The organism is Streptomyces griseus (assembly GCF_900460065.1).
Classification (GTDB): domain Bacteria; phylum Actinomycetota; class Actinomycetes; order Streptomycetales; family Streptomycetaceae; genus Streptomyces; species Streptomyces griseus.
The window spans coordinates 55,829-113,499 of record NZ_UAVD01000006.1 but is presented as its reverse complement, the minus strand read 5'-3'; the positions used below and the strand labels follow the sequence as shown (position 1 = coordinate 113,499).

Here is a 57,671-nt window from a genome sequence, read left to right as displayed (position 1 = left end):
GGGACGTGATCCGGCTGCGGCCGGGCGATCTCGTCCCCGCCGATGTGCGGCTGCTGCGCGGCGACGGTCTCACCGTGCACCAGTCGGCCCTGACCGGGGAGTCGGCGCCGGTCGCCAAGAGGGCCCTCGATGTCCCCGACCCCGCGCTGTCCGGTTCCGAACCGCTCGCACAGCCCGAGTGGTGCTTCCAGGGCAGCAGCGTCACCTCCGGGAGCGGCACGGCGGTGATCGTGGCCACCGGTGGGGAGACCCGGTTCGCCGCCGCCCATGACGGCCGGTCCGGACATCGGGGTGCGAGCGCCTTCGACCGGTCGGTCCAGGGGATCTCCTGGACGCTCATCCGTTTCATGCTCCTGACCCCGCCGCTCGTCCTGATGGCCAATGCGGCGCTGCGCGGCCGGGGCCTGGAGACGCTGCCGTTCGCCGTGGCCGTCGCCGTGGGACTCACCCCGGAGATGCTGCCGGTCATCGTCACGACGACACTCGCCCGGGGCGCCGCTCGACTGGCGCGTACGAGCGGCGTGATCGTCAAGCGGCTCCCCGCGCTGCACGATCTGGGGGCGGTCGATGTGCTGTGTCTGGACAAGACCGGCACGCTGACCGAGGACCGGCCCGTCGTCGCGGGGGCCACGGACGGTACGGACCGGTCCGACCCCGACGTACTGCGGTGGGCGGCCGTCAGCGCGCTGTGGACGCTCCAGCTGGCGGAGCTGCCCGCGGCCGACGCGCTGGACGAAGCGGTGCTGGACGCCGCGGAGGAGTGCGTTCCGCGGACGCCCGGGGAGGTGGATCCGGAGGCGTACGAGGGTGTCGCCGTACTGCCCTTCGATCCGGTGCGCCGCGTCGCGACCGCCGTGGTCAGGCGGCCGGACCGGCTCGGCGTCCACACCCTGGTCACCAAGGGCGCCGTCGAGGCCGTGCTCGACCGGTGCGCGGTGGACCGGGACGAGCGCGACCGGCTGCTGGCCCTGGCCGACCGGAAAGCGGAGACGGGGCTGCGCCTGGTGGCGGTGGCCCGTGCCGACCGGCCGGCCCGTGCGGGCGCTTACACCCCTGCGGACGAGCGGGGGCTGACCTTTCTGGGCCTGGTGGAGCTGCGGGACGTCCCTGCCCCGAGCGCCGCCGGGGCACTGGAGGTGCTCGCGCGGCGCGGGGTGGGCGTCAAGGTGCTCACCGGGGACCATCCGGGAACGGCGGCGCGGGTCTGCGCGGAGCTCGGCCTGCGCCCGGAGGGACGCCTCGGCCCCGACGACGTGGTGACGGCCGAGCTGGTGGACACCCTGTCGGACACCGAGCTGGTCCGGGTGGCGGAGCGGGCCACGGTGTTCGCGCGTTGCACTCCCGAGCACAAGGCCCGGATCGTCTCGGCCCTGCGCTCCGGCGGTCACACGACCGGCTTCCTCGGCGACGGCGTCAACGACCTGCCCGCCCTGCACGCGGCGGATGTGGGCATCTGCCCCCGCAACGCCGTGGACGTGGCACGGGAGGCGGCGGACGTCGTCCTGGCCGAGAAGGACCTCACCGCGATCGACCACGCGGTGCTGGCGGGCCGGCGCAGCAGTGGGAACATCGCCACCTATCTGCGGATCACTCTCTCGTCGAACCTCGGCAATGTCATCGCCATGTTGACGGCCGGGCTGATGCTGCCCTTCCTTCCCATGCTCCCGGCGCAGGTGCTGGTGCAGAATCTCTGCTTCGACGCGGCGCAGCTGGCGTTCGCGTTCGACCGCCCGGCGGCCTCAGTTCTCCGCCGCCCCACCGTGCTGCGTCCCCGCGACTTCCTGCGCTTCATCACGGGTTTCGGTCTGCTCAACGCGGCCGCCGACCTCGCCACCTTCGGAGTGCTCGCGCTGGCTCTCCACCATGCCTCCGGGGACAGCGGGGAGGCGGCTTTCCACGCCGGTTGGTTCACGGAGAACCTGCTCACCCAGGCCCTCGTCATGATCCTGCTGCGGACCGGCCGAACCGCCGCCGAACGCAGGGCGGGCGGGCCTCTGCGCACCGCCGCCGCAGGTCTCGCCGCGGTCGGCGTCGCCCTGCCGCTCACCCCGCTCGGGCAGCTGCTGGGCATGAGCGCCCTGCCGCCCCTCTACTACGTGCTGCTGGGCTCGGTCCTGGGGCTGTACGCGGCCGGGCTCACCGCGGCCCGCCGCCGCTACGAGCGCCGCCACCTGCCGGACGCCGGCCGTGCCGAGGAAGGAGAAGGGGAGGCCGAGCGCGCACGGGAAGGCAAGGAGGATCCCGTCGGACCTTGAGGGGCGCCCGTTCCGGCCCGGGAAGACAGTTGTACAGTTGCGCAATGCGGCAACTGTTGTCGCCTGATGGAGAGAGGGACGGGACCGGAATGTTGCGCAACGGACTGGCACCCTGGCATCTGCTGATTCTGGCGGTCATCGTGATCGCCGTCTTCGGCTCGAAGAAGTTGCCGGACACCGCCCGCGCGCTGGGGAAATCCATGCGCATCCTCAAGAGCGAGGCCCGGGCGATGAAGGACGAGAACGCGCCCTGACCGCGTCACAGAGGCAGGGCGGGAGCCCGCCCCTCTCCGCCGCCGCTCGCTTCAGAACCTCACTTCAGGAGTTGCGCAATCCCGGAACCCGGTGTGGCGCGCTGAGCGTCTGTCCGGGCAGCGGCCACCGGAGTGACAACAGAGCAGCACCGATCACCGGACCCCACGCGCTGACGCCGCGGGGCCCCGACCGCACACGCGGACCGACGGAACACAGGAGGAAAATTCATGGGTGTGACCCTGGCCAAGGGCGGCAACGTCTCCCTGTCGAAGGAGGCCCCCGGCCTGACCGCCGTGACGGTCGGGCTCGGCTGGGACGTACGGACCACGACCGGAGCCGATCACGACCTGGACGCCAGCGCGCTGCTGTGCTCCGAGGCGGGCAAGGTCCTCTCCGACGCCCACTTCGTCTTCTACAACAACCTCAACAGCCCCGACGGTTCCGTCCGCCACACCGGTGACAACCTGACGGGTGAGGGCGAGGGAGACGACGAGTCGGTCGAGGTCGACCTGGCGTCGGTCCCCGCCGAGATCGCGAAGATCGTGTTCCCCGTGTCCATCCACGACGCCCAGAGCCGGGGCCAGAGCTTCGGTCAGGTGCGCAACGCGTTCATCCGCGTGGTGAACCGGGCCAACGGCGTCGAGCTCGCCCGGTACGACCTGAGCGAGGACGCCTCCACCGAGACCGCGATGGTCTTCGGCGAGCTGTACCGGCACGGCGCCGAGTGGAAGTTCCGGGCCGTCGGCCAGGGTTACGCCTCCGGGCTGGCGGGCATCGCCTCGGACTACGGCGTCAACGTCTGAGCCGACGGATCGGGGCCGTTGGTGGCGGGCCCCACTCCGGTCGCGCGATCATGTCCCCATGGCCGACGACCACACCCATCACGTCCTGGACTTCTTCACTCCGCGTGCGGCCGGCTGGGACAGCCGGTTCCCCGACGACGGCCCCGCCTACGCCACCGCGGCCGGACTGCTCGGGCTGCGTCCCGGCGATGCCGTGCTCGACGCGGGCTGCGGAACGGGACGCGCGCTGCCGGCGCTGCGGGCCGCAGTCGGTCCGGAGGGAACCGTGCTGGGCGTCGACCTGACCCCGGCCATGCTGGAGGCGGCGGTGCGGGCCGGGCGAGGGGGCAGCGGGACACTCGTCCGGGCCGACGTCGCACGGCTGCCGCTGCGTGACGGAGCCCTGGACGCGGTGTTCGGAGCGGGGCTGATCTCTCATCTGGCCAGCCCCGAGGCCGATGCCGCGGAACTCGCCCGTGTGGTCCGGCCGGGCGGGGTCCTGGCGTTGTTCCACCCGATCGGCCGGGCCGCGCTCGCCGCACGCCAGGGGCGGACCGTCACCGAGGACGACCTGCGGGCCGAGCCGAGGCTGCGCGTGCTGCTGGCGGGTGCGGGGTGGCGGCTGGAGTCCTACACGGACGAGGACGACCGCTTCCTCGCCCTGGCGGTCAGGCAGGCCTGAGCCGGGGGCACGGCCGGACCCATCACCGTACGGACACGTCGAGGCCGGGGGCTGCCGTGGCGGCCCCGCTCCTGATCCGGAGCGGGGCACGTCGCGTCACTCGGCGGCTGACCGCTACGGCCGACGGTGGCCGGGAACCGGGCAGCCACGGACGCCCGGCGTGGGGAACGTACCGAGCTCGGCGATCTCGTACCCGTTCGGATAGCCCTTGATCTCGGGGTTCTGGCGCGCGTAGTGGGGGGTCCTCCGGGGCGGCAGGAGCCGGACGGCTCGGGCCCGGAGCCGGAGCGCGCCCCTGGTCACCCCGCGGGCCACCGGACCCGGGCGGGGGTAGCGGAACGCCCCGAGCAACGAGTCGTCCAGGAGCGCGAGGCTGGCCCCCCGCACCAGCGGGGCGAGGGGCGCCGGATACCAGGACGCCATCAGGGCCAGGGTCGCGTCGGCCACCCGGCGGGCTCCTTCGTCCCACCCGAAATGCTCGTGCTCGTAGGCGTCGAGGGCGCGCTCGAAGTCCTCGTAGGTCTCCGGAACCTCCCTGATCCCCATATGCGCGCCGAGCGTGCGGTAGTAGGCGGCGAAGGCGGCCCTCTCGTGGCAGCACAGCCGCCGCCAGCCGAAGCGGTCCAGCCAGCGCTTCGGGGTGACGACGAACGTGCACAGGACATAGCGCATGTCGTCGTTGCTGATGTCGTAGCTGCGGTGCATCCGGTTGATGCGGCGGACGGCGGTGCGGCCGTCGTCGGTGTCGAAACCGTGCTCCACGACGGTGTCGAGCAGCAGAGCGGTGTCGTCGTAGCGCTTCTGGGAGCGCTCCGTCAACTCCGCTGTCTCGTCGAGGAGTCGGCCGATGCTGGGCACGGCATAGGTGCGGTAGAGGGCCAGTTCGAGGGCGCGGGTGACGTCCCAGGGGAATTCGTGGGTGACGGTGAGGCGGTAGATCTCCAGGAAGTCCCGCTCGGGGTCGAGTCGCTGAATCTCCTTCAGCCGGTCGTACCGCTTCACCACGCTGCCCCCTCGTTCGGCCGGTGGTCCAACCTTACGCGGCAGCCTCCCCCGGGCCCTGCCCTTCGGCCTTCCCGTAGGTGAGCGGGATGGGCGCGGCTCCGGTTCGTTCCTGTTCGCCGGGGCCTCGACGCGGAGGTTACCGAGTAGTTAGGGTGCGCCGACGGATGCGGGGACGCCGGACCGGGCGATGAGGAGGCGGGCGATGAGCGACGAGGAGAACACCGTGGCAGGCGTGGACAGTGATGTCGCCGACGACGCGCTGCTGGTGCTGACCGCGATGATGCTGACCCCGGCGCGGTTCCCCAGCGTGCTGGGGGACGACTACGTGGCGGCGTGCGGCGCGCTCGCGCTCGAACCGTACGAGGAGGGTTACGGGCTCGTCCTCGGGCAGGACGGCGACGGAGCCCGGTGGACCGTGGTCGTCGAGGACGCCTCCCAGGTGGCCGTCGCCATCGCCGCCTGGGACTGCGGCATGGAGCACGACCTCTCCCCCGACGAACGCTCCATGGTGTGCGCGCTGCCGGGCTGGCCGATGGACCTCGCCGTCTCCGCGCCCGGTGTGCCGGATCCGCACGATCCGGCTGTGGACGGGGACGGCCCGGCACCCCTGGCCCCGCCCGACGCGGAGGCCTGGGGCCCGGCGCAGCGAAGGCTCGGGGCGGACGAGATCGCAGCGCAGTGGTCGATGTGGCGCGAGCAGCTCGACGGGGTGGAGGGCTCACGGCCGGGCGCCGAGGGAGAGCCGGGGAGCGGAGCCGGGGGCGAGCAGTCGGGCGATGCCGGAAGCGAGCGGGACGGCGAGCCCTTCTCAGCTCCCCGGCACCCCGGTGTCCGCAGGGCCCTGTCGGAGGCGACCGCCTATACCAAGGAGCCGCCGCCGGCCGGGCGGATCCGTTCCTCGTACGCCTCGGCCGACGCACGGACGCTGCGCGTCGACGGCCCGGGGTGGTCGATGGTGGCCCGGACCGACGACATCGCCCTCTTCCTGCTGGACGAGGAGCCGGGCACGGTCATTCCCGTCAGGCGCGGCGCCGCGCTGCCCGGGCTGCTCGCGGCCCTCGACGGCTTGGCCGCCCGCCCCGCGTGACATCCCCGTCGAGCCCAAGGCGATCCGGGCTCAGCGGCCGATCTGCTTGCGGTTGATCCTGCGGAGTCTGCGCCGCTGGGACGGGTCCAGCAGCAGATAGCCCGCCACGGGAACGCCGATCACGACCAGCAGCGCCCACCAGAATCCGATCAGGGGCCACAGGACGGCTGCCGCGAGCACTCCCCCGACAGCTACCTTCGCACCATTCGACATGGTCATCGCCTCCTTCGCGGCCGGCGCCGCTCCTGTCGTGTGAACGCTTCCGCGCGTCCTCGCGTTCCCCGTCGGCCGCGCCGGCGCAGCGGTTCGCCGACCTCGTGCATGTGCGACAACGCCTGCCGGTAGGACTCGATCAGGCCGGTCTCCGCGTACGGCATGCCGATACCTGCGCAGTACGCCTTGACGAGGGGCTGGGCGAGGCGCAGGTTGGGACGGGGCATGCTCGGGAAGAGGTGGTGCTCGATCTGGTAGTTCAGCCCCCCGAGGAACCAGTCGGTCACGACGCCGCCGCGTACGTTCCGCGAGGTCAGGACCTGTCGCTGGAGGTGGCCCCAGCGCTCGCCGTCGGGGTCGGGCATCTCCATCCCCTTGTGGTTCGGTGCGAAGGCCAATCCCAGGTGGAGGCCGAACAGCGCGTGCAGCACCAGGGCGAAGACGATCGCCTTGCCCGGGGACACCGTGCTGAGCAGCAGCGTCGCGCCGAGGGCGAAGTGGGCGGTCAGCAGCAGCCCCGAGACGGCCCGCTCCCGGAGGGGCTGGCGGCGCAGGAACTGGAATCCGTAGATCTTCAGGGCGATGCCTTCGAGAAGGAGCATCGGGAAGAACAGCCGGGCCTGGTTCCTGGTGAGCCGGCGGGCGAACCCCTCGCGCTGCGCCGCCTGCTTCTGGGTCCAGACCAGGGCGCCGACACCGACATCGGGGTCCTTGTCGATGTGGTTCGGGTTGGCGTGGTGGCGTACGTGCTTGTCGTTCCACCACGACTCGTTCATACCGAGGAGCAGATTGGCGTGGACGAGACCGATCAGCCTGCTCGTCCTGCGGTCGCCGGATATCTGGGCGTGCCCCGCGTCATGGGCGACGAAGGCCGTACGGGTCCAGAACACCGCCAGCGGGAAGGTGAGGAGCAGGCTCCACCAAGTGTCGCCCAGCAGGACGAATCCGGTGATCACCGCGGCCAGGGCGGCCAGATTGGTGGCGATGCCGAGCACATACCGGTCCGTGCGGCGCTCCAGCAGTCCCTGTTCCCGCACGGTGCGCAGCAGCGGCGCGAAGTCGCTTCCGGCGACCGCCCCGGGAACGTCGGCCGGACGCTCCGGGCCGTCTTCGCCGGCGGGGTCCGCAACAGTGGCTGTCGCCTGGGGCATGGCGTCTCCGGTTTCTGGAACATGTGCGCTGACCTCATGGAACGTACGGTCCGGGGGCCGGCGGGAGCCATGGCGCCACCACCCCGGTCCCCCTGGGGCAGACCCCCGTGCCCGGTGGTGGGGCTGGCTGCACCACCGGAGGCAGGAAAGGAGAAGAAGTGACGCACGCCACCTATCCCCCAGGCGTGCCGTCGCTTGAAATGGAGTACCCTCGGCGACTCCGCCCACTAGTCAAATTTGAGGAACCTGACATCGCTGTGCACAGGCACCCTGCGGCAACGCCCTCCGAGATCGCCGAACTGGCCCGCTGCTGCGCGGTCTTCGTCCCCGCGGACCCGGCCCGTACCGGCAGCATCGCGTTCTGGAATCCGGACGGCGGCACCACCACTCCTTCCGACCTCTCCGGGACCCTGTCGGAGCTGACCGTCGTGGAGGGCGACCTGCGTCCCCGTACGGTGACGGCGCGGCACCTGCCCGTGCGGGACGCGCTGCCGGTCCTGACCCGGGCACGCGCCGTCGCGGGCGCCTCGCCCGCCACCGCCTTCTGGGGCGCCGCCGCGCTCCTCGCTCTCCAGTTCGTCGCTCGTGGCCTCCTGCTGCCGGGGCTGAGCAGTGGCGACCACGACGCCTGGCGGATCGGGCCGTTGAGCGCCGAGGACCTCGAACGGGTCCGGGAACTGGCCGCGTCGATGCCGCCGACCGCCCACGCGACACCCGTTCCGGACGAGGATGCCGGGCCGGGGGGAGCCGGGGAGGCGCGGACCACGAGCGGCACCGACGGCGAGACGCTGCTGCCCGAACCGGAGCACCTGCTGCGCGCGTTCCTCGACGCCGTGGCCGACGCGATGCCGCGTACGCCCGCCGCCGGATTCGCCGCGGCCGGCCCCGCGTTCACCTCCCAGCAGCCGCAGCATCTGCCCGGGGGGCGCGCCTGGGCGGCCGATGTGGCGGCCGGTCACGACGCGGGCGTACGGCTCTCGTTGCGTATCGAGGTCGCGGGCGTGACCTCGGGCCCGAACGGCACAGCGACGGACTCGGAGGCCACTCCGGGAGCGGTGGAGCCGTGGTCCGGTCCGGACGTGGCCAGGCCGTCGTTCCGGGCCGTGCTGCAGATGCACAGTGTCAGCGACCCCTCCCTCGTCGCCGACGCGGCCGAGGTGTGGGCGGGCGACTCGCGGGCCGCCGCCGCGTTCGGGCCACGGGCCCGGATGGACGCCCTCCTGACCCTGCGCCGGGCCGCCCGCGCCTGGCCGCCGCTGGCACCGTTGCTCTCCGCCGCGGTACCGGACTCGGTGGAACCGGCCGACGAGGAGATCGCCGAGTTGCTGGGGTCCGCCTCGCGTGCGCTCGCCGCCGCCGGAGTACCGGTGCACTGGCCCAAGGAACTGGTCAGGAAGCTCACCGCGCGCGCCGTGATCGGCCCGGACGACCAGGACGTCACGGGCCGCGACTCCATGGGCCCGGAGGGCCTCGTGCCGGGGGCGGGGGCGCGGAAGCGCACCGCCGCGGACGTCCCCTCGTTCCTCTCCGCCGACGCGCTGCTGTCGTTCGACTGGCGGTTCGCCCTCGGCGACCGGAAGCTGACCCGTGAGGAGCTGGACCGGCTCGCCGAGTCCACGCGGCCCATCGTGCGACTGCGCGACCAGTGGGTGCTCATCGATCCCGAGGAGGCGCGCCGCGCCCGGGACACCCAGGACCGCAAGGTCACCCCGATCGATGCTCTGGGCGCGGTGCTGACCGGTTCGACGGAGGTGGACGGCCGTCGCGTCGAGGTGGCGGCGACCGGCTGGCTCCAGCGCTTGCGGAAGAGGCTGGCCGACCCGGAATCCGCCTCCCAGCAGTCGATCGGACAGCCCGAGGCGCTCACCGCGACCTTGCGCGACTACCAGTTGCGCGGCCTGAACTGGCTGAACACGATGACGTCGCTCGGCCTCGGCGGCTGCCTCGCCGACGACATGGGCCTCGGCAAGACGATCACGCTCATCGCCCTCCATCTGCACCGGCAGAGCGACCGCGACGCGGCCGGTCCGACGCTGGTGGTGTGCCCGACGTCGTTGATGGGCAACTGGCAGCGGGAGATCGAGAGGTTCGCGCCGGGCACCCCCGTACGTCGTTTCCACGGCGCGTCGCGCTCCCTGGAAGGCGTGGTGGACGGAGAGTTCGTCCTGACGACGTACGGCACGATGCGCCTCGACGCGCCCCGGCTCGCGGCCGCGTCCTGGGGCATGGTCGTCATCGACGAGGCGCAGCACGTCAAGAACCCGCACTCGGCGACGGCCAAGCAACTGCGGACGATCGGGGCCCGGGCCCGCGTCGCGCTCACGGGCACACCCGTCGAGAACAACCTGTCGGAGCTGTGGGCGATCCTGGACTGGACGACACCCGGTCTGCTCGGCCGGCTCGGCGCCTTCCGCACGCGGTACGCGGCAGCGGTCGAGGGCGGCAACGACCCGGGCGCGGCCGAGCGGCTCGCGGCGCTGGTGCGGCCGTTCCTGCTGCGCCGCCGGAAGTCCGATCCGGGGATCGCACCGGAGCTGCCGCCGAAGACCGAGACCGACCGGGCCGTGTCGCTGACGCGGGAACAGACCGGACTGTACGAGGCGGTGGTCCGCGAGACCCTGGCGGAGATCTCCGCCGCCGACGGTTTCGAGCGGCGGGGGCTCGTGATGAAGCTGCTGACGGCGCTGAAGCAGATCTGCAACCACCCGGCGCAGTACCTCAAGGAGGAAGATCCGCGGATCGCGGACCGGTCGGGGAAGGTCGAGCTGCTGGACGAACTCCTGGACACGATCCTGGCCGAGCAGGGATCGGTGCTGGTCTTCACCCAGTACGTACAGATGGCCCGGCTGCTGGAGGAACACCTGGCCGCGCGCGGGGTGGCCACGCAGTTCCTGCACGGCGGTACGCCCGTGGCCCGGCGCGAGGAGATGGTGAACCGCTTCCAGTCGGGGGAGGCCCCGGTGTTCCTGCTGTCCCTCAAGGCGGCGGGCACCGGGCTCAACCTCACCCGGGCCGGCCATGTCGTGCACTTCGACCGCTGGTGGAATCCGGCGGTCGAGGCGCAGGCGACGGACCGGGCGTACCGCATCGGCCAGACACAGCCGGTGCAGGTGCACCGGCTGATCGCCGAAGGCACGATCGAGGACCGGATCGCCGAGATGCTCACCCGGAAGCAGGGGCTCGCGGACGCGGTGCTCGGCTCGGGCGAGGCGGCACTGACCGAACTGACCGACGCGGAACTGGCCGACCTGGTCGAGCTGCGAGGGGGCGCACGATGAGCGATGGCTACGAGGACGACGACCACGCGTACGGGACGGGGTACGGGGCGGACGGCCCGGACTCCTTCGACGGGGGCGACGACGAGGCGTCGCGGGGCGGCGGGCGCGGGACGGAGCGCGTGTTCGCGGCGTTCCCGCCCGCGCAGGGCCGGGGTTTCGCGACCTCCTGGTGGGGGCGGGCGTGGCTCAAGGCCCTGGAGGACACGGCGTTGGACGGCCAACAGCTCAAGCAGGGCCGGCGGCTGGCCCGGGAGGGCAGGGTCGGGGCGGTCTCCGTGCGGCCGGGACGGATCACAGCAGTCGTCCGGGACCGGGACGGCTCGGCGTACCGCAGCGATGTCCTGCTGCAACAGCTCGGCACGGGCGCCTGGGACCGGTTCCTGGACATGGCCGTGGACCGGGCCGGGCACATCGCCGCGTTGCTGGACCGGGAGATGCCGCCGCACCTCGTGGAGGACGCGGCGGGCGCCGGTGTCGAACTGCTGCCCGGTATCGGAGACCTGGAGCCGGAGTGCACCTGTGGGGCCTGGGACCACTGCCCGCACTCGGGCGCCCTCTGCTACCAGGTGGCGCGGCTGCTGGACGAGGACCCGTTCGTCCTGCTGCTGATGCGGGGGCGCGAGGAGCGGCGGCTGCTGGACGAGCTCCAGGTGCGCAGCGCCGCCCGTGCGGTCAGGGCGGGCGGCGACGGGGCGCGGGAGGCGGCCGACGACGCGGAACGAAACGTTCACGGAGTCCCGGCCGCCGAAGCGTTCGCGGCGGCCGGGATCCTGCCGCCGCTCCCCGCTCCCCCGCCGGTCCCCGTCGAACCGGGACTCGGGCCCGCGCTGGACACGGAGACCGCCCCCGCGCCCGGGGTCGACCCGGCGGCGCTGGAGGTGCTGGCGGCGGACAGCGCGGTGCGGGCGCACCGGATGCTGCTGGACGCACTGGCCCCGGGGCACGAAGGACAGCCGGTCCCGGTCGAGCTGACTCCGCGGCAGGACGCGGTACGGCTGGCCGCGGACACCCGGCCCGAGCCGCGTATCGGGGCCCGGCTGGCCGCGAGGTCGGGCCGGCCGGCCGCGGACCTGGACGCCGCCGTCCGCGCCTGGCGGTACGGCGGGGTCGCGGCACTCGCCGTGCTGGATGAGGAGTGGACGCCGGACCCGGAGGACCTGGCTCGGGGCCGCGCCCGGCTCGGCGAGGCGTGGGAGGCGGGCGAGCGACCGGCCCTGCGGGCGAACGGCCGGGCCCGCTGGACCGTCGCGGGCGCCGACCTCCAGCTCCGGTTGGACCGGAACGGGCGGTGGTGGCCCTACCGCAAGGAGCGCGGTCGATGGGTCCCTGCCGGACCGGCGGACGACGACCCGGCGGGCGCGCTGGCGGGGGCCGACGGCGCAGCGGCGGACGCGGCAGTCTGAACGGCCCGGCCGGGGGCGGCGGGTGGGTCGGGAAGCCTGTGCAGCGGAGGACCGCCGGGGGAACTCGATGGCGCAGGATCCCGACGCGCGGGCTCCGCACGCGTCGGGAGGCGAAGCGTCGGCGTCCGCACGCTTCGGCAGGCGAAGCGTCTGTGTCCGCACGCGGGGGCTCACGCACGGGAGGCGCGGCGCCTTCGGGCAACGGCCATGGGGAACCGGAGGCCCGGCGGGTTCGTCATCCGCATCGGCGGGGCCGATGCACGAGCCGGGAGACCGCCCCGGCTCGGCTCCGTACGTCCGCACATGCCCACGTCCCCGTCCAGCCTCTCCCCTCCCTGTCCCCCATCCCGTCCACGACCGGGCCTCGGCCCTCGGCCCGGCCCTCAGGAGTGCCGTTGCACCGCAGAAGGATCATCCAGTGCGCCGCCGCGACGATGGCCGCTGCCGTCCTGCCCGGCTCCGCGAAGGCCGTGGCGGCGGCGCCGAAGGGCCCCGTCGACCACGCGACGGCGTTCTGGGCCCCGGCCTCCGCCGCCAACTACACCGTCCCCTCCCACCCTTCGGAACGCCGGATCGACCGCGTCGTCATCCATGTCGCCCAACAGCTGTTCACCCCGACCGCGGGCATCTTCCGCAACCCTTCCCAGCAGGTGTCGGCCCACTACGTGGTGCGCTCCGGCGACGGCCACGTAGCCCAGTGCGTACGCGAGAGGGACATCGCCTGGCACGCGGGGAACTGGAGCTGGAACACCCGGAGCATCGGTATCGAGCACGAAGGGTGGGTGGACCGTCCGGAGTTCTTCACGGACGTCATGTACCTGCGGTCCGCCGGACTCACCGCGGACATCTGCGACCGTCACGGCATCCCCAAGGACCGGGAGCACATCGTCGGCCATCACGAGGTGCCGGGCAGCGACCACACCGATCCGGGCGTCCACTGGGACTGGGACCGCTATCTCCGGCTCGTCGCCGACGCCGCCTGAACGTTCCCCCCGGCCCTCGAAGTGATGACTCTCCGCACCGAGGTTGTCGCTGAGGCCGACGGCGGCGACGATGGGAGGGCACGAAAGCCCCCTGGACGGGAGGGTGAGTTGACGGATCCCTGGGTGGCCCTGGCGGCGGACGCCGATCCCGGCGAACGGAGCGGCGCGCTGCGCCGCGCCCACGACGTGTTCACCTCGGCGGGACGCCTGGAGCGGCCGGTCCGTGCGGTGGTCGGCGCGTCCTGGCGGCGCTCGGTACGGGCGCGGGTCAGCCCGGACGCCGCCCCTGCGGTGGAGCTCGGCCCGGACGAGCTGGGCCCCTACCGGGCGGCGCATCCGCTGGTCCGGGCGATGCCCGTGATCCGTGAGCTGATGGGTGCGTACGCGACGGACGGGGAACACCTGCTGGCGGTCTGCGACGCCCATGGACGGCTCCTGTGGGTCGAGGGGCACACGGCGGCGCGGCGCCGGGCCGGCAGGATGAACTTCGTGGAGGGCGCCCGCTGGGCCGAGTCCGTGGCGGGGACGAACGCACCGGGAACGGCCATCGCGGTCGACCGTCCGGTCCAGGTGTTCGCCGCCGAGCACTTCCTGCGACCGGTCCAGCAGTGGACCTGTGCGGCGGCGCCGTTGCACGATCCCCGTACGGGGCGGGTGCTGGGTGCGGTCGACATCACGGGGGGCGACCGGCTCGCCCATCCGCACAGTCTGGCGTTCGTCCAGGCGGTGGCCCGGGCCGCGGAGTCACAGCTCGCGCTGCTGACACCGCCTCCGGCGTCCGAGTTCGATTCGGTACGGCTGACCGCGCTGGGCAGGGACGAGGCGTTGCTGGTGACGCGCGGGCGCCGGCTGCGTCTGAGCCGACGGCACAGCGAGATCCTGGTGGCCCTGACCCGCCGCCCGGAGGGTCTGAGCGGGGACGAGCTGCTGGTGGAGCTGTACGAGGACGAGTCGGTGACGCCGGTGACCTTGCGGGCCGAGCTCTCGCGGCTCCGACGGCTGTTGGGTCCTGATCTGCTGGACTCCCGCCCGTACCGGCTGGCCGTCCCGGTGGACGCCGATTTCGACACGGTGTCCCGCCGGCTGGGTTCGGGCGCGGTGTCGGCGGCGCTGGAAGCGTACGCGGGCCCGCTGTTGCCGGGGTCCCGGGCCCCCGCGGTCGTACGGCTGCGGCGGCGGATCTCGGAACAGCTGAGAGCTGCGCTCATCGCCAGGGCCGATCCGGGGCTGCTGGCCGACTGGGCGTACAGCCCGTGGGGCGAGGAGGACCTGCCGGTGTGGCGCGCGCTGGCCGGGGCGGCTCCGGTGGAGCAGCGGGCGGCGTTGCTGGCCCGGGTACGGGAGCTGGACGCCGAGCAGCGCGGCTGAGTTCTGCCATGCCGACGCCCGGACTCCAGGACGGCGACAACACGCGCCCGTCGACCGGCGACGGAGGCACGCAGGCGACGTCGCTGCAACGCCCTTGCAACGTCCTCGTCCCTAGCCTCGCGCCGAGGGCCGTCCAACGACGGGCGGCGCCGGATCCGGGAGGCCACTGAGATGACCCGCTACGCAGCGCCGGGCACCGAGGGCGCGATCGTCACCTACGCGTCCCGCTACGACCACTGGATCGGCGGCGCGTACGTCCCGCCGGCCCGGGGCCAGTACTTCGAGAACCCCACCCCCGTGAACGGCCGCCCGTTCACCGAGATCGCGCGCGGCACCTCCGAGGACGTCGAACTGGCCCTGGACGCCGCCCACGCGGCGGCTCCGGGCTGGGGGGCCACATCCGCCGGGGACCGGGCCTCGGTGCTGAACAGGATCGCCGACCGGATGGAGGCCCATCTGGAGGAGCTGGCGGTCGCCGAGAGCTGGGAGAACGGGAAGCCCGTACGGGAGACGCTGGCGGCCGACATTCCGCTGGCCATCGATCACTTCCGCTACTTCGCGGGGGCTCTGCGCGCGCAGGAGGGTTCGCTCAGCGAGCTCGACGCCGACACCGTCGCGTACCACTTCCACGAGCCGCTCGGTGTCGTCGCGCAGATCATCCCGTGGAACTTCCCCATCCTGATGGCCACCTGGAAGCTCGCGCCGGCGCTCGCCGCGGGCAACGCGGTGGTCCTCAAACCGGCCGAGCAGACTCCCGCGTCGATCCACTACTGGCTGAGCCTGGTGGCGGATCTGCTGCCGCCCGGCGTCGTCAACATCGTCAACGGCTTCGGAGCGGAGGCCGGCAAACCGCTCGCCTCCAGCCCGCGCGTCGCGAAGATCGCCTTCACCGGTGAGACCACGACGGGGCGGCTGATCATGCAGTACGCCTCCGAGAACATCAAGCCGGTGACCTTGGAGCTGGGCGGCAAGTCCCCGAACATCTTCTTCGACGACGTCTCGCGCGCCGACGACGACTTTCTGGACAAGGCCCTGGAAGGTTTCACCATGTTCGCCCTCAACCAGGGCGAGGTGTGCACGTGCCCGTCGCGTGCTCTCATCCAGCGCGGCCACTACGACGCGTTCCTGGAGGCGGGCATCGCCCGGACGGAGCAGATCCTGACGGGCCACCCGCTGGACACCGACACGATGATCGGCGCCCAGGCCTCGAACGACCAGTTGCAGAAGATCCTTTCGTACCTGGACATCGGCCGGCAGGAGGGGGCGAAGATCCTCACGGGTGGGCAGCGCATCGAGCACGACGGTGAGCTGGCGGGCGGCTACTACGTCCAGCCGACCGTGCTGGAGGGCGACAACCGCATGCGGGTCTTCCAGGAGGAGATCTTCGGCCCGGTCGTGGCCGTGACGTCCTTCACGGACTTCGACGACGCCATCAGCACGGCGAACGACACCCTGTACGGGCTGGGAGCCGGAGTCTGGACCCGCGACGTCAGCACGGCCTACCGGGCAGGACGCGGGATCAAGGCGGGCAGGGTCTGGACGAACTGCTACCACGCCTACCCCGCGCACGCGGCGTTCGGAGGCTACAAGCAGTCGGGTATCGGCAGGGAGAACCACAAGATGATGCTGGAGCACTACCAGCAGACCAAGAACCTTCTTGTTTCCTACAGCCCTCAGAAGCTTGGCTTCTTCTAGAGCGTGAAGTCGGTTGCCCGGATGGCTCATTGGCTTCCACGCAGCTCGACAAGGGAACCGCCGTCCGACGGCTGGTCAAGGCCGTGGGCAACGACCTCAGACAGCGTCCGGAGCGGCATCGGGCCCGTCCGACCCACCGGGGGCGGACGGGCCCCGCCGTCACGAAGAGGTCGGACCTCTTCAGCCACCCTGGCCGATGCTGCCCATCGGTCCGATCTCCACCGTGGTCTCGGGGCTGTCGGTGATGGGGAGCGAGGGCTCGCCGGGCCACTTCAGGGTGACGGACTTCCTCTCGTCCGGCGGCGTGACGACGAGTCCCTTGATTTTCACGCCGGAACCGCCGGAGTCGTTCCCCTTGTAGAAGATGCCGAAGAAGGTGGGCTCACCGGCCTTCAGGGTCGTCCCGTCGTCCTTCTGGTCCCGGCGCGTCGCGGGGATCGCGCCCTCACTCGACAACAGGTTCACACCGGCGAACCCCTTGATGGAACAACTCCGATTGGATGTGTTGCGCAGTTCCACGGCTACGGCCTTGGTCGGGTCGTCGCCGATGGTGGCATCACTCGCCTTGATCGTCAGGTCGTCCGTGTGGCACCTCTCGATCTTCCCGGTGCCGCCGGACTCCTGGCCCGTCGAGCCCTGATCCGCCGCCCCCTCTTCAGGGGCGGTGCCGGCGGAGTCGCCCTCCTCCGGCGAGGACGACTGGGTCGGCGTCCCGGCGGAGGTGGCGCTCGGCGAGGACGGGGCGGCGGTGTCCGTCGCGTCGTCGTCACCCCCGCACGCCGAAAGGGACAGTCCCGCCACAACAGCGACGGCGGTGACGGCAAGCCTGTTCATGCGCATGGATCTGCTCCTCGAAGGTGATGGGAATGCGTTGTGCGGCCTTTCGCATGGCGGTATCGGCTGGTCGGCCCCCCTCGCAGCTCAACCGCGACTGCCCCCGATCACCGGACCGAAACCGCTTGCCGTGCGGGCGACGCACGCCCGTCGAGAGCCGGCACGCGGCCCGCCGGGCCGGTGCGCGGGTCCGAGGAGAGGGGACCTGTGAAGGCGCCCGTCCGTCGTAGTCCAGCCGGTGGCCCCGGAACCAGACCTGGTAGGTGATGGAGCCTCCGCCGCCCAGAACCTTTCGACGCGTTGCGCGAGCGTGAGGTGGCGGCTATGCGCCGCGTGATCGTCACGCAGGTCGAGGGCGTCCGCGACCACGTCATGGCCGCCCGGCATGGGCAGAGACCTTCGGAGGGGTCCGCCCGGCGGGAGGCCGTGGCCGGTGGGCCGGCGGGTGGCGTGGTGGATGACGGAGGGTGGTCACTGTGTGATAATCGCGAGCGATCATTCATGCAACGCGCGGACAGTGTCCGGGGCCGCCCTGCGGGAGCACCCCGTGCCGGTCCGCTTCCCCGGGGAGAGGACCGGCCCGATGGTGAACGAACAGGGGCCGGAGTCCGCGCAGGCGCCCTCGCCGTCCGGTACGCCGGCGGCGGGCACGTCCGGAAAGCGGACGCCGCCCGCGGGCACGGTGCAGATCGTGGACCACGCTCTGCTCGTGCTCAAGACGATCGCCGAGGCCGACCGGCCGCGCGGGCTCCGCGAGCTCAGCCGGGACCTGGACATCAGCAAGAGCTCCACCCAGCGGATCCTCACCTCCCTGGAGCGCGTCGGGCTCGCCGTCGTCGATGAGAACTCCCGCAAGTACGTGATCGGTCCGGCCGCCCTCACTCTGGCCTGGCGGCACGCCGCCAACAGCGACCTGGTGAGCGCCGCCTCCGAGGCGACGGCCCGCATCGCCGCCTCGACGGGAGAGACCGCGTGCGTTTCGGCCGTGGTGGACGGGCGGCGGGTGACGGTGTACGAGGTGGAGAGCTCCCAACCGCTGCGGCTGATCACAGGGGTCGGCCGGCCCTACTCCCTCTTCTCCGGGGCGACGGGCCGCGTACTGCTGTCGATGCTGCCCGAGGAGCATCTGAAGCACTTGGTGAGCGAGCACGTCTCCACGACCGGTGCGACGGACGCGACGGACGCGACGGAGATCAGCCACCGGGTCGCAGCCGCCCGCGACCAGGGCTACGCCTTCAGCCGCGGCGAGTGGATCATGGGAGGTTGCGGGGTGGCTGTGCCCATCGCGACCCAGGGCACCGTGACCGCAGCACTGAGCATCTACGGTCCCGAGGCGCGGCTCGCAGAGCAGCGGATGGCCGATCTGGTCCCGCTCCTCCAGGACGCCGCGGCCCAGATCGCCATCCGCTGGCGCCAGCCCGCCTGACCCCGGACAAGCCCGGTTCGTTTCCACGGCGAGCCCGCCCGGCCCCGGCCTCTCCCGGCAGGACAGCGTGGTGGCCGGGGCCGACGCCGCATCGGTGCGCCGGGCGCCGGACGCGCCTGACCGAAGAACGGTCCTGAGCGAGGCATCACCGCGCTCGGCCCCTGCCCCCGTACGCCGCCCGGCGGGCTGACGTCTGCCGGGAACCGGCTCCGCGTACGTTCCCTGCGCGTCGGAGCAGGTCCCCTCCGCCCCGCCCGGGCGTTCCCCGCGCCCGTCACCCGCGGTGCGAACCGCCTGCGCGCCCCGCCCGCTTCTGGCGCGGACGCCTCTCCGCACGCCGTCGGCGGCACTTTTTCGAGCCAGAAAACTACCCATTGACCTGACCAAAACGCGTAGGTACATTGTCCCAAACGCAATCTGGTCCACTGTCCCAGATTACGCGACGGTAGCGCTGACCTCGGCTGATCGCCGGGAGAGCGGGACCTTTGCCGCTGTACGGGCGAGGCGTACACAGCGAGAATCCATGCACCTTTCAGGCCACTGCGAGCTCGCCCGGTATCCCACCTCTTTTCGCATCTACAGCTCACCTCAGGAGGAATGCCCCATGATGCTCGGCTGGCGTGCACGAATCGGACAGATCCGCCCCGCGACCGCGATCGAGGGAGCGGAGGAGTGGCGCTCGGTCGCGCCCACCGGAGTGGCCTTCGCCGACGCCCGGACCATCGTTCCCCGCGTCGACGCCGAGGGCCTGCGCGAGATGATGAGCCAGGTGCTCGACGCCTCCCGGCAACTCGCCACCGCGAAGGTGGACTTGATCGTGCAGTGCGGCGCGCCCGGCACCTTCATCCCCGGGCCCGGCACCGACGAGAAGGTCACGGACGAGATCAAGGCCGAGACCGGGATCCCGGCGATCACCATGATGCAGGCGACCGTCGACGCCCTGCGCGCTGTCGGGGCCACCTCCGTCGCCGTCGGCAGCATCTACACCGATGAAGTCAACGAAGCGCTGCGTGCCTACCTCACCGCCGTCGGCTTCGAGGTGCCCGTGATGGAGGGGCTCCAGATGACCGACCCCTACGAGGCCAGCGTCCACGACGCGGACAGCGCCTACCGGCTCGGTCGCAGGCTGCACAAGGCCGCCCCCGACGCTGACGCGCTGCTGATCTCCTGCGGCACCTACCGGACGTTCGAGATTCTTCCCTACCTCGAAATGGACACCGGCCGGCCGGTGGTGACCAGCAATCAGGCTTCTCTCTGGAGTGCCCTGCGCACCCTGGGCCTCCGTGACGAGATCCCCCGGCTCGGCCGCCTCGGTGACGTCGGCTGCGAGCTCTGACACCGGACCGGACGCACCACCGCACGGCGGTGGCACAACCCACCGCACCCCATCGTCCACACCGAGTCGCACGGCCGGGCCGTCAACCCGCCCGGACCACGCGGCTCACCTGCGAAGAGGAAAGCACGTGCTGGTAGACGCATTGCAGTTCGTCAAGCCCGCCCGCGAGCGGTTCGAGGAGTGGCACGCCGCCGGCATATCCGGCGTCCACGCCACCGTCGCCATCTGGGAGGACTCCACCGAGACCCTGCGCGAGGTCGGCCGCTGGCAGCGGCTGCTCGCGGAGAACTCCGACCTGCTCGCCGAGGGCCGCTCCGCCGACGACGTCCGCGCGGCCGGGGACGACGGCCGCACCGCCGTCATCCTCGGCTTCCAGAACAGCAGCCCCTTCGAGGACGACCTCGACCTCGTCGGAGCCTTCCACCAGGCCGGGGTGCGTATCGCCCAGCTCACCTACAACACCCAGAACTCCGCTGGAGCCGGCTGCTGGGAGGGCGACGACGCCGGCCTCTCCCGCACCTACGGGATCAACCTGATCCGGGAGATGAACCGGGTGGGCATGCTCATCGACGTCTCCCACTGCAATGAGCGCACCTCGCTGGAAGCGCTGGAGGCGTCCGAGCGGCCGGTGGCGATCACCCACGCCAACCCGCGGGGATTCGTGGGCGAGAACGTCGAACTCGCCTTCCGCAACAAGTCCGACACGGTCCTCAAGAAGGCGGCCGAGTCCGGCGGCGTCGTGGGCCTGAGCATGTACCCGCGGATCGCTCCCAGCGGCGTCGACTGCACCATCGACCAGTTCTGCGACATGGTCACCTACACCGTCGACCTGATCGGCGTCGACCACGTCGGGCTCGGCTCCGACTACTACGCCGGCCAGGGCGACGAGGAACTCCACTGGTGGCGGCAGGGACGTTGGAGCCGTAAGCCCATGGTCCCCATCTCCGGACCGGTCGAGTTCCCCGCATGGTTCGCCGCGGGCAGCGGTTACGCCACCGTCCTGGAGCACCTGCGCAAGCGCGGGTTCAGCGAGAGCGAGATCGAGCGGATCGCCGGCGGCAACTGGCTGCGCATGTTCGACGCCGGCTTCGTGGCCGATCCCCGGAACTGACGGCGGCGGAGACGACGCTGTGAGAGCGGAGAGGAAGGGCAGGCATGAACCGGTTTGACGTGGTGGTTGTCGGGGGCGGTCACAACGGGCTGGTCACCGCGGCCTATCTGGGCCGGGCGGGACTGCGCGTCGCCGTGATCGAATCCCGGCAGCGCCTCGGCGGGCCCTGCGGAGGATACGCATTCCTGCCCGGCCGCAGTCTGGCCTTCACCAACTCGCCCGGGTCACTGAACCCGGCGGTCGTCCACGAACTCCGGCTCGCCGACCACGGCCTCCGGTTCGTACGGGCCGACCCGACCGTGGTCCAGCAGTTCGACGGCCGGTGCTTCCTCGGCTGGCGCGACCCCGCCCGCGTCGACCGGCAGCTCGACGCCTTCGCACCCGGCGAGGCCGACCGCTACCGAGAGCTGATCAGCGCCCTCGAACGGCTCGGCGCGAGCCTGCGGGTCTCCCTGGACGAGCCCCCGCCCGGCCTCGCCGAACTGCGGGAGCGGCTGACCGACCCGGAGGAGCACAAGCTCTTTTCCGCCGTCTTCGAGGGCAGCCTCACCGGGCTGCTCGAGACGCGTCTCGTGTCGGACCAGGCCAAGGCGCTGCTCGCACTGCTGGCGCTGAACGCCCAACTCGTACCGCCGTCGACGCCCGGCAGCGCCGTCGGACTGATGATGCGCCCGTTCGCCCTGGCCGCGGCGGGCGCACCCCGCTCGGGCGACGCGGCCGAGCGGGTCGCGCTCCGCGGTTCCACCGGCCTCCCGGTCGGGTCGATGAGCGCGATCGTGGACGCGCTGGAGGACTGCTGCCGCACCCACGACGTCACCCTGCGCACCGGGTCCCCGGTGGTACGTATCCTGCACGGTCCCGCCGGGGTCCGGGGCGTGGTCACCGCGACCGGCGAGGAGTTCACCGCCGACCGGGTGGTGTCGGCGGTCAACCCCGTCCACCTCTTCCGCGATCTGCTGGACGACGCGGCGATGGGTCCCGGGATCCGGGCCGAGGTCGCCGGCACGGCGATGCGCGGATCGGCTTTCAAGGTCGTCCTGGAGGTGGACTCGCTGCCCGCCTACGCGGGGCTCCCCGCGGACGCGGATCCCGAGCGGGTCCGGGCCTGCCAGTTCCGGGTCGGCTCCTCGCTCGGCGGGATCGAGGAGTCGATCTCCCGGGCCCTGCTGGGCCACGCCAGCGATCAGCCCCTGATGTGGGGGTTGATACCGACCCTCACCTCACCGGGCCTCACCCCGGGGAAGACTCATCTCATCAGTGTCAACGCCTGGCACGCCCCCTACCGCCCGCACGACGGCCCCTGGGACGCCGAGCGCACGGACCGCTTCGGCCGCCGCTGCGTCGAGGAACTCTCCCGACTGATGCCGGGACTCGCCGACCGCGTCGTCGACCACCGGTTCATGAACCCGGTGGAGATCGAGAGCGAGCTGGGCCTGATGGAAAGCAACATCACCCACGGGGACATGCTGCCCGGGAATCTCTTCGGAGCCCGCCCGCACCCCGAGGTCGCCGGCTACCGCACCCCGCTCCCGGGCTTCTACGTCAGTGGCGCGGGGACCTGGCCCGGCGGCTACGTCACCGGAACACCCGGCAGGAACACGGCCAAAGCGGTGCTCCAGGACCTTCACCACGAGCAGAGGCGACAAGCATGAGGCTTTCGCGCCGCGCTGGGCCACAGGGCCCACGCACAGGAATACTTCGCCGGACGCTGGGCTGTGTGACCGTCGCGGGTCTCCTGATCACCGGCTGCAGCGCCAACCCGTCCTTCGGCCGCGACGAACGGACCCTGATCATCGGCGCCGAGGGAGAGATCCCCACCCTGGATCCGCACCGCGCCTCCGGCACCCCGGTGCTCCGGGTCATCGACGCCCTCTTCGATCCGCTGATCCGCGAGGACCTGGGCACCGAGACGGCCCAGGCTCCCGAACTCCGGCCCGCGCTCGCCGAATCCTGGCAGGCGTCACCGGACGCGCGGACCTACACGCTCAAGCTCCGTGAGGGGGTCGAATTCGCCGACGGCTCGCCCTTCGACGCCGCAGCCGTGAAAGCCAACTTCGACCGGATCATGGACGAGAGCTCTGCCTTCCACGACCCGACGGCCGCCGGGAACATGAAGTTCCTGACCCGCTGGATCAAGGAGGTCGACGTGCGCGACCCCCGCACGGTCGTCCTCGGACTCACCGAGCCGTACGCCGGGCTCCCCCGGGTACTCACCGACCGGCGGATGTCGATCATCAGCCCCGCGGCGCTCCGCACCCACCGGCCCGACGACATCGGCCTGCACCCCGTCGGCACCGGCCCCTTCACCCAGCAGTCCGCCGACCGCGGAAAGCGCATCACGCTGAAGCGGAACACGGCCTACTGGGGCGGGTCCCCCAAGACCCCGTCCATCATCGTGGAGTCCGTCACCGACCCCACCACACTCGCCATCGCCGCGCAGACCGGCGAGGTGGACGCCATCCTCAGCGCCGGGGCCCAGCAGGTCCAGCAGCTCGCCGACGGCGGCACCATGACCGCGCAGTACCCCGAGCCCGCCAACCAGTACTTCATCCGCCTCAACACCAAGATCGCCCCCACCGACGACGCCGTCTTCCGGAGGGCGCTCAACCACGCCGTCGACCGCCGGGCGATCGCCACCCTCACCGGCCGGCAGGTCGCCCCGTCCACCGGGCCGTTGCCCCGGGGCAACGAGGCCTACCGGGAGGGTTCCGAGGCCGCCGCATACTCCTACGACCCCGAGGAGGCCCGCCGGCTCATCCGGGAGAGCGGTGTGTCCACCCCCGTAACGCTGCGGATGCTCGCACCCGACAGTGGCCCCGGCTTCTCCCAGGCCACCGAGATCATGTCGCTCATCCAACAGGACCTCAAAGCGGTCGGCGTCCGCCTGGACACCCAGTACATGGAGTTCGCCTCGCTCGTCGCCGAGGAGGGCAACGGCTACAACGACACGACGCACGGCTCGTTCAACGGATGGACCACCGGAGCCGACGCCGCCGACTTCCTGGAGCGGATGTTCAGCGGGGAGCTGCATCCCCCCGACGGCGTCAACCGGGGCTGGTACCGCAACCGGGACGTGGACGGCCTCTTCGACCGTGCCAGGGGCGAACCCGACCCGGACCGCCGCACGGCGCTCTACCGGGAAGCCGCCGAGAGCATCGCGGCCGACGCGCCCTGGGTCTTCCTCTACCAGGACCGGCTCCCCCGCCTGCTGAGCCGGAAGGTCGAGGGTGTCGTGCCCGCAGCCTCCGTCTACATCGACTACACCACCATCCGCCGCCGGTGAGGAGAGCACAGCCATGAAGGCCACTGCGGCACCACCCCGCCCCGCCGGCGTGCGGGCCACGCCCCCTCGGCGGCGCACCCGCCTCCGCGCCCTGTTGGGTTCCGGGAACGCGACCGCCCTCATCGGCGGCTCCATCGTCGCCGTCACCATCATCGTCGCGGTCCTCGCACCCCTGATCGCCCCGGACGATCCGCTCGCCACCAACCCCTCGTCCATCGGGCTCGGCCCCTTCAGCGGCGGCCACCTCCTCGGCACGGACGAGGTCGGCCGCGACATCCTCAGCCGGCTGATGTACGGCACCCGGCTCGCCCTGCTGGTCGCCGTGGTGCCGACCCTGGTGGCACTCGTCATCGGCGGCTGCCTCGGACTGCTCTCCGGCTATGTCGGCGGCTGGCTCGACAGCACCCTGATGCGCGTCTTCGACGTGATGTTCTCCTTTCCCGGGATCCTGCTCGCCCTCGGCATCGGGGTCGCCCTCGGCCCCGGCATCACCTCGATGGTGATCGCCATGGTGGTGGTCACGGTCCCCGAGTTCGGCCGGATCGTCCGCGGCAACGTCATCGCCCTGCGCCAGGAGCAGTACGTGGAGGCCGCCGGCGCCCTCGGCTACAGCCATCTGCGCATCGCCCTCCGCCACATCACCCCGAACCTGCTCGGCGGCGTGGTCGTCTTCGCCACCCTCCAGACCGGCCGCAACGTCATCCTCAGCTCCAGCCTCGCCTTCCTCGGACTGGGCGCACAGCCGCCCACCCCCGACTGGGGCCAGATGCTCAGCGGTGGACGCGCCCTGCTGGTGACCGCACCGCACGTCGCCACCATCCCCGGCCTCGCGATCGTCGTACTCGCCGTCGGGTTCAACCTGCTCGGGGACGGCATCCGCGACCGTCTCGACCCGCGCAGCCGCAGGTCCCGGGCGGTGCGCGGCGGCGGGCGCACCCTGCGGACCCGGCGGAGCCGGTCATGAACAGCCCTGGAGACGCACCATGCTGACCTTCACGCTGCGCCGCGCGCTGCACATGCTCCCGGTCATCCTCGGGGTGACCATCGCCACCTTCGGCCTCGGCCAGATCATCCCCGGCGACCAGGCGAGCGCCCTGCTCGGCCCCACCGCGTCCGAGGCCGACCGCCAGGCGCTCCGCGAGGATCTCGGCCTGGACGAACCGGCCGTCTCCCGCTACTTCACCTACCTCGGCAGCCTCTTCGACGGCGACCTGGGCCGTTCGCTCTCCTTCGGCCGGCCGGTCTCCGAAGTCCTCTCCGACCGGCTGCTCAACACCCTGCTGCTGTCGGGCACCGCGATCGTGCTCGCGGCGGTCGTGGGCGTCGCCATCGGCACCTGGGCCGCCCAGAAGCCCGGTTCGCACCGGGACCGGAGCCTCACCGTCGGCGTGCTGTTCTTCAACTCCGTACCGTCGTTCTGGTTCGGGCTGGTGCTCATCATCGTCTTCTCGCTGCAGCTGAGGATGCTTCCCGCCACCGGGATGACCTCCATCGGCGGCGGCGGAGCCCTCGACGTGGCGGCCCACATGGTGCTGCCGGTGATCACCCTCGCCGCGTGGTCGCTGGCGGTCATCGCCCGGATGACTCGCTCCTCGGTGCTCGAGGTCATCGGCAACGACTACGTCCGCACCGCCCGCTCACGCGGTGTCGGCGAGTTCCGGGTGATCGTGCGCCATGTGCTCCCCAACGCCATGCCGTCCGTGATCACGGTGATCGGCCTGCAGGCGGGCTTCCTGCTCAGCGGCGCGGTGCTCACCGAGACGGTGTTCTCCTGGCCGGGCATCGGCCTCGCCCTCCACCAGGCGATCTCCGCCCGGGACATCCCCCTCGTCCAGGGCGGGATCCTCGTGATCGCCATCGCGTTCGTACTGATCAACTTCCTGGTCGACGTGCTCCAGGCGTACTTCAACCCGAAGATCAAGCTGGCTTAGAGGAAGACGTCACCATGACCGTACTGGAAGTCGAACACCTCAAAGTCGCCCACTGCGGGCAGAACCAGGGCGACGACACCCCCCTGGAGACCGTACGAGACGTCTCGTTCGCCGTAGCCGCCGGTGAATCACTCGGCGTCGTCGGCGAGTCCGGCTGCGGCAAGAGCCAGACCATGCTGGCGGTCCTGCGGATGCTCGCCCCCACCGGCGTCGAGATCACCGGCCGGGTGACCTTCGACGGAAAGGACCTGACCACGCTCACACCCCGGCAGATGCGTACCGTCCGAGGCTCCGGCATCGGGCTCGTCTCCCAGGACGCGCTCTCCGCACTCAACCCGGCCATGACCATCGGCAGGCAGAATGGCCGAACCCCTCATCCACTACGACGGGTTCAGCCGGCGGGCGGCCGCCTCCCGGTGCGCGGAACTCCTGGACCTCGTGGGCCTGCCCGCCGCACGCGAACGGCTCCGCAGCTACCCCCACGAGCTCTCCGGCGGCATGCGCCAACGCGTCCTGATCGCCATGGCCATCAGCCGCGAACCCCAGGTCCTGATCGCCGACGAGCCCACCACCGCCCTCGACGTCACCATCCAGTCCCAAGTGCTCCAGCTCATCGACCGGCTCCGCAAAGACCTCCGGATGGCCCTCATCCTCATCACCCACGACCTCGGGGTCGTCGCCGGAGTCACCGACCGCATCGCGGTGATGTACGCGGGCCGGATCGTGGAGACGGCGCCCACCACCGCGATCTTCGACCACCCCGGTCACCCCTACACCCGCGCCCTGATGGAGTCCATTCCCCGGATGGACCGCGAACGGGTCGAACATCTGCCGGCCATCCCCGGGTTCCCGCCCGACCCCGCCGCGCCGCCGCCCGGCTGCGCCTTCCAGCCCCGCTGTTCCGCCGCCCGCGCCGCTTGCGAGGACGCCGTGCCGGTTCTGCTCCCCCTCACCTCCTCCGCCCACGGGCACCTTGTCCGCTGCCCCTACCCCGCACCGGTTCCCGTCGGCGCGGACCACCGAGGAGAGCCCTCATGAACACCCTCGGCACCTCACCCCCCGAGCCCACCGGCCCTGCCGTCCCCGCCGTCTCCGTCGCCGGTCTGCGGGTCCACTTCCCCATCCGGACCGGGGTGCTGCGCCGGGTCACCGGCACCGCGCACGCCGTCGACGGGGTCTCCTTCACCGTGCCCGCCCGCAGCATCGTCACCATCGTCGGCGAGAGCGGAAGCGGGAAAACCACCACCGGCCGCGCCCTGGTCGGACTGTCGCCGATCACCGGCGGCTGGGTCAGCGTCCACGGCCTGCCCCTGGACGAGATCCGCCGCGCGGGGGCGCTGCCCCGGCTCGCCCAGATCGTCTACCAGGACCCGTACGCCAGCCTCAACCCGCGGATGACCATCAGGGCGATGATCCGCGAGGTCATCACCGTCCACCGGACGACTCCCCGCGAGAAGACCGGGGAGCGGGTGGAGGAACTCCTCGCGCAGGTCGGCCTGCGCACGGAGCTCGCCGACCGCTATCCCCATGAACTCTCCGGCGGCCAGCGCCAGCGCGCCGCCATCGCCCGCGCCCTGGCGGTCGAGCCCCGCTTCATCGTCTGCGACGAGATCGTCTCCGCGCTCGACGTCAGCATCCAGGGCCAGATCGTCAATCTCCTCAAGGACCTCCGCCGCGAACAGGACGTCAGCTTCCTTTTCATCTCCCACGACATGAGCGTGGTCCGGCACATCTCGGACCATGTCATCGTCATGTACGGCGGCCTGATCATGGAGAGCGGCCCCTGCGACGAGGTGTTCTCCGCGCCCCGCCACCCCTACACCCACGCGCTCCTCGCGGCCGTGCCGGTGCCCGACCCCCGGGCCCCGGGCCTCCGGGGCGGGACGCACACGCGCGCGGAGCCCCCTGACCCGTCCGGTCCGCTGCCCGGGTGCCGGTTCCAGCGCTCCTGTGCGTTCGCCACCGAGGTGTGCCGCGAGGGCGCACCGCCCCCGGCCGTCGCCGCCGGAGCGGACGGACACACGGTGGCGTGCCACCACGCCGACAGCCCCGGCCTACGGGCCGCCCTCTCCCCGAAGCACCCCTCCACGGACGACCCGAAGACCCCGGTAGCCCCGCACAGCACGGACGGCCCGGCCACGGAAAGGACCACCGCTCCATGACCACCCCCGAAACCCCGCCGGCCCTGCCCGACTACACCTCCCACACGGGCGGGGCCCGGCGCGCCCCCGCGGGCACGGCGGTGCCGTTGACCGACCCCTCGACCGGGAAGATCTGGGCCCGTGCCCACCAGGACCCGGACGCCGTGGACGCCGCCGTCGACGCCGCCCGTACCGCCTTCCTGGCCCCGTCCTGGGGCGCGCTTCCCGCCCACGCCCGCGCCGACCTGCTCCACCGCCTCGGCGATGTGCTGGTCGCGCACACCGAGGAACTCGCGGCACTGGAGACCCGGGCGAACGGCAAACCCCTCACCGCCACCAGGGGCGAGGTCGGCGCCCTGGCCCGTTGGTACCGCTACTTCGCGGGCGTGGCGGAGACCATGGAGGACCTCTCACGTCCGCTCAGCGACACGGCGAGGGCGCTGATCACACGGGAACCGCTGGGCGTCGTCGCCGCGCTCACCCCGTTCAACGGCGCGCTCTCCCTCGGCTCCTGGAAACTGGCTCCGGCTCTGGCCGCGGGCAACACCGTGATCCTCAAGCCGCCGCCGCAGGCCCCGGCCTCCTCGGTGCGTCTGGCCGAACTGGCTCTGGAGGCAGGGTTCCCGCCCGGGGTGATCGGCGTCGTCATCGGCGGCGCCGAAGAGGGCCGCCGCCTCACCGAGCACCCCGACGTCGCCATGGTCACCTTCACCGGCAGCACCGCCGTCGCCCGGACCCTCGGGGCGCGCGCGGCCGAGCGGATGAAGCGCTACGTCTGCGAGGCCGGCGGCAAGTCCGCGCACATCGTCTTCGCCGACGGCGACCTCGGCGCCGCCGTCCTGGCGGCCCGGCAGGGCGCCTTCTCCGCGGCAGGCCAGACCTGCGTCGCGGGCTCCCGCGTCCTGGTGCAGCACGAGGTGTACGAGGAGTTCCTCCGCAGGTACGGGCAGGCGGTCGGGCAACTGCGGGTCGGCGACCCCCTCGATCCGCGTACCCACGTCGGGCCGGTGGCGTCGGCAGCGGCTCTGGAGCGGATCGAAGGGTACGTGAACGACGCCCTCGCGAAGGGCGCGCGAGCCGTCACCGGCGGAAGGCGGGCCACCGTGGCCGCGCCGACCGGGGCGGGCTTCTACTACGAACCGACCGTGCTGGCCGACGCCGCACCCGACCTCGCTGTCTGCCGGGAGGAGATCTTCGGCCCGGTCGTCACGGTGCACCCCTTCGACACCGAGGACGAGGCGGTCGCGCTCGCCAACTCCGTCGAGTACGGCCTGGCCGCCGGCTTCTGGACCCGCGACGCGGCGCGCGCGCACCGAGTAGCCCGACGGCTGGAGGCGGGCGTGGTCTGGGTGAACACCTACCGGCTGCTGCACTGGAGTGTGCCGTTCGGCGGCTACAAACAGTCCGGCCTGGGCCGGGAGAACGGCGTCGAGGCCGTAGCCGAGTTCCTCCAGACCAAGTCCGTCATCACCGAACACGGCACCCCGGCCGACCCGTTCGGCGAATGACCCGCACCTCCCCCGCCGGGCCACACGGCCCGGCGGGCCCGCCGGGCCACGAGCCTGTCGGCCCGCCTCCGGAGTCACTCACCGACAGAGACAGGACGCATCCCATGGAATTCCTCGTCAACATCCACATCACCTGGCCCGAAGCCATGGACCCCGACCTCAAGACGAAGGTCTCCGACGACGAGCGCCGCCGCGCCGCCGAACTCGCCGCTTCCGGGACGCTGGTCCGCATGTGGCGGGTGCCCGGCCGGACCGAGAACTGGGGACTGTGGCGAGCGGCGGACCCCACCGAACTCCACGCCGTCATCTCCTCGCTGCCGGTCTGGCCGTGGATGGACGTCACCGTGCACGCCCTGGCCGACCACCCCGTCGACCCGGGACCGGCAGGTTGAAGTATCAGCTCGGGGTACCCGGAACGGCCTCCGGCACACAGGGCTCTCCGCGCCCCGTTCCTCCGCTCCGCTGACGGTCCGCTGACGGGGCCTTCCTGTTCGCGCTCGCAGGTGCCCTTCACCCCGGACTCTGCTTACCTTGGGCCGCATGGCTGACGACTGCTTCGGGCATCCACGACTCGCCGCTGTCTACGACCAGCTCGACCCCGACCGCAGCGATCTCGATGTCTACCTACGAAGGGCGCAAGAGCTCAGGGCGCGCCAGGTTCTGGACATCGGCTGCGGCACCGGGGTGTTCGCGCTTCTCCTGGCCGGCCGCGGGGTCGACGTCGTCGGTGTCGATCCCGCCCAGGCATCCGTCGACGTCGCCCGGGCCAAACCGGGCAGTGCGCGAGTCCGCTGGATCTGTGGTGACGCGACAGCCCTCCCGCCGCTGCGGGTCGACCTCGCAACGATGACAGCGAACGTCGCCCAGGAGATCGTTGATCCGGACACCTGGCAGAAGACGCTCCAGGGAGCCTACGATGCGCTTCGGCCGGGCGGGCACCTGGTGTTCGAGACCCGTGATCCCGCCAGACGCGCCTGGGAAGCGTGGACCCGCGAGCACTCCTACCGCGTGACGCAGATCCCGGGCACCGGCTCCGTGGAGAGCTGGGTCCAGCTGATCGACGTGAGCCGGCCCCTGGTGTCCTTCCGCTGGACCTACATCTTCGCCGCGGACGGACAGGTACTCACCTCGGACTCGACACTGCGCTTCCGGGAGCGCGACGAGGTCGAGACGGATCTGGTCGCCCACGGCTACGTGGTGCGCGACGTGCGCGATGCACCTGACCGGCCGGGCAGAGAGTTCGTCTTCCTCGCACAACGCCCCGACCTGGGCGTCCAGGACACTCAAGCGGTCGACGAGTCCTGAGTGGTCCTTCAGAATCTGGTGCGTTGAGTGGGGGTGGGTTTCGGTTGTCGTCAGCTTCGGGCTCGTCGTCGGCTCTTGTCACAGGCACGTGGTTGGGTGGCCGCATCCCTAGAGGAGGACCACGTGACTGATCTCAAAGCCGAGTTGCACCGCAAGCTGCTGGCAGGACGTGCCGGTCTGATCTCCAGGCTGGAGGGACTCACCGAATACGACATGCGCCGGCCCATGACGCCGACCGGCGCGAACCTGCTGGGCTTGGTCAAGCATCTGGCAGGCCTGGAGTACGGATACCTCGGCGAGTCTTTCGGCCGGCCGGCACCAGAAGCCCTGGCCTGGGTCGAGGACGGTTCAATCTGGGAAGGCGCGGACATGTGGGCCAGACCCGAGGAGTCCAGCGAGTACATCATCGGGCTCTATCAACGTGCCTGCGCGCACGCCGACCGGACCCTTACCGATCTCGCTCTCGACACCCCGGGCCGGGTAGCGCACTGGCCCGAAGACCGCCGGGCCACCACCTTGGGTGTCCTGCTGGTTCGCATGGTCTCCGAGACGGCCCAGCACGCCGGCCACGCTGATGTCCTGCGAGAACTCATTGACGGCAAGGCCGGCCCGGATCACGACGACTTCGGTGATGACGCCCAGTGGCGGCAGTACCACGCCCGGATCCAGGCGGCGGCCGACACTCACCGCGTTCTGTCTTGATGAGACTGCTCTCCAGGTCCAGGGACTCCACCGTCCGGTCGATGTTGCGGACCGCCGGAGCGACCGGGCGGGTGTCCTCGAAGTGCCGACGGGCTTGCGTCTCTGGCGGGCGCCCTTCGTCGCGCGCAGGGGACCGGTGGGTCGGATTACGGCGCACCTCCCGATATCCCCCACGGCTGTTCCGCCTCTGACCAGCTGTTGCGGGGCGTCTCCGGGCCAAGGACCGGCACGGTGATCGTCAGGCGACGGTCCACTTCTGATGGGCGGCCCCGGTGCAGGTCCACAGTTGGGCGCGGGTGCCGTTGGCCGAGGAATTGCCGGTGGCGTCCATGCACTTGTCCGCCTGCGGGTTGACGATGTCGCGGGCGCCGGTGACGGTCCAGCGCTGGTTCGGGCCGGCGCTGCAGTCCCAGAGCTGGAGCTGCGCCCCGTTCGCGGTGCTGTTGCCGGTCACGTCGAGGCACTTGCCGAGGGCCCGGACGGTGCCGTCGGAGCGTACGTCCCACTGCTGGGCGGCGGTGCCGTTGCAGTCGTAGAGCTGTACGGCGGTGCCGTTGGCGGAGCTTGCGCCCGCCACGTCGAGGCATTTCCCGCCGATGCCCCGGATGGTCCGGCCGGCCGGCGGGTTGGTCCCGCCGTCGGTGCTCACGCGCACGTAGTCCACCACGAGCTGCTGCGGGAAGCGGGTGGAACCGTCGGGGTCGCCGGGCCAGTAGCCGCCGACCGCGAGGTTGAGGATCATGAAGAACGGCTTGTTGAAGACCCACTGTCGGCCGCCGAGGTCGGCGGGGGTGCGGGTCTGGTAGACGTTCCCGTCCACCGACCATCTGATGGAGTTCGGGCTCCAGTCGATGGCGAAGGTGTGGAAGGCGTCCGCGAAGGCCGCACCGCCGGGCAGGGTGTATCCCGCGCCGATTCCGCCGGAGCCGGAGTAGCCCGGCCCGTGGAGCGTGCCGTGCACGGTGCCCGGCTCGAAGCCGACGTTCTCCATGATGTCGATCTCGCCCGCGGCGGGCCAGCCGATGTTGCCCATGTCGTTGCCGAGCATCCAGAAGGCGGGCCAGATGCCCTGGCCGCGCGGGAGCTTCATGCGGGCCTCGACGCGCCCGTACTGGGCGGTGAACTTCCCGGCCGTGTTCAGCCGGGCCGAGGTGTACTCGCACCGGCCGTACCAACAGGTGTAGTTGGCCGGGTTCTCCCGCTTCGCCGTGATGACGAGATTGCCCTGGCCGTCGAGCGCGGCGTTGTTCGTGCCCGAGGTGTAGTACTGCCGCTCGTGGTTGTTGACGTTGTCGCCGGTCTCCAGCTGCCATCTGGAGCCGTTGACTCCGGAGCCGGCGGGCCCGTCGAAGTTCTCCTCGAAGGTCACGGCCAGGGGGCCGGCATCGGCCGAGGCCGGGGCCGGCGCGGGGGCGGCCTGTACGGCGGTCGGGCTGAGAGAGGCGAGACCGAGAACGGCGGCCGCCGCCAGCCAGGTCAGGGATCTGTGGCGCCAAGGCGTGCGCACGGGGCATCACATCACTTTCGTGGGGTGTGCGGAGGTGAGCTGGACCAACCAAATGACGCGCCCATGACAACACGGGGCGCCGACAGTCACGTACGAACACGAAATGAAGCGATCAGGGGATCCCGGCGGGGAGCGGTGTTCAACAGTTGGTGCTGACGATTTAAGGAGCGCCCCGAAGGCCCGTCAAGGTGTTCGTCTGGACCAATTCCCCTCACCGCAGGTCAGGCCGGTTTGCCCACCACGGTACGCGGGCGGCCCCACGGCCGGCGACGGCTCCGGGGCCGACGCCGGCTCCCGGACCCATGGCTTCGGGATCCACCGCACCGGCATCGTCTGCCGGGGCTCGACCGGAAGCCCAACCAGCGGCTTTGTCCCCCCAGTAGAGAAAGTTGACGCCGGGTACGTCAAAGGGCTTTCTGGTCGGCGGAAAAGCCATTACCTTCCTGCTCTGTACCGAACGGCAGAGGACCGGGTGCCCCTTCCTCCCCTCGGGGGCCCATGTCCGCGGCGCGACGGCGCGCGCCTGTGCTCCAGATCTCACCCCGTCATCACACGGAGGATGCGCGTGCACAGGAGACTCACCCGACCCCTCGCGGCGCTCGCCTGCGCCCTGCTCGCCGCCGCGGGTTCCCTGACCGCCCAGCAGAGACCCGCCGCGGCGGCTCCCGAACCCGTGGCAAGCGCCGCGGCCGACGAGTTCCAGCAGGTCACCCTCGCCAAGGGGGTGGCCGAGACCGGCGAGCCCATGACCCTCGCCGTCCTGCCCGACCGGTCCGTCCTGCACACCTCACGGGACGGCACCCTCCGCCTCACCGACGCGGCCGGCGCCACCAAGGTCGCCGGAAAACTGGACGTCTACTCGCATGACGAGGAGGGCCTCCAGGGCGTGGGCGTGGACCCCGGGTTCACCGCCAACCGCTTCGTCTACCTCTACTACGCACCGAAGCTGACCACCCCCGCCGGTGACGCTCCTGCCACCGGATCCGCGACGGACTTCGCTCCCTTCGACGGAGTCAACCGGCTGTCACGGTTCTCGCTCAGGACCGACGGCACACTCGACATGGCCAGCGAGAAGAAGGTCCTCGACGTCCCCGCGAGCCGCGGTCTGTGCTGCCACGTCGGCGGTGACATCGACTTCGACGCCCAAGGCAACCTGTACCTCTCCACCGGCGACGACAGCAACCCCTTCGCGTCCGACGGCTACACCCCCATCGACGAGCGTGCCAACCGCAACCCCGCGTACGACGCCCAGCGTTCCTCCGGCAACACCAACGACCTGCGCGGCAAGGTGCTGCGGATCAAGGTCGGCGCCGACGGGAGCTACACCGTCCCGTCCGGCAACCTCTTCGCGCCCGGAACCGCGAGGACCAGGCCGGAGATCTACGCCATGGGCTTCCGCAACCCCTTCCGGATGAGCGTCGACAAGCCCACCGGCACCGTCTACCTCGGCGACTACGGCCCCGACGCGGGCACGGCGAACGCGGGACGCGGACCCGCCGGACAGGTCGAGTTCAACCGGATCACCAAGGCCGGCAACTACGGCTGGCCCTACTGCGTCGGCAACAACAGCCCCTACGTGGACTACAACTTCGCCACCTCCACATCGGGCGCCGCCTTCTCCTGCACCGCACCGAAGAACACCTCGCCGAACAACACCGGCCTGACCGACCTGCCCCCGGCCCAGCCCGCCTGGATACCGTACGACGGTGGCTCCGTCCCCGAATTCGGCGGCGGCTCCGAGTCACCCATGGGCGGGCCCGTCTACCGCTACGACCCGGCCTCCACCTCCACGGTCAAGTTCCCGCAGAGCTTCGACGGCGACTACTTCGCCGGCGAGTTCGGCCGCCGGTGGATCAAGCGCATCGAGCAGGGCTCCGACGGCGCCGTGCAGTCGATCAACGCGTTCCCCTGGCAGGGCACCCAGGTCATGGACATGGCCTTCGGCCCGGACGGCGCGCTGTACGTCCTCGACTACGGCACCGGCTACTTCAACGGGGACGCCAACAGCGCGGTCTACCGCATCGAGTACGTCACCGACGGCCGCGCCCCGCTCGCCAAGGCCACCGCCAACCGCACCTCGGGCCAGGCGCCCCTCGCGGTGGCGTTCTCCTCGGCCGGGACCTCGGACCCCGACGGCGACCCGCTCACGTACGCCTGGAAGTTCGGTGACGGGGCCACCTCCACCGCCGCGAACCCCTCGCACACCTACACCGCCAACGGCCGCTACACCGCCGAACTGACCGTCTCCGACGGCACCGGCAAGACCGCGACCGCCTCCGTCGTCATCACCGTCGGCAACACCGCGCCCACCGTCACCCTGAACCTGCCCGCCGACGGCTCCATCATCGACCCGGGCGCCGCCGTACCCTTCACGGTCACCGTCACCGACCCCGAGGACGGCACGATCGACTGCTCGAAGGTGAAGGTCACCTTCATCATCGGCCACGACAGCCACGGCCACCCGCAGACCTCCGCCACCGGCTGCTCCGGCACCGTGCAGACCATCGCCGACGGAGAGCACGACCCCAACGCGAACATCTTCGGCGTCTGGGACGCCGAGTACACCGACAAGGGGGCAGGCGGGCAGCCCGCCCTGACCACGCACGACCAGAACGTCAGCCAGGGCAGCAAGCGGCAGGCCGAGCACTTCGGCGGCTCCGCCGGCGTCCAGATCGTCGACAAGGCCACGGCGAACGGCGGCAGGACGGTCGGCTACATCGACAACAACGACTGGATCTCCTTCACGCCCTACATCCTCGGCAACGCCACCAAGCTGACCGCCCGGGTCTCCTCCGGCGGCGCGGGAGGCACGCTGGAGGTACGGGCCGGCTCACCCACCGGCACCCTGCTCGGCTCGGCCGCGGTCCCCGTCACCGGCGGCTGGGACACCTTCCGGGACGTGAGCACGGACCTGACCAACCGTCCGGCGGGCACCACGACCCTGTACCTCGTCTTCAAGGGCGGCAGCGGCTCCCTCTTCGACCTGGACGACTTCACCTTCACCACGGGCCAGTCCACCCCGGCCGGCCGTGACCTCAAGGGCATCGGCGGCAAGTGCGCGGAGGCCGCGGGCGGAGCGAGCGCCGACGGCACACAGATCCAGCTGTGGACCTGCAACGGGAGCGCCGCGCAGAAGTGGACGGCCGGCACGGACGACACATACCGGGCGCTCGGCAAGTGCCTGGACATCAGCGGTGCCGGTACGGCCGACGGCACGAAGATCCAGCTGTACGGGTGCAACGGCACGGGCGCCCAGAAATGGGTGGCACAGGCCGACGGAACGGTGAAGAACCCGGCGTCCGGCAAATGCCTGGACGCTTCCGGAGCCGCCTCGGCGGACGGCACCAAGCTCCACCTGTGGACCTGCCACACCGGCGCCAACCAGAAGTGGACCCTGACATGAGCCGACGACTCACCCGTCTCGCCGGCTGGGCCGCCTGCGGCCTGCTCGGCGCAGCCGTCCTGCCAGCGGCGGTCTCCACCGCCGCCGAACCGGCCCCGGCCGCCCCCGTCCGCGCGGCGGTGGTCGCCGCCGACCCCGCGTACGACGTGCTGGTCTTCTCCAAGACCGCCGGCTTTCGCCACTCCTCCATCGACGAGGGCATCACCGCCCTGCGCCAGCTGGGCACCGCCAACAACTTCACCGTCACCGCGACGGAGGACGCCACCGCCTTCACCCCCGCCAATCTCAGCGGTTACGAGGCCGTCGTCTTCCTCTCCACCACCGGAGACGTCCTCAACACCGCCCAGCAGACCGCCTTCGAGGGATACATCCGGTCGGGCGGCGGCTATGTCGGCATCCACGCGGCGGCCGACACCGAGTACGACTGGACCTGGTACAGCGGCCTGGCCGGCGCCCTGTTCAAGTCCCACCCGCACATCCAGCCGGCCACCGTGAAGGTGGAGGACCGCGCGCACGACGCCACCGCCCACCTCGGCTCCACCTGGCAGCGGACCGACGAGTGGTACGACTACCGCACCAACCCCCGCACGTCGGCCCACGTCCTGGCCTCGCTCGACGAGTCCACCTACAGCGGCGGCACCATGGGCGGCGACCACCCCATCGCCTGGTGCAAGGACTACGAGGGAGGGCGCGCCTTCTACACCGGCGGCGGCCACACCGAGGACTCCTACGCCGACCCCGTCTTCCGCCGTCATCTGCTCGGCGGCATCCGCTGGGCCGCGGAGACGACGGAGGCCGACTGCCGCCCGGAGACCGGCTACACCACCCTGTTCGGCACCTCCGGGACCACCGGCTGGAAGCAGGCCGGTCCGGGCTCCTTCACCAACGCCGACAACACCCTGACCTCCCGGGGCGGCCTCGGCCTGTTCTGGTACCAGGCGAAGGAGTACAGGTCCTACTCCCTGAAGCTCGACTGGCGCCAGGCAGGTGACGACAACTCCGGTGTCTTCGTGGGCTTCCCGGCCTCCGACGATCCGTGGTCGGCCGTCGACAACGGGTACGAGATCCAGATCGACGCCACCGACACCCCCGACCGCACCACCGGCTCCGTCTACGGGTTCAAGTCCGCCGACCTGGCGGCCCGGGACGCGGCCCTCAACCCGCCGGGCGAGTGGAACACGTACGAGATCCGGGTCGAGGGCGAGCACCTCCAGATCTTCCTCAACGGCCGCAAGATCAACGACTTCACCAACACCGACCCCGCCCGCAGTCTCCAGCAGGGGCACATCGGCCTGCAGAACCACGGCGAGGGCGACGACGTGTCCTTCCGCAACATCCGCGTCAAGGAGCTCGGCGGCACGACCGGCCCCCGGGAAGGGGCTGTCACCGGCATCGGCGGCAAGTGCGTCGACGTGGCGGGCGGGTCGAGCGCCGACGGCACACAGATCCAGCTGTGGACCTGCAACCGGACGGCCCGCCAGAACTGGACGGTCGGTACGGACGACACGCTGCGGGCGCTCGGCAAGTGCCTGGACGTCAGCGGCGCGGGAACGGCCGACGGCACGAAGATCCAGCTGTACGGGTGCAACGGCACGGGCGCCCAGAAATGGGTGGCACAGGCCGACGGAACGGTGAAGAACCCGGCGTCCGGCAAGTGCCTGGACGCGTCAGGGGTCTCCTCGGCGGACGGCACCAGGCTCCACCTGTGGACCTGCCACACCGGTGCCAACCAGAAGTGGGCGCTCCCCGGCTGAGCGGCCCTCTCGACTCCGGGGCCGCCGCGGGAGGCGGTGGCTCCGGGACCGGCCGCCACACGGGGCCGGTGACGGCGGCGGGGCGCAACGCCGAAACGCACCGCCGCCGTTCGTCGACCGCCGGGTTCAGCACAGCGGCGAAGGTGGCGACGCCGTGCGCACTGAGGCGATGCCGTGTCCGCTGAGCGGTGCCACCGCCCCGGCACCGTACGACCGCCGGCCGCTCCGAGGCCTGCGGACGGGTCGGTGAGCGGCAGTCCGGGCCGATCGATCGCGGAGGGTCGAAGGCCCGCGCGGAGTCGCGTCGGCCTTGCCTCGCACGCCTGAAAGGCCGTCACCGTGGACCGGCTACACACGCCGAACCGGTCCACAAGAGAGCGTCTCCGGACGCATTCGGGCCGTCGATGCCCCTTCTTCCCAGGCGGAAGCACGTATTCAGCCAGCCCGAAAAGGTAGCAAGTACGCCATTCATCACCATGGCTCCCCGATCACCTTGCCGGGAAGCCGGCGATCAACGCTCCTTCGATGGTTCATGCACGCTGCCCGCGAGACCCCGCGCGAGGGATGGAATCCTGAGCATTCAAGGCGTAACCGACGGTAACGCTATGCAAAGGAATGACAAAATCGGCTCGCTCCGCGAGCCGCCGCGGCCAGGTGCCACACCTGAGCACGACGCCCACCCGATGAATTTTTACGCATCCGCACCAAATTTTCCTTTGGGGTCAATTGATCGAGATGGATCAGGTCTACCCCCACTCGTCGACCCCCATCTCATTCCGGGCTCGCGGGCGCGAATCCGGCCTTGCGTCAGGGACGGTCCCCGTCAACGATTCCAGCGTGCAACTTGGCAGGTTCACGCCCACTCCCACTGGGTGAGAACCTCGCGCACCAACGGCCCCACCTCACCCGACCGGGCCGTCCCCCCATACCTCGGAGGATCTCGTGACCTTCAAGCGCTTCTCGCCGCTCAGCAGCACGTCAAGATATGCACGGCTCCTCGCCGTGGCCTCCGGCCTGGTGGCCGCCGCGGCCCTGGCCACCCCCTCGGCCGTCGCCGCTCCCGAGGCGGAGTCCAAGGCCACCGTTTCGCAGCTCGCCGACGCCAGCTCCGCCATCCTCGCCGCTGATGTGGCGGGCACCGCCTGGTACACGGAGGCGAGCACGGGCAAGATCGTCCTCACCGCCGACAGCACCGTGTCGAAGGCCGAACTGGCCAAGGTCAGCAACGCGCTGGCGGGCTCCAAGGCGAAACTGACGGTCAAGCGCGCCGAGGGCAAGTTCACCCCGCTGATCGCGGGCGGCGAGGCCATCACCACCGGTGGCAGCCGCTGTTCGCTCGGCTTCAACGTGTCGGTCAACGGCGTCGCCCACGCGCTCACCGCCGGCCACTGCACCAACATCAGCGCCAGCTGGTCCATCGGCACGCGCACCGGAACCAGCTTCCCGAACAACGACTACGGCATCATCCGCCACTCGAACCCGGCGGCGGCCGACGGCCGGGTCTACCTGTACAACGGCTCCTACCAGGACATCACGACGGCGGGCAACGCCTTTGTGGGGCAGGCCGTCCAGCGCAGCGGCAGCACCACCGGGCTGCGCAGCGGCTCGGTCACCGGCCTCAACGCCACGGTCAACTACGGTTCCAGCGGGATCGTGTACGGCATGATCCAGACCAACGTCTGTGCCGAGCCCGGTGACAGTGGAGGCTCGCTCTTCGCGGGCAGCACCGCTCTGGGTCTCACCTCCGGCGGCAGTGGCAACTGCCGGACCGGCGGCACCACGTTCTACCAGCCCGTCACCGAGGCGCTGAGCGCCTACGGGGCAACGGTCCTGTAGCCGGTGCCACCGGGGCTTCGGGCTGACCGCCGACCGGCCGCCCGAAGCCCCGCGCGACGCCCCACCCCGGCGGACCGTGCTCGCGCGCGGTCCGCCCTCGCCGTGCCACGAACCCCACCGTCCTTTCCCCGTCAGGCGCCTGCCGCTCGACCCGCATCGCGAAGTTGCCGAGAGTGGCCGGCTCGCACCGGCACTGCTGAAGTCCTGCCCTCGCCCCACGGTCCGGTTCGCGCCCGCCCGGACGCGGACCCGCGCCTGGGGAAGCCCTCACTCAACCCCGTTGCGCGCGGATGAGGTCGCGATACCAGGCGAAGGAGGCCTTCGGGGTGCGGACCTGTGTCTCGTGGTCGACATGGACCAGGCCGAAGCGCTGGTGGTAGCCCTCGGCCCATTCGAAGTTGTCGAGGAGGGTCCAGATGAAGTAGCCGCGTACGTCCACACCCTGGGCGACCGCGGTGTCGACGGCCTGGAGGTGGGTTTCCACGTAGTCGATGCGGTCCGGGTCGAGGATCTTTCCGTCAGGGGTGAGGACGTCTTCGGCCGAGCAGCCGTTCTCCGTGATGTAGAGGGGCGGCAGGGCGGTGGGGTAGCGGTGCTTGAGGGTGACGAGGAGTTCTCGTAGGCCGTCGGGGACCACCGGCCAGTCGAAGGCGGTGCGGCGGTAGCCCTCGATGGGGGCCTCCTCGAAAGGAAGACCGTCGGGAGCCGCCGGCGCCTGGACGCGGGTGGGGTTGTAGTAGTTGATGCCCAGGGCGTCCAGGGGGGCCGAGATGAGGTCCAGGTCGCCGTCCTGGATCCAGGCGTCGAGGGCGGTCTCCGCGCCGAAGGCCGTCAGATCGGGGTACGTGCCTTCGAGGAGCGGGTCGGTGAAGAGACGGTTGTGCAGGTTGTCGTAGGCCTGCGCGGCGGCATGGTCGGCCCGGGTGTCGGAGGCGGGCCAGACCGGGGTGCAGTTGTTGGAGAGCATCACCCGCAGGCCGCGGCCGCGCAGCTCCCGCAGCGCCAGGCCGTGGCCGAGCAGTTGGTGGTGGGCGACCGGCAGGCAGTCCAGGAACAGGGTGCGGCCCGGTGCGTGGGTGCCCAGTCCGTAGCCCCAGACCATGTGGATGAACGGTTCGTTGAGCGTGATCCAGGTGCGGACGCGGTCGCCGAGCCGGTCGGCCGTGATCGCGGCGTACTCGGCGAAGCGGTGCGCGGTGTCGCGGTTCAGCCAGCCTCCCTCGTCCTCGAGGGCTTGCGGGAGGTCCCAGTGGAAGAGAGTGGGGACGGGTTCGATGCCGCGGGCCAGCAGGCCGTCGACCAAGCGGTCGTAGAAGTCCAGGCCCTTGGTGTTGGCCGCGCCGCTGCCGGAGGGCTGGATGCGCGGCCAGGCGATGGAGAAGCGGTAGCCGGTGAGGCCCGCCTCGGCCATCAGATCGAGGTCCTGCTCGTACCGGTGGTAGTGATCGCAGGCCGCCTCGCCGGTGTGCCCGTCACGGATCGCGCCAGGGCGGGCGGTGAAGGTGTCCCAGATCGACGGTCCGCGACCGTCCTCCCGGGTGGCGCCCTCGACCTGGTACGACGCCGTCGAGGCGCCCCAGACGAAGTCCGCGGGCAGATGGTTCAGTGTCACGCGCAACCCCCTCAAACATGAGTAGTGCTCATGTTAATGGGTTCGATGGGATGATGGAAGCGTGAACCAAGACCGCACCACAGGGACGCGCCGTCGGCTGCCGGTCCAGAAGCGCAGCCTCGAACGCTTCGAAAGGCTTCTGGACGCTTGCGCCGAACTCCTCGACGAGGTCGGCTACTCCGCGCTGACGACCAAGGAGGTGGCGCGCCGGGCCGGAGTGCCGATCGGCACGCTCTACCAGTTCTTCTCCGACCGGGAGGGGCTGGTCGGCGCGTTGGCCACACGCAACCTGGAGTCCTTCCTGGGGCGGGTCACCGAGCGCCTTGAGCGCGAGGCGCCCGACGGGATCGCGGGCCTGGTGGAGGTGACCGTCGACGAGTTCGTGGCCATGCGGCGCACGATCACCGGGTTCGGTGTGGTCGACTTCGGCGCGGCGGGCCAGGACCACACCCTGGAGCCGGGCCGGGACAACAACAGCGCGGTCGCCGGACGGCTGCGCGCGCTGACCGCCTCCCTGACCGGCGTCGAGGACGACACCGAGCTGGAGCTCGCCCTGCGCGTGGCCCTGGAGTGCGCGGACGGCGTGCTGCAACTGGCCTTCCGCACGCATCCGAAGGGCGACCCCCAGCTCATCGCCGAGTGCAAGCGGGTCCTCAACAGCTACTTGAACGGTCGGCTTCGGATGGCGAGCCCCCGTCGGTAAGGCTGTCAGCGAATGGACTTGACCTTCCAGACCAGGAGGGCGCCGAGCGCCGACACGGCCCCCGAGCACAGGAACAGCGAGCTGTAGCCGCCCGGGCCTTCGAGCACGAGCGAGGCGATCGGGGGGACGAGCACGTACGGCAGGGACGTCATCAGGTTGGCGAGGGCCATGTCCTTGCCGCGGTCCGTCGACGCCAGGAGCACCTCGGTGACCAGGGCGGTGTCGACAGCCAGGTAGACGCCGTAGCCGAGCCCCAGGACGACGGCCGCGATGAGCGTCATGGTCCATGTGGGTGACAGGGCCAGCGGCACCGCGGCGACGGCCATCGTCAGGCCGCCGAGGAAGACCAGCATGCGTCGCTTGCCGAGCCGGTCGGAGAGCCGGCCGCTGAGGACGACGGTGGAGACCGTGGCCACGCTGTTCACCCCGATCACGATGAGCAGGCCGTCCTCGGTGGACCGACCGGGGAACAGGCGCTCGTAGTGCAGGACGTCGCCCAGGAAGTACGGCAGGTAGAGGGTGCCCATGCCGTAGCCGAGGCCCATGATGAAGCGGGAGCCCATCGCCCAGACGAAGTCGGGGTGGGCGCGCGGGCTGATCCGGTAGCCGTCCAGGAAGGCGCGCGCCGAGAACGGCTCGCGGTGCGCTCGGGAAAGCGGCGGGTCCTTCATCGTGAGCGCGAACAGCAGGATGAGCAGCGGTAGTCCGGATATCAGCGCGTACTGGGCGGGGAAGCCCGTGACCAGGCCGATCAGCAGGCCGCCCGCGATCAGGGCGCCCGCCTGCGGGACCATCGCCCAGCCGAGGACCGCACCGCGCTGGGTGACCGGTACCTGGTCGGGCACCACCGGGGAGAGGCCGGCGCCGATGACCATGAACGAGGCGGACAGGACGAGGGAGCCGAGCGCGAGGCCGGCGACCGTCGTCTGGAGGCCGGTGAGGACCAGCGTGGCCACGCAGACCAGCGAGCCCGCGAGCAGCCACGGGCGGCGGCGGCCGAGCCGGCCGGTGGTGCGGTCGCTGAGCGCGCCGGCAAGGGGCGCGATGACGATGCCCGAGATCGCGCCCATCATGCTGACCCAGGCGTAGCTGCCGACTTTACCTGCCGGGTCGATCTGTGCGATCTGCTCGGGCATCAGGAAGGTGGTCGGCACGTGCATCGGGATGAACACCCCGGCGTTGGCCAGGACATACAGGGCGACCCAGCCGCGACCGACCCGGCGGACGGGCTCGGCGAGGGCCTCGGAGCGCTCCGGAGACCCGGCGGGCTCGCGCTGCTCGGGGGCCGTTCTCATAGGGGCAGTCTCCTGAGGTGGACGAGTTCGCTCGTCCGGTCGAAGGGCGGCAGCGGCAAAAGGCCGTGGCTCAAGGTCGCCGCCGAAGCCAAGGGCGCCGGCCATCGAGACGTGGAAGCGGTAGCGGATCGACGTCGCGCCGGCGGTGTGGCTGTTCGGGCCACGGCGCCCCGAAGCGCAGGCTGCCTTCGACCGCGAACTCCTCTCCCCCCGGGTCGTCGCCGCCGGGGTCCTCGGCGGGCAGGTCGCCCGCGACGGCGACGGCCTGTTCCCGGCTCAGCGGACGGCCCCAGCGCACGTGCCGGGGGACGTCGTCGGCGTCGAGGCGGAAGGCGTAGGAGGTGCCGGGTGTGCGGAGCAGCCGGAGGCGGGCCGCTGGGTCGTGAGCGATCACGCGCGTCCTTGGAGGCGAGGGCCGGCCGGTCCTCGAAGGCGAGTGCACCGGGCGGGTCGGGCAGGGGTCGCCGCAACCGGCCGGATCGCGTACGGGCGCTGACCCGGCCGGCCTTCTGTGCCGCGTCAGCCGGCGGCGTGGACGCCGACCTCGCGCAGCGAGTAGCCCCACTGGGTACCGCGCTTCAGCCCTGTCACGCGTACGTAGCGTGCCTGGGCCGCGGTGAAGCGGGCCGTGTCCAGACCTCCGTCACCGACGTCGGTGGACCACACCGTCCGCCAGTTGGAGCCGTCGTCCGACAGGTCGACGCGGTACGACTTCGCATACGCCTCCTCCCAGTCGAGGGTGACGCGCCCGACCGGCTTCGCCGATCCGAGGTCGATCCGCAGCCACTGGTCGTCCTTCCACTCACTGGCCCAGCGGGTGCCCGTGTCGCCGTCCACCGCCCGGTGGGCCTTGAAGTCCTCGAAGGGGTTCCACCACTGCGCGGAGGACGCCGTGGCAGACGCGCCCCTGGCGACGTTCTCCCCGGGCTCGTAGCTCTCGGAACCGGCCCAGGTGCGCAGGTAGGACTCGGCGCCCGTGAACATCTCGTCGACGACCTTCTGGCCGCCGACCCTCCGGATGTCCTCGATCCAGTCCGGAACCATGCCGTAGTGCGCGCCACCGGCGGTGTTGAAGTCCCACGTGCGCGATCCGGTGGTCAGTTCGTCGACGACCGAGCCGCCGTCCGTACTGCGGAAGGGGTACGTCACCGGGTTCGGGGCGTCCGCGCCGCGCGGGGCCGGCCAGCCGCCGACGCCGTTCATGTCGGTGCCGTAGCCGTAGCCCACCTTGTACTTCTCGCGCAGCGCCCGCGTGCGCTCGGCCTCCTTGACGAACCCCTCGGAGGCGCCCATGTACTGTGCGGCGAACCCGCCGAGCTTGTACAGGCGTTCGGTCCAGCCCAGGTCCATCCAGCTGTGCGAGGAGATGGCGCCCGGGTACGACTCGGACTCCAGGATGTCGAATGCCTGGCCTGCGGCCTTGACGCTCATGTGGTCGAGCTCCAGCATCATGCCGCGTTTCATCATGCCGCGCATCGCGTACGCGCCCAGGTCGGTCAGCCCGCGGGTGTTGCACTGGGCGTCCGAACCGTACGAGGGGACGTCCACGCCCTGCGGAAGCCGCTTCTCCGCCTCCGGCGCGGCCGCGTTGCCGATGGGGTTGTCGTGCTGCGGTCCACGGCAGGTCTCCGTCTTCCAGAACGTGCCCGTCGACAGGAACTGGCCCACGTTGATGGCCGTGCCGAGGGCACCGGAGTCGTAGCGCACACCGCACAGGGCGTTGTCGAACTTGTGGCACAGGAACATGCTGCTGACGCCCAGTTCCTTCAGTTCGTCCAGGCCCCTGTCGATGTCCTCCTTGCCGCACTGCGCTACGTCCAGGATCTGCTTGCAGCCGAACGGCTCGGAGGTCTCCACGCCCAGGACGACGGCCAACTTGCCCTGCTCGACGATCCGCCGGGCCTGCGCGCTGCTGGTGACGATGCGGAAGAAGCCCTTGCCCGGGCCGCCGTACATCGTGTCGATGTAGTCCTGCATCTCGTACGTCTTCTTCGCCTCGAGACGGATGGCGTCCATCTCGTCGCAGCCGCGGTCCTTGAAGAAGTACACGGAGCAGATCACGCCGTTGGTGACCAGGTCGTTGACCAGCACGCGCTGGCCGCCGCGCCAGGCCCGCTCGATCCAGGCGTAGTAGTTCTGCTGGTGGGTCAGCGAGTCATGGGCGGGCCAGTCCTTGAACGTGGGCCATCCGACGGGGTCGTGCCTGCCGTCGCCGCCCTTGGTGATCATGTCGAAGACGGCGAGGGAGCCGTCGGGATAGTGCTCGGGGCAGTCTTTGAGCGCGTCGGCCACGCCCCGTTCCGAGTACGGCTTTCCGCAGATCAGCCGTCCTCCGAAGCCCTCGTTGGACATGATGTGGTCGTGGGCGTCGACGAAGCCCCGGACGCGCCCCTGGGCGTCGGTGCCTTGGAAGGGCTCGCCGGTGACACCGATCTGCGCGTCGGGAGCGGGCCGTGCCGACGGCTCCCACCAGTTGGACTGCGCCGCGGAGTCGGGCACCGGCCCGAGAACCAGGGCCAGCACGGCGAGCAGCAACGACGCGACCGTGACGGAACCGAGTCTGCGCCGCAAGGGTTGAACGATGACCATCGCGCGCTCCTTAAATGTGAGCCTGGCTCATATTCCGCTCTCAAGGTAGGGACGCGAGGCCGCGACGCCAAGACCCTGGCGGGGAGGAGACCGAGGTTCCCGGTATCGAGGTACGGCCACAACGGGACGAAGCGGGGTACGGGCGAGTGGCGGAACGTTTCACTGCCTCGGCGATCAGCGACAGGGCCCGCGGCATCCTGGTGGGACCGGGCCACGCCCCCGCCCCCGCCCCCAACAGGTGCCGTGACCGCACAGGTTCACCGGCTTGGTGAAGCTTCCGCGGGCGGGCTATGTTCTCGGCATGAACGACGCTGAAGCCGCCTCGCTCCTGGCCGGATGTGCTCGCTTCCCGTACCCCGGGGCGTGGCAGGACTCCCCCTTCGCGGGACGCACGGTCGGCGGTGCGCGGTACGCCGTGGTCGCGGTCGACCCGGGGCTGAGCGTGCTCGGTCTGCGGCGTGATGACGGCTCGCTGTGGTGTCTGCCGGAGGATGGCGCCCCTCGACTGGTGAACTCCAGCGTCGAGGCGTTCGTAGCCTTCAACCGTGCCTACGAGGAGGCCGCCGCCGAGGCCGCCGCCTACGAGGGGCCTGGTGACGGTCTGGACGAGGACGAGGCCGTGGACCTGGCCGAGGAGGCCGCCGACGCGCTCACGGAAGCGTTGCTGGAACGATTCGGGATGCTTGACGCCGAGGCGGTCGCCGACGAGAACTCCTTCTGGCACATCGGGGCCGAGGAGCTCGGCTACGGCATGAGTGTGTGACCACGCGGAGCATCGGGGCACCAGGCTGCTCAAGCCGCGCGATCACGAGGGGGCGTCGGTCCCGGCGGACGCGCCTTTCGCGGCGGACGCGGGCGCGCGCCCGGCGCAGCTCACGCTCAGGCGGCACCCGACGTCCGCATGGCATCACATGTGACCGAAGTGCGGCTGGCCTTCATATGTCCACCCCTGTCACGTTTATCTCACCAGGGGCACGGCACAGCGGGGGCGGGGCCATCGATGACGAAGCGCATCCACTTCACGGCGGAGGACCTCGCACGGACCAGGGTGACCGACACGCTCGGTGTGGCGGCCGAGACCCTGGACGCCATTGCACGGCTGCGGAAGGGAAGGACTCCGGCCTTCCAGCGCTGGCGCACCTCGGTGGGCAGGGAACCGGGCGGGCGTCTGCGGGCCCAGGCGGGCCCCTTGCTCGCCTTGATGCCGCCGCACGGACCTCAGATCGATATGGCCGGCCTCACCGGGGGCACCACCTGCATCGACGAGGCGGTGGACAACCTGCTGGCTGCTCCACGCGCGCTGACGCGCCTCGAAGTGGAGTACCTCGACGTGCGTCCAGCTCACCGGATGTGGGCCCAGACCCTGGCCGGCGGCGACCGTGAGGCCCGTCTCCAACTGGCCGGAGCGCTGCGGGCCTGCCACCGGGTGGCCATCGCCCCGTACTGGCAGCAGATGCGCTTGGACCTCGACACGGCCCGGGCGGGTTATGCGCGCACGATGGCCGCGGGCGGTATCGAACGGCTGTTGGAAACCCTGTGCGACCCGCTGGTGCGCTGGCGGCCTCCTGTACTCGAGGTACGTCATCCTCGCGACGCGGACATCCACCTGCGGGGGCGGGGGCTCGTCATCGCACCGACCGTTTTCTCGTCGCAGCAGGCAGAGGTTCTGCAGAACCTCGTGGACCAGGAGCAACCTCCGGTCCTGGCCCTGCCCACGGTCGGTGAGGGGACGGACGGCTCCGCACACTGGCTGACCGAGGAAGCGGCCGAGCGCTCGCTCGATGACCTGCTGGGGCGCACCAGGGCCGCCGTGCTCGCAGCCGCGGCCGACGGTTGCAGCACGACGGAACTGGCACGCCGTCTCGGCATCTCGCTCGCGACGGCCAGCGAGCACGCGGGCGTGCTGCGCAGGGCCGCCCTGATATCCACCCGCCGGGACGGCAAGGCGGTCCTGCACACGACCACGCACCTGGGCGCCGCGCTGTTGGCCTCCGTCAGCCGTGGTTTCGGGCCCTGACGAAAGGATTGCCGCCTCCTGCCGGCCACGAGGAACGTTGCCGTCGCAGCCATCCGGAGCAGCGGCGCGGGCGGGCCGAGGGGCGCGTCTGGCGTCCGCGGTGAGAGCGACCCCGCTCCACGGGTTCGTCCATCCCGTATCCGGCTCCGCCCGCAGCCCCCACCAGGAGGAAACGTGTCCGTACGCAAGAAGACAGCCCTGGCTCTCGCAGCCGTCACCCTGACCACGGGTCTGGCCACCGGGGCAGGCGCCGCCACCGCAGCCCCCGCCTCCGCCTCCGCCTCCGCCTCCGCCTCCGGGCAGCGCGCCGCCGTCGAGTGCGGTGTCCGCGCCGACGGCAAACTGTGGTGCGGCAACCGCGTCGGTGCCAAGGGCTATGAGCACCGCACGTACAGGTCAGGGGTCAGGGGCTCGCTGACCTCGAGCTTCAGTTGGTTCGTCTGCTGGGGCCCCGGCGACAACCATGCCGGCGGGAACAACATCTGGTACTGGACGCTGCTCGACAACGGTCAGTGGGGCAACGTCCCGGCCGTGGACGTTCACACTCCCTCCGACCCCTGGGGGAACCTGCGTCAGTGCTGACGCGGCGCTGCCAGGGACGGGCCGCCCCCTCTCCACGGGAAGGCGGCCCGTCCGCGCGTCGTCGGGGCGTCGACCTGCCAGGCGTCTCACCGGCCGCCGTCGTCCGCATATCTCCGATCGCGGCGGCGGAACGGCGGCGCTCGGACAGCGCGAGACCGCGTGGTCCGAGCCGCTCAGAGGGGGCAGGTGGCCTCGGGGGCGTCGACGCGGAGGCTCCCGGGGCCGACGCCGGACGGACACTTCGGGTCACCCTCCGATGAAGCTCACTGTTTCTGCCATGCCGGCCCGCCCGGTACGCAGCCGCGGCACGCCCTCCTTCTCGTATCCCACCGAGACGCCGCAGAACAGCACGAGCCCGTCATCGGCTCCGACGATCCGGCTGACGGTCGTGCGGTACATCGTCCACATCACCTGAGGGCAGCTGTGCAGTCCTTCCGCCCGCAGTAACAGCATGACCGTCTGCAAGTGCATCCCCGCGTCCCCCCACTGCCCGGGCCCCATCGTCCGGTCGAGGTAGCAGAACAGTACGACCGGCGCCCCGAACGCCTCCGCGTTCAAGGCGGCGATCTTGCGGGGCCGCTCGGGATCCGCGCGCTCGATACCCAGCGCCTCGTACCGCTGGGCGGCAGCGGTGGAAAAGCGGTCCTCGTACGGCGAGGTCAGTTCGGCCGGGTACATCGGATACTCCCGTTCATCCCCCGGGTCTCCCGCCCGTGCCCGGGCCGTTGCGCGCCTCTTCAGCTCGGCCAGGGGCTCGCCGGTCACGACGTACACATGCCACGGCTGGAGGTTTCCGCTCGACGGGGCCCGCGTCGCCGCGGCCAGCACGCGTTCGAGTATCTCTTTGGATACCGGCTTGTCACTGAATGCCCGCACCGCCCGGCGACTGTCCACAGCTTCATACACATCCACGTCCGGCCTTCCCCTCGATCGACGACAACACCTCTCTACCGCCTTCAGCAGGCGCAACAAGCAACAGGAGATCCGGTTCCGCACTTCGGATCCGTGCCGGGCGACCGTGCTGTTCTTCGGCCTGTCGATGCGATCGGCCGCTGCCGTGCTCCACGGTGGCCGGTGGTGCCGTCCTCGTTGGATGGGTGGCGTGGTGGTGCCGACCGAGCCGGCCTGCAACACTCCTTGAGTTCGGCGTAATTGGCGGATATGGCCCTGTTTCGAGAGCCGCGGACGGTGCACGATGTGCGGGCACCCCCGGGACACGGCGAGCCGGGAGGCTCCGGCCGACGGAGCGAGTCGCATCCCGCCCACTTCTGGTTTCCCACGAATCGCCGGTATCCACCGCGTGATTCCGCTGACCTGAGGACATGGCCTTCATGAATTTAGCGCACCGTCTCAGCGTGATGACCGCGGCCGTCGCCGCGCTCGCCCTGGCTCTCGTCAACCCGGCATCCGCCGCCGCCCCGGCCCCGTCCGAGCAGGTGGCCGCTTCCGTCGGACCGGTACAGCTCTACATCGGGGGCCTGGGAAGCGGCCCGTACAACGTCGCGGTTCAGTCGGCCGTCGGCACCGCGATGGACAACGCCGTGTCCAAGGGGTTCGACCCCGCTCGGTGCAACCTGGTCAAGGGCCCCACGGTCGTCAACCAGCTCCCGAACGGATATGTGCAGGTGGCGGTCGAGTATCTCTGTGCGGGAGATCCGTACGTTCCCGGGCCCACCTTCGTCCTGAACCGCTACCACAAGAGCTCCGACACCCAGAGCAACAGCTGGTACCACCCCAACGGCTACCAGCTTCAGGGCCCGCTCGGTTCGCTGTACACCTATGCGGCCGCGGGCACCACGCCGTTGTACCTCTGCCAGGTGAGGGGCGACCACTTCACCAGCACCGACGTCGCCTGTGAGGGCCAGCAGTATGTGACGCGTCTCGGTTGGCTCTACACCACCCAGCCGGCTGGAGTTGCCACGGTTCCCCTGTTCCGATGCCTGCGGAACGAGAACCGCCAGATCTTCGACTCCATCCAGTCGAACTGTGAAGGCCAGATCCACGGAGGCCCGCTGGGGTACACCCTGGCCTGAGCCGGGCCCGATCGCGCCCTCCCGCACTTCCCGGATCTCTCCGCGCGAGCGGAGGTGAGCCACCGCGGGTCACCTCCGCCGAGATCACGTCACGTGCGGATGAAGATCCGGTTCAGCTCATCGCGACCGCTACGCCGAAACGGTCCGGCGTAGCGGTCGCGGACGCGCTGGACGCGGCCCGGCTGCTGCGGCGGCCCGTCGGCCGGCGCCGGCTGAACCGCGGGAGCGCCGGGTCGAGATCAGACGGGCCGGATCTCGACGGAGAACGGCCTGGCGGGAGAGCCCAGGGGGGGGAAGTCCCGGTTCGGCTGATCGGCACGGAACCGCGCCACCGACGGGACGCCGGTCTCCATGAGGATCCGGCCACCCGAGATCTATGCCGCCGCTTGCTGTCCCGGCACCGACGCGACGACGACGGACTGTGGTGCTGCGGGCGGCGGTTGCGGCCCGGTGGCCATGGCCTGGACGAGGGCGGAGAGGATCTCGCCCCGTTGCTCTTGCGAGAGGTCCCCGTCGGCTACGAGGCGTTCGGCGGCGAGGTAGCGGGAGAGTTCGAGGGGCTGGTCGAAGTAGGACCGAAGGTGGGTGGCCGCGGCTTCTTGGGAGCGGATGAACGTCTTGGCGACGTATCCGGCGAGAGCTGCGGACACGGCGCCGAGGCCGCCGGCGACGATCGCCACGGCAGTCGTGCTCGCCCAGAGGGCGATGCCCGCGAAGAGGATCAGAAGCAGGAACCCTGCGACCATGGCTCTCTGGGCGTTGCGGAACGAGGTCTCCGCCTGGCTGGTCGCGATGCGGTGGTAGAGGTCGAGGCGGGCATGGGTCGCTTCCCAGAGTTCGGGCAGCCCCAGAAGTCTTCGCCGGTAGGATGCCTCGTCAGCCGCGGTGCCACCGTGTTCGTCAGCTCGCGCGTGGGGAACCGGAGTGCCGGTTTCGAAGGAGTGGGTACCGCGGAGGGCATCGGCGAGGGCGAACTCCGCTTGGGCCAGTCGTTGCCGGCTTTCGCCTTCCGCTCGGTCGGTGCGCTCGGGTCGGAAGTATGCGATCAAGAAGGCAGTCAGCGCGAGGCTGCCCACGATCGCGGCGACAGCGACCGGGCTCGTGGGTGCTGGAAGGATTCTGGCGATTTCCTCACTGACCTCGGAGACGAGGATCGGTAGGGCGAGGAAGATCGCGAGGGGCACGCCGATGGAGACCACGCGCTGAGTTGTGGGTTTCCATCGCCTTTGCGCTGGTGTGCTGGGTGGCTCAGGCTGATTGCTGGGCGGCATGGATCAAGAGCATGCCCGGCACGGGCCAGGGCGTCCACCGGTTCCTCCGAACCGGCCCTTCGCGCCTGCTGGGTGCCCCTCTCCCGATCGGGGCCGGCGCGGTCGGCAAATCGTCCGCTGTCAGTGCACCGTTTCTCTCCCGCCCGGCGGGAAGGTCGGCGTACGTGCTGCTGGTCGTGCCGTACGAGCCGTGCTCGCGGTGCGGCACCGAGGGGCGCCGCACCGCGGACGGGCGAAAATTGATCAGTTGGTGCCCCGCCAGGCCCCCGTCGCGTTGCCCCGGGCTTCGATGAACTCCTTGAAGTTCTTCAGGTCGCTCTTGGCCTGCCGGCGGACGAAGCCGAGCTTGTCCCCCACCGTGTCGGCGATCCCCTGAGGATCGTGGTCGAGCTGGAGCATGACCTTGGTGTGCGTGTCGTCCAGGCGGTGGAAGGTGACCACACCTGCCTGACGGACCTCGCCCGCCACCGTGGTCCAGGCCACCCGCTCGTCGGGGATCTGCTCGGTGATCTCCGCGTCGAACTCCCGCCCCACACCGTCTACCTTGGTCACCCAGTGCGTCAGGGTGGGCGTGCGCTGCTCGATGCGCTGCACGCCCTCCATGAACTTGGGGAACTCCTCGAACTGCGTCCACTGGTCGTAGACCGTACGCACCGGAACGGCGACCTCGACGGACTCCTCGATCTTCGACATGCTCACTCCCTGTGCCGATAGGACTCGGATGGTTACGCACCGCCGCGTACCCGGATCGATCCGTCCGACACCGGCAGGACGACGTCTCCATCGGCACGGCAATCGCCGGCTTGTGCTGTTATGCGATGGGCGCCACGGCGCGGACGCACGTCAGCCGGGATCGGCCTGGTTGCCTCCCTTGTTCAGCCAGGCCCGGGTCGCGCCGTTCTCGGGGTCGACGACGAGGTAGTCGTCGGCGCCGTCGCCGGAGAGGTCCGCGAGGTGGATGTCGACGGGGAAGCCCATGGCGACTCCGTGCGCCACCTTCTTCTTCGGCGACCAGTTGTTCGTGAAGTCGCCCAGGTTGAACCATCCGTACAGCAGGTTGTTCGCGGCGGGGTCACGCAGTACGTAGTCGGCGCGGCCGTCGCAGTTCAGGTTCGCGAACATCGTCTGCTGCCCGGCGCCGTACGTCGACGGGCGGGCGAGCAGGACCGGGGTGGCCCAGCCTCCGCCGTCCCCGGCGTTCGTACCCTGGTTCTTCCATGCCTGTACGGAGTGGTCGGGGGCCACCACCAGGTAGTCGTCGCGTCCGTCGGCGTCGATGTCCGCGAACCGCACCTCGCCGTGGGCCGCTGCCGCCGGTCCGTGGGCCATCGTGCCCCTGGACGTCCAGGCGGTGACTCCCTTGGTGAACACGCCTTCGTTGTGCCAGGCCCGTGTCGCGCCGTTGCGGTCGTTCACGACCAGGTAGTCGTCGTAGCCGTCCCCGTCGTAGTCCGCGAAGACGATCCGCTCCGCGGTCGATGGCGTGACGCCTTCGGCGATCAGTCCCATCCGGATCCAGGCGTTCGTGCCACGCTCGGCCACGTCGTCGTTGCGCCAGCCCCACGCTTCGCCCTTGGAGCCGACGACGACGTAGTCGGCATCGCCGTCAGCGTCCATGTCCGCGAAGTGCACCGTCCGGGCGAACGCCGCGGGATCTTTCAGGTGGTCGGCGTACAAGCCCTTCCTGATGAAGCCGTGCTCCCAGTCCGGACGGGTCGCGACCTCGTCGTTCTCCCACCAGTTGACCGTTCCATCGGGAAGACGGGTGAAGTAGTCGGCGTCACCGTCGGCATCGGCGTCGGCGAGAAGCACGGACGAACCCCCGATCCCCGTGCCCTTGGCGATGGGGCTGCTCTCGCCCCACTCGTACAGCCACTTCTCCGGGTCACTGCCCAGATTGTTCCGCCGTACGTTCACCGCCCCGCTCTCGGACACGATCAGGTAGTCCGCGTCGCCGTCACCGTCCATGTCCGCGAGCCGGACATCCGCCGGCCCTTCCGAATCGCTCTTGTGATGACCGATCCAGCCGACGAACTTCCACGCGCTCCTGCCGTGCTGGAAGACACCGTCGTTGAGCCACCCCCAGATGACCCCCTTCTGGCCCAGAACCTCATGGGGGTGGACGACGAGGTAGTCATCGTCACCGTCGCCGTCGATGTCGGCGAACTGCACGTACTTCCCCGGCCCCAGTTCCTGGGGGACCGTGTTGCCCGACCGGTCGGCGATGACGCCCATGGCCTTCCACGCGCCGCCCCGGTCCGCGACGCCGTCGTTGCGCCACGCGGTCACCACGCCCTCGTCGTCGACCACGAGGTAGTCGTCGTCGCCGTCACCGTCCATGTCCGCGAAGCGCACCCGGTCCGCAGCGGCGCCGGTGCCGTCAGCGACCCTGCCCCGGTTGCTCCACCCCTCCGTCGTCCTTGTCCAGAGATAGACCTCGCCGCTTTTGGTGAGGACCGCGTAGTCGGCCCGGCCGTCCCCGTTGAGGTCCGGCAACCGCACCTCCCCGTGTACGTCCTTGGCGGCGGCCTCGGCAGGCCCCTGGGCTATCCGCCCCAGTTCGCCCCAGCCGCCACCCGGTGCGGGACACCCCGAACCGTCGCCGCCCGAACCGGCCTTCTCGATCCAGCCCTTGGCTCGCATCGTCATGACGGCCTGGAAGAACTCCTCGGCCATGTACGCGTACCCCCGGTCATTGGGGTGGAGACGGTCGAAAAGCATGGCATCGGTCATCGGGCCGAACTCAGCCAGTTCGACACGCTGTCCGCGTGCCTGGCGATCCTTCACCAGGGCCCGCACCTCGACGTTGAACGCGTCGCGTCGCGTCTGCGCCGCAGGATCGTTCTTGATCGGAACCAGGGTTGCCACCGCGATCGCCACGCCCGGGGACTCGGCCTGGAGCGTGTCGATCATCTTCCCGAGCCGGGCGGGCGCGCCCGCCACATCCGCGTTGCTCTGGACATCGTTCGTCCCCGCCATCAGGGTCACCACGTTGGGACGCATCACACCGGTGTCCCGCTTCACGATCTCCGTGATGTCGTCGATCTTGTAGCCACGATGGCCGTTGTGCTGCGGATCCCCCATGGACCCCGACGAGTTCGACCCGATGAAGTCGGGATCCAGATCCATGTACGCGAGGCCGCCGTACAGTTCCTCGCGATAGCCGTTGACGTCCAAGGAGCCCACGCCATAGGTGATCGAGTCGCCGACGGGCATCACCCGGACGGCCACATCTTCGTCGGACAGCTCCGGAAGAGGCCTGAACTCGACTGGCCAGTGATCGGATCCCGCAAGGTTCGGCAGCACATGTGCCGTCACACCGGCGGCCAGATCGATGGATCCGACCGCATAGTCGAGTTCGGACGCGCCCTGGTAGGTGTTGTCCCCGGAGTCCTCAACGTGTGCGAGAGGAAAGTCCGTGCCCCCTCTGGGCATCCGCTCGCGCAGTGCCGCCGGGTCCTGGTTGAAGTCGCCCATCGCCAGCCAACTGTAGTGAACGCCTGCCAGGGCGTTCATGTTGCGAATGTAGGCCGGGGCATCGTTCCCACCGCCCGACAGGGCGTGCACGGTCCAGAAGATGTTCGAACCGAACCGGACACCGAAGGACGGACGGCTGCGCTCGATGGAACTCGATCCGGGGACGATGTAGACGGCATCGGGGACCCGGTCGGTCACCATCGCCAGATTGACCCGGTGCCCCGTGGGGTCGGTCTCCATGAAGTAGATGTACCGATGCTCGCCGTCCACCTGCCACAGCGTCTCGGCGACCTCGTAGGTCTGCCCGGCGATCACGCTGCTCGCGACGATGTTTCTATGGGTCCCCGGCGGCCGCGAACCGGCTTCCTGCAAAGCCACCACGTTGTGCGCCGATACCTCGGAGCCGTACCCGAAGACCAGCCGCTGCACACCCGTCGTCCACTTCGAGTCGGTGCCATCGGTGCCTCCCTGGAGATTCCAGGTCGCGAACTTCTTCCCCTGTATCTCTCCCGGGGCGGCGCTCGTGGGAGCAGCGACCCCTAACAGCAGGAGCGATACGGCCACCACGGCGGCTGCGATCCGTCCGAAGATTTTCACCCGCAAGAACCTCGTAAGCTAGGCATTCTCACCCCGCTGCCACGACATGAGCGTCCATATGTGGACCAGAGGACAAGAGTCCTCACCGGGCCGGATGGTTGCGCAGAAGTGAGCAGGCTCTCGCCGAGGGATTCGGGGGGCCGGGCCCGGGGAGGGCTGACCCGGGGACCGGACTTGGGACGGACTGGAGGTCCGGACTGGAGGTCCGAACTGGAGGTCCGGACTGGAGGTCCGGACTCGACACCCGGCCAGTCCGGTGACCTACGCTCATTCCCCAAGGTGATGAGCCCGCCTGCGGGCAGCTCGGCCGATCGGCCGGCCCAGAGTCAGACCGGTCATGGTCCTCGCCGACGGGGGCTGCACGTCACGCTCGATCCGGACCGTGCACGTCGGCTCAGGTTCTGAGCCGTGCTTCCGCAGCCTGTTGACCAGGCCGCCGGCCGTCGACATCTGGCCAGCAAGCTGACGGGAAGCCGCTCTGGGCGCAGAATAATCGCGTGCTTCCTCCTCGACTGCTGTGGTGCGACCCTCGGCCCATCCCCCGGTTCAACCGCCAGGAACCGGTGACACTGATCCTCCGGGACCCCGGTTTCCACGAGCCGGCTGACGAGGACGGCTGCACGACGTTCTCGTACTTCTGTCGGACCCATGACCGCTTCTACGGACGTAAAACCTGCGGGGAGGGGCCGCATCTCGTAGCTCTCCACTGTAAGAAGCACGGGCCCGAAAGCATGTGGCCGCAACCCCTCACCCTCTTGTTCCCCCAAGGCTTTGAGCCTTCGCTCAGCGAGGCTCAGCTCAGCTGGCTGGAAGCAGAGTGGGAGGCCGCCGGAGCCTGATCCGAAGCGGTGCGAGAGTCCACGGCCAGGCCTGACGCGTCAACCGGCAGGCCGCCGTGGCAGGTTGTCGCCACCGACTTTCTGGCAGGCCGAGGCCCCCGGGGCGGCGCCCGCGCCAGGGACAACTGCGCATGCTGGTGTCAGCAGATGGCGTGTACGGCGTCGGTCCAGTTCGCGAGGTCAAAACGACGGTGACTGTGTGGCACGAACGGTGTCGCCTATGGGAGGGAGGCCACCTCACGGGCGCGTCACGCACGGCACTGGGACGGGGATCTGCCAGCATTCCGGGCAAGGCGCCGCTCCTGGTCAGGCGGTCAGAAGGTGAAGGAGAGCCCATGCCCGTGGAGTCGTCCAGTGTGTTCCCCGAGCGGGCGGTGGCCCCTTTCGGCGTACACCGGGAGTGGGACCCGCTCGCCGAGGTC

General features: G+C 70.7%; 45 protein-coding genes and 2 pseudogenes (2 of these 47 running past the window's edge). 33 read left to right on the top strand and 14 right to left on the bottom strand.

The window, feature by feature from the left end; all coding sequences use genetic code 11:
• From mgtA to DTB53_RS03625, 4 genes are all read left to right on the top strand, one after another.
• Positions 1 to 2,255, top strand: partial view of a magnesium-translocating P-type ATPase gene (gene mgtA / locus DTB53_RS03640; RefSeq protein ID WP_106431667.1) — the 3' portion only. The gene continues 565 nt to the left of window position 1, outside the view; the window shows 2,255 of its 2,820 coding nt (coding positions 566-2,820); its start codon lies off the left edge, out of view; it ends in the stop codon at positions 2,253 to 2,255.
• An 89-nt stretch (positions 2,256 to 2,344) separates the two neighbouring features.
• Complete coding sequence (gene tatA, locus DTB53_RS03635; protein WP_012377715.1) at positions 2,345 to 2,509, top strand: Sec-independent protein translocase subunit TatA; 165 nt, start codon at positions 2,345 to 2,347, stop codon at positions 2,507 to 2,509.
• 228 nt (positions 2,510 to 2,737) lie between these two features.
• Complete coding sequence (locus tag DTB53_RS03630) at positions 2,738 to 3,313, top strand: TerD family protein (RefSeq protein WP_003964206.1); 576 nt, start codon at positions 2,738 to 2,740, stop codon at positions 3,311 to 3,313.
• A gap of 58 nt (positions 3,314 to 3,371) precedes the next feature.
• Entirely contained in the window at positions 3,372 to 3,974 is a 603-nt protein-coding gene (locus DTB53_RS03625; protein ID WP_003964207.1) for a methyltransferase domain-containing protein, read from the top strand.
• Between the two features lie 114 nt (positions 3,975 to 4,088).
• Here DTB53_RS03625 and DTB53_RS03620 read toward each other — a convergent pair whose 3' ends face one another.
• A complete protein-coding gene (locus DTB53_RS03620; RefSeq protein WP_003964208.1) occupies positions 4,089 to 4,979 on the bottom strand; it encodes an oxygenase MpaB family protein in 891 nt (296 codons plus the stop codon).
• Positions 4,980 to 5,181: 202 nt separating this feature from the next.
• Between DTB53_RS03620 and DTB53_RS03615 the strand changes: the two genes are divergently transcribed.
• Positions 5,182 to 6,066 carry a hypothetical protein gene (locus DTB53_RS03615; protein ID WP_042495389.1) on the top strand — a complete coding sequence of 295 codons (885 nt, stop codon included), beginning with the start codon at positions 5,182 to 5,184 and terminating at the stop codon, positions 6,064 to 6,066.
• 30 nt (positions 6,067 to 6,096) lie between these two features.
• On the opposite strand, the gene DTB53_RS03610 is transcribed toward DTB53_RS03615, so the two are convergent.
• Positions 6,097 to 6,279 (bottom strand): tail-anchor membrane protein, encoded by a 183-nt coding sequence (locus tag DTB53_RS03610; protein ID WP_003964210.1) that lies wholly within the window; start codon positions 6,277 to 6,279, stop codon positions 6,097 to 6,099.
• Positions 6,280 to 6,281: 2 nt separating this feature from the next.
• Complete coding sequence (locus tag DTB53_RS03605) at positions 6,282 to 7,430, bottom strand: fatty acid desaturase family protein (protein ID WP_012377718.1); 1,149 nt, start codon at positions 7,428 to 7,430, stop codon at positions 6,282 to 6,284.
• A gap of 257 nt (positions 7,431 to 7,687) precedes the next feature.
• On the opposite strand from DTB53_RS03605, the gene DTB53_RS03600 reads away from it, so the two are divergent.
• The 5 genes from DTB53_RS03600 to exaC all read left to right on the top strand — a co-directional run bounded on the left by DTB53_RS03600 (position 7,688) and on the right by exaC (position 16,157).
• On the top strand, positions 7,688 to 10,708 hold the full coding sequence (locus tag DTB53_RS03600; protein WP_012377719.1) for an SCO1167/SCO6262 family helicase: 3,021 nt from the start codon (positions 7,688 to 7,690) through the stop codon (positions 10,706 to 10,708).
• Positions 10,705 to 12,111, top strand: a complete 1,407-nt coding sequence (locus tag DTB53_RS03595) for a hypothetical protein (RefSeq protein ID WP_012377720.1) — start codon at positions 10,705 to 10,707, stop codon at positions 12,109 to 12,111. Before DTB53_RS03600 ends, DTB53_RS03595 begins: the two co-directional genes overlap by 4 nt.
• A 395-nt stretch (positions 12,112 to 12,506) precedes the next feature.
• Positions 12,507 to 13,094, top strand: a complete 588-nt coding sequence (locus DTB53_RS03590; RefSeq protein ID WP_003964214.1) for an N-acetylmuramoyl-L-alanine amidase — start codon at positions 12,507 to 12,509, stop codon at positions 13,092 to 13,094.
• 108 nt (positions 13,095 to 13,202) lie between these two features.
• The gene (locus DTB53_RS03585; protein WP_012377722.1) at positions 13,203 to 14,462 is read left to right on the top strand and encodes a GAF domain-containing protein; all 1,260 of its coding nucleotides are present in this window, start codon (positions 13,203 to 13,205) and stop codon (positions 14,460 to 14,462) included.
• Positions 14,463 to 14,633: 171 nt separating this feature from the next.
• Positions 14,634 to 16,157 carry an acetaldehyde dehydrogenase ExaC gene (gene exaC, locus DTB53_RS03580; RefSeq protein ID WP_012377723.1) on the top strand — a complete coding sequence of 508 codons (1,524 nt, stop codon included), beginning with the start codon at positions 14,634 to 14,636 and terminating at the stop codon, positions 16,155 to 16,157.
• A 180-nt stretch (positions 16,158 to 16,337) separates the two neighbouring features.
• On the opposite strand, the gene DTB53_RS03575 is transcribed toward exaC, so the two are convergent.
• On the bottom strand, positions 16,338 to 16,997 hold the full coding sequence (locus tag DTB53_RS03575; RefSeq protein WP_012377724.1) for a DUF4232 domain-containing protein: 660 nt from the start codon (positions 16,995 to 16,997) through the stop codon (positions 16,338 to 16,340).
• 577 nt (positions 16,998 to 17,574) lie between these two features.
• Here DTB53_RS03575 and DTB53_RS03570 point away from each other — a divergent pair.
• From DTB53_RS03570 to DTB53_RS03510, 14 genes and pseudogenes are all read left to right on the top strand, one after another.
• A complete protein-coding gene (locus DTB53_RS03570) occupies positions 17,575 to 18,417 on the top strand; it encodes an IclR family transcriptional regulator (protein WP_042498051.1) in 843 nt (280 codons plus the stop codon).
• A gap of 604 nt (positions 18,418 to 19,021) precedes the next feature.
• Positions 19,022 to 19,753 carry a maleate cis-trans isomerase family protein gene (locus DTB53_RS03565; RefSeq protein ID WP_042495393.1) on the top strand — a complete coding sequence of 244 codons (732 nt, stop codon included), beginning with the start codon at positions 19,022 to 19,024 and terminating at the stop codon, positions 19,751 to 19,753.
• Positions 19,754 to 19,880: 127 nt separating this feature from the next.
• Entirely contained in the window at positions 19,881 to 20,864 is a 984-nt protein-coding gene (locus DTB53_RS03560; protein WP_012377727.1) for a dipeptidase, read from the top strand.
• 44 nt (positions 20,865 to 20,908) lie between these two features.
• Complete coding sequence (locus tag DTB53_RS03555; protein ID WP_012377728.1) at positions 20,909 to 22,516, top strand: phytoene desaturase family protein; 1,608 nt, start codon at positions 20,909 to 20,911, stop codon at positions 22,514 to 22,516.
• Positions 22,513 to 24,147 (top strand): ABC transporter substrate-binding protein, encoded by a 1,635-nt coding sequence (locus DTB53_RS03550; RefSeq protein ID WP_012377729.1) that lies wholly within the window; start codon positions 22,513 to 22,515, stop codon positions 24,145 to 24,147. Before DTB53_RS03555 ends, DTB53_RS03550 begins: the two co-directional genes overlap by 4 nt.
• A gap of 13 nt (positions 24,148 to 24,160) precedes the next feature.
• On the top strand, positions 24,161 to 25,111 hold the full coding sequence (locus DTB53_RS03545; RefSeq protein WP_012377730.1) for an ABC transporter permease: 951 nt from the start codon (positions 24,161 to 24,163) through the stop codon (positions 25,109 to 25,111).
• A gap of 19 nt (positions 25,112 to 25,130) precedes the next feature.
• A complete protein-coding gene (locus DTB53_RS03540) occupies positions 25,131 to 26,078 on the top strand; it encodes an ABC transporter permease (protein ID WP_003964224.1) in 948 nt (315 codons plus the stop codon).
• A gap of 14 nt (positions 26,079 to 26,092) precedes the next feature.
• Positions 26,093 to 26,395: pseudogene (locus DTB53_RS37235) on the top strand (ATP-binding cassette domain-containing protein); the annotation flags it as partial.
• 43 nt (positions 26,396 to 26,438) lie between these two features.
• Positions 26,439 to 27,116: an ABC transporter ATP-binding protein gene (locus DTB53_RS03535; RefSeq protein ID WP_012377731.1), complete on the top strand. Its 678-nt coding sequence runs from the start codon at positions 26,439 to 26,441 to the stop codon at positions 27,114 to 27,116.
• The gene (locus DTB53_RS03530; protein WP_012377732.1) at positions 27,113 to 28,240 is read left to right on the top strand and encodes an ABC transporter ATP-binding protein; all 1,128 of its coding nucleotides are present in this window, start codon (positions 27,113 to 27,115) and stop codon (positions 28,238 to 28,240) included. The genes DTB53_RS03535 and DTB53_RS03530 overlap by 4 nt, the downstream gene beginning before the upstream one ends.
• The gene (locus DTB53_RS03525) at positions 28,237 to 29,727 is read left to right on the top strand and encodes an aldehyde dehydrogenase (RefSeq protein WP_012377733.1); all 1,491 of its coding nucleotides are present in this window, start codon (positions 28,237 to 28,239) and stop codon (positions 29,725 to 29,727) included. The genes DTB53_RS03530 and DTB53_RS03525 overlap by 4 nt, the downstream gene beginning before the upstream one ends.
• A 104-nt stretch (positions 29,728 to 29,831) precedes the next feature.
• Positions 29,832 to 30,119 carry a muconolactone Delta-isomerase gene (locus tag DTB53_RS03520; protein ID WP_030706127.1) on the top strand — a complete coding sequence of 96 codons (288 nt, stop codon included), beginning with the start codon at positions 29,832 to 29,834 and terminating at the stop codon, positions 30,117 to 30,119.
• 148 nt (positions 30,120 to 30,267) lie between these two features.
• Positions 30,268 to 31,032 (top strand): class I SAM-dependent methyltransferase, encoded by a 765-nt coding sequence (locus DTB53_RS03515; RefSeq protein WP_012377735.1) that lies wholly within the window; start codon positions 30,268 to 30,270, stop codon positions 31,030 to 31,032.
• Between the two features lie 123 nt (positions 31,033 to 31,155).
• On the top strand, positions 31,156 to 31,734 hold the full coding sequence (locus DTB53_RS03510; protein ID WP_003964230.1) for a DinB family protein: 579 nt from the start codon (positions 31,156 to 31,158) through the stop codon (positions 31,732 to 31,734).
• Positions 31,735 to 31,743: 9 nt separating this feature from the next.
• Here DTB53_RS03510 and DTB53_RS38100 read toward each other — a convergent pair.
• Positions 31,744 to 31,831 (bottom strand): annotated as a pseudogene (locus DTB53_RS38100) (DUF6192 family protein); the annotation flags it as partial.
• A 141-nt stretch (positions 31,832 to 31,972) separates the two neighbouring features.
• Positions 31,973 to 33,241: an RICIN domain-containing protein gene (locus DTB53_RS03500; RefSeq protein WP_012377737.1), complete on the bottom strand. Its 1,269-nt coding sequence runs from the start codon at positions 33,239 to 33,241 to the stop codon at positions 31,973 to 31,975.
• A 565-nt stretch (positions 33,242 to 33,806) separates the two neighbouring features.
• Between DTB53_RS03500 and DTB53_RS03495 the strand changes: the two genes are divergently transcribed.
• The 3 genes from DTB53_RS03495 (at position 33,807) to DTB53_RS03485 (ending at position 40,234) form a co-directional block, all read left to right on the top strand.
• On the top strand, positions 33,807 to 36,644 hold the full coding sequence (locus tag DTB53_RS03495) for a PQQ-dependent sugar dehydrogenase (protein ID WP_042495400.1): 2,838 nt from the start codon (positions 33,807 to 33,809) through the stop codon (positions 36,642 to 36,644).
• Positions 36,641 to 38,398: a ThuA domain-containing protein gene (locus tag DTB53_RS03490; protein WP_012377739.1), complete on the top strand. Its 1,758-nt coding sequence runs from the start codon at positions 36,641 to 36,643 to the stop codon at positions 38,396 to 38,398. Before DTB53_RS03495 ends, DTB53_RS03490 begins: the two co-directional genes overlap by 4 nt.
• Positions 38,399 to 39,340: 942 nt before the next feature.
• Positions 39,341 to 40,234, top strand: a complete 894-nt coding sequence (locus DTB53_RS03485; RefSeq protein WP_003964236.1) for a S1 family peptidase — start codon at positions 39,341 to 39,343, stop codon at positions 40,232 to 40,234.
• Positions 40,235 to 40,505: 271 nt separating this feature from the next.
• On the opposite strand, the gene DTB53_RS03480 is transcribed toward DTB53_RS03485, so the two are convergent.
• Positions 40,506 to 41,846, bottom strand: a complete 1,341-nt coding sequence (locus DTB53_RS03480) for a GH1 family beta-glucosidase (protein ID WP_012377740.1) — start codon at positions 41,844 to 41,846, stop codon at positions 40,506 to 40,508.
• A gap of 61 nt (positions 41,847 to 41,907) precedes the next feature.
• Between DTB53_RS03480 and DTB53_RS03475 the strand changes: the two genes are divergently transcribed.
• Complete coding sequence (locus tag DTB53_RS03475) at positions 41,908 to 42,549, top strand: TetR/AcrR family transcriptional regulator (RefSeq protein WP_003964238.1); 642 nt, start codon at positions 41,908 to 41,910, stop codon at positions 42,547 to 42,549.
• A gap of 5 nt (positions 42,550 to 42,554) precedes the next feature.
• Here the strand turns inward: DTB53_RS03475 and DTB53_RS03470 are convergent, their stop codons facing one another.
• The 3 genes from DTB53_RS03470 to DTB53_RS03460 form a co-directional block, all read right to left on the bottom strand.
• The gene (locus tag DTB53_RS03470) at positions 42,555 to 43,844 is read right to left on the bottom strand and encodes an MFS transporter (RefSeq protein ID WP_012377741.1); all 1,290 of its coding nucleotides are present in this window, start codon (positions 43,842 to 43,844) and stop codon (positions 42,555 to 42,557) included.
• Between the two features lie 70 nt (positions 43,845 to 43,914).
• Positions 43,915 to 44,238 (bottom strand): hypothetical protein, encoded by a 324-nt coding sequence (locus DTB53_RS03465; RefSeq protein ID WP_042495403.1) that lies wholly within the window; start codon positions 44,236 to 44,238, stop codon positions 43,915 to 43,917.
• A 125-nt stretch (positions 44,239 to 44,363) separates the two neighbouring features.
• Positions 44,364 to 46,433 carry a discoidin domain-containing protein gene (locus DTB53_RS03460; protein ID WP_012377743.1) on the bottom strand — a complete coding sequence of 690 codons (2,070 nt, stop codon included), beginning with the start codon at positions 46,431 to 46,433 and terminating at the stop codon, positions 44,364 to 44,366.
• 301 nt (positions 46,434 to 46,734) lie between these two features.
• Between DTB53_RS03460 and DTB53_RS03455 the strand changes: the two genes are divergently transcribed.
• The 3 genes from DTB53_RS03455 (at position 46,735) to DTB53_RS03445 (ending at position 49,032) form a co-directional block, all read left to right on the top strand.
• Positions 46,735 to 47,196, top strand: coding sequence for an SUKH-4 family immunity protein (locus DTB53_RS03455; protein ID WP_003964241.1), 462 nt, complete (start codon positions 46,735 to 46,737; stop codon positions 47,194 to 47,196).
• Between the two features lie 237 nt (positions 47,197 to 47,433).
• Positions 47,434 to 48,450 carry an ArsR/SmtB family transcription factor gene (locus DTB53_RS03450; RefSeq protein ID WP_012377745.1) on the top strand — a complete coding sequence of 339 codons (1,017 nt, stop codon included), beginning with the start codon at positions 47,434 to 47,436 and terminating at the stop codon, positions 48,448 to 48,450.
• Positions 48,451 to 48,624: 174 nt separating this feature from the next.
• Positions 48,625 to 49,032: a hypothetical protein gene (locus DTB53_RS03445; protein ID WP_012377746.1), complete on the top strand. Its 408-nt coding sequence runs from the start codon at positions 48,625 to 48,627 to the stop codon at positions 49,030 to 49,032.
• A gap of 246 nt (positions 49,033 to 49,278) precedes the next feature.
• Here DTB53_RS03445 and DTB53_RS03440 read toward each other — a convergent pair whose 3' ends face one another.
• Positions 49,279 to 49,944 (bottom strand): nitroreductase, encoded by a 666-nt coding sequence (locus DTB53_RS03440; protein ID WP_012377747.1) that lies wholly within the window; start codon positions 49,942 to 49,944, stop codon positions 49,279 to 49,281.
• Positions 49,945 to 50,390: 446 nt separating this feature from the next.
• Here DTB53_RS03440 and DTB53_RS03435 point away from each other — a divergent pair, with 446 nt between their 5' ends.
• Positions 50,391 to 51,065, top strand: coding sequence for a hypothetical protein (locus DTB53_RS03435; RefSeq protein WP_012377748.1), 675 nt, complete (start codon positions 50,391 to 50,393; stop codon positions 51,063 to 51,065).
• A 374-nt stretch (positions 51,066 to 51,439) separates the two neighbouring features.
• Here DTB53_RS03435 and DTB53_RS03430 read toward each other — a convergent pair whose 3' ends face one another.
• The 3 genes from DTB53_RS03430 to DTB53_RS03420 form a co-directional block, all read right to left on the bottom strand.
• On the bottom strand, positions 51,440 to 52,264 hold the full coding sequence (locus tag DTB53_RS03430; protein WP_012377749.1) for a hypothetical protein: 825 nt from the start codon (positions 52,262 to 52,264) through the stop codon (positions 51,440 to 51,442).
• 315 nt (positions 52,265 to 52,579) lie between these two features.
• A complete protein-coding gene (locus tag DTB53_RS03425; protein ID WP_012377751.1) occupies positions 52,580 to 53,029 on the bottom strand; it encodes an SRPBCC family protein in 450 nt (149 codons plus the stop codon).
• Positions 53,030 to 53,179: 150 nt separating this feature from the next.
• The gene (locus tag DTB53_RS03420) at positions 53,180 to 56,410 is read right to left on the bottom strand and encodes an FG-GAP-like repeat-containing protein (protein WP_012377752.1); all 3,231 of its coding nucleotides are present in this window, start codon (positions 56,408 to 56,410) and stop codon (positions 53,180 to 53,182) included.
• Between the two features lie 1,174 nt (positions 56,411 to 57,584).
• Between DTB53_RS03420 and DTB53_RS03410 the strand changes: the two genes are divergently transcribed.
• Positions 57,585 to 57,671, top strand: partial view of an amidinotransferase gene (locus DTB53_RS03410; RefSeq protein ID WP_042495412.1) — the 5' portion only. The gene runs 951 nt beyond the window's last position; 87 of the gene's 1,038 nt are visible here — the first part of the coding sequence; it begins with the start codon at positions 57,585 to 57,587; its stop codon lies off the right edge, out of view.

Coding starts and splice junctions, on each gene's coding strand:
- DTB53_RS03455 (WP_003964241.1), top strand. CDS start 46,735: ATGAACGACGCTGAAGCCGCCTCGCTCCTGGCCGGATGTGCTCGCTTC.
- DTB53_RS03615 (WP_042495389.1), top strand. CDS start 5,182: ATGAGCGACGAGGAGAACACCGTGGCAGGCGTGGACAGTGATGTCGCC.
- DTB53_RS03625 (WP_003964207.1), top strand. CDS start 3,372: ATGGCCGACGACCACACCCATCACGTCCTGGACTTCTTCACTCCGCGT.
- DTB53_RS03535 (WP_012377731.1), top strand. CDS start 26,439: ATGGCCGAACCCCTCATCCACTACGACGGGTTCAGCCGGCGGGCGGCC.
- DTB53_RS03530 (WP_012377732.1), top strand. CDS start 27,113: ATGAACACCCTCGGCACCTCACCCCCCGAGCCCACCGGCCCTGCCGTC.
- DTB53_RS03570 (WP_042498051.1), top strand. CDS start 17,575: ATGGTGAACGAACAGGGGCCGGAGTCCGCGCAGGCGCCCTCGCCGTCC.
- DTB53_RS03550 (WP_012377729.1), top strand. CDS start 22,513: ATGAGGCTTTCGCGCCGCGCTGGGCCACAGGGCCCACGCACAGGAATA.
- exaC (WP_012377723.1), top strand. CDS start 14,634: ATGACCCGCTACGCAGCGCCGGGCACCGAGGGCGCGATCGTCACCTAC.
- DTB53_RS03630 (WP_003964206.1), top strand. CDS start 2,738: ATGGGTGTGACCCTGGCCAAGGGCGGCAACGTCTCCCTGTCGAAGGAG.
- DTB53_RS03470 (WP_012377741.1), bottom strand. CDS start 43,844: ATGAGAACGGCCCCCGAGCAGCGCGAGCCCGCCGGGTCTCCGGAGCGC.
- DTB53_RS03460 (WP_012377743.1), bottom strand. CDS start 46,433: ATGGTCATCGTTCAACCCTTGCGGCGCAGACTCGGTTCCGTCACGGTC.
- DTB53_RS03525 (WP_012377733.1), top strand. CDS start 28,237: ATGACCACCCCCGAAACCCCGCCGGCCCTGCCCGACTACACCTCCCAC.
- DTB53_RS03490 (WP_012377739.1), top strand. CDS start 36,641: ATGAGCCGACGACTCACCCGTCTCGCCGGCTGGGCCGCCTGCGGCCTG.
- tatA (WP_012377715.1), top strand. CDS start 2,345: ATGTTGCGCAACGGACTGGCACCCTGGCATCTGCTGATTCTGGCGGTC.
- DTB53_RS03450 (WP_012377745.1), top strand. CDS start 47,434: ATGACGAAGCGCATCCACTTCACGGCGGAGGACCTCGCACGGACCAGG.
- DTB53_RS03610 (WP_003964210.1), bottom strand. CDS start 6,279: ATGTCGAATGGTGCGAAGGTAGCTGTCGGGGGAGTGCTCGCGGCAGCC.
- DTB53_RS03575 (WP_012377724.1), bottom strand. CDS start 16,997: ATGCGCATGAACAGGCTTGCCGTCACCGCCGTCGCTGTTGTGGCGGGA.
- DTB53_RS03515 (WP_012377735.1), top strand. CDS start 30,268: ATGGCTGACGACTGCTTCGGGCATCCACGACTCGCCGCTGTCTACGAC.
- DTB53_RS03565 (WP_042495393.1), top strand. CDS start 19,022: ATGATGCTCGGCTGGCGTGCACGAATCGGACAGATCCGCCCCGCGACC.
- DTB53_RS03555 (WP_012377728.1), top strand. CDS start 20,909: ATGAACCGGTTTGACGTGGTGGTTGTCGGGGGCGGTCACAACGGGCTG.
- DTB53_RS03435 (WP_012377748.1), top strand. CDS start 50,391: ATGACCGCGGCCGTCGCCGCGCTCGCCCTGGCTCTCGTCAACCCGGCA.
- DTB53_RS03520 (WP_030706127.1), top strand. CDS start 29,832: ATGGAATTCCTCGTCAACATCCACATCACCTGGCCCGAAGCCATGGAC.
- DTB53_RS03545 (WP_012377730.1), top strand. CDS start 24,161: ATGAAGGCCACTGCGGCACCACCCCGCCCCGCCGGCGTGCGGGCCACG.
- DTB53_RS03540 (WP_003964224.1), top strand. CDS start 25,131: ATGCTGACCTTCACGCTGCGCCGCGCGCTGCACATGCTCCCGGTCATC.
- DTB53_RS03605 (WP_012377718.1), bottom strand. CDS start 7,430: ATGCCCCAGGCGACAGCCACTGTTGCGGACCCCGCCGGCGAAGACGGC.
- DTB53_RS03425 (WP_012377751.1), bottom strand. CDS start 53,029: ATGTCGAAGATCGAGGAGTCCGTCGAGGTCGCCGTTCCGGTGCGTACG.
- DTB53_RS03595 (WP_012377720.1), top strand. CDS start 10,705: ATGAGCGATGGCTACGAGGACGACGACCACGCGTACGGGACGGGGTAC.